Origin of the sequence: Sulfuricella sp. T08 (assembly GCF_000971475.1) — a bacterium.
In the GTDB taxonomy this organism is placed as follows: Bacteria; Pseudomonadota; Gammaproteobacteria; order Burkholderiales; family Sulfuricellaceae; genus Sulfuricella.
This window is the reverse complement of sequence record NZ_DF967531.1, coordinates 54,210-109,466: the sequence shown is the minus strand read 5'-3', so window position 1 is coordinate 109,466 and position 55,257 is coordinate 54,210. Positions and strand designations below refer to the sequence as shown.

61 protein-coding genes and 1 tRNA gene (2 of these 62 running past the window's edge) are annotated in these 55,257 nt (G+C 59.2%); 27 read left to right on the top strand and 35 right to left on the bottom strand.

The features are described 5' to 3' along the window. Positions 1-1,264, top strand: partial view of a D-alanyl-D-alanine carboxypeptidase/D-alanyl-D-alanine-endopeptidase gene (gene dacB, locus SCT_RS06920; protein WP_059420844.1) — the 3' portion only. 143 nt of this gene lie to the left of the window's left edge; 1,264 of the gene's 1,407 nt are visible here — the last part of the coding sequence; its start codon lies off the left edge, out of view; its stop codon occupies positions 1,262-1,264. On the opposite strand, the gene fliW is transcribed toward dacB, so the two are convergent. The 5 genes from fliW to SCT_RS06895 all read right to left on the bottom strand — a co-directional run bounded on the left by fliW (position 1,261) and on the right by SCT_RS06895 (position 4,673). Continuing rightward, entirely contained in the window at positions 1,261-1,710 is a 450-nt protein-coding gene (fliW, locus tag SCT_RS06915) for a flagellar assembly protein FliW (protein ID WP_059420841.1), read from the bottom strand. The two genes, dacB and fliW, sit on opposite strands and share 4 nt — an antisense overlap. Positions 1,711-1,777: 67 nt before the next feature. After that, positions 1,778-2,341 carry a bifunctional pyr operon transcriptional regulator/uracil phosphoribosyltransferase gene (locus SCT_RS06910; RefSeq protein WP_059420839.1) on the bottom strand — a complete coding sequence of 188 codons (564 nt, stop codon included), beginning with the start codon at positions 2,339-2,341 and terminating at the stop codon, positions 1,778-1,780. 19 nt (positions 2,342-2,360) lie between these two features. Then, positions 2,361-2,792 (bottom strand): CZB domain-containing protein, encoded by a 432-nt coding sequence (locus SCT_RS06905; RefSeq protein WP_059420832.1) that lies wholly within the window; start codon positions 2,790-2,792, stop codon positions 2,361-2,363. A gap of 73 nt (positions 2,793-2,865) precedes the next feature. Continuing rightward, complete coding sequence (gene ubiD, locus SCT_RS06900; RefSeq protein WP_059420830.1) at positions 2,866-4,329, bottom strand: 4-hydroxy-3-polyprenylbenzoate decarboxylase; 1,464 nt, start codon at positions 4,327-4,329, stop codon at positions 2,866-2,868. After that, on the bottom strand, positions 4,329-4,673 hold the full coding sequence (locus SCT_RS06895) for a hypothetical protein (protein ID WP_059420826.1): 345 nt from the start codon (positions 4,671-4,673) through the stop codon (positions 4,329-4,331). Before SCT_RS06895 ends, ubiD begins: the two co-directional genes overlap by 1 nt. A gap of 290 nt (positions 4,674-4,963) precedes the next feature. Between SCT_RS06895 and SCT_RS06890 the strand changes: the two genes are divergently transcribed. Further along, a complete protein-coding gene (locus tag SCT_RS06890) occupies positions 4,964-5,248 on the top strand; it encodes a hypothetical protein (protein WP_009206703.1) in 285 nt (94 codons plus the stop codon). A 43-nt stretch (positions 5,249-5,291) separates the two neighbouring features. Here the strand turns inward: SCT_RS06890 and SCT_RS06885 are convergent, their stop codons facing one another. The 10 genes from SCT_RS06885 to SCT_RS06840 form a co-directional block, all read right to left on the bottom strand. Next, positions 5,292-5,750, bottom strand: coding sequence for a cytochrome c (locus tag SCT_RS06885; protein ID WP_059420824.1), 459 nt, complete (start codon positions 5,748-5,750; stop codon positions 5,292-5,294). A gap of 8 nt (positions 5,751-5,758) precedes the next feature. Continuing rightward, entirely contained in the window at positions 5,759-6,379 is a 621-nt protein-coding gene (locus tag SCT_RS06880) for a cation transporter (RefSeq protein ID WP_059420823.1), read from the bottom strand. Beyond that, positions 6,376-7,266 carry a 4-hydroxybenzoate octaprenyltransferase gene (gene ubiA, locus SCT_RS06875; RefSeq protein WP_059420821.1) on the bottom strand — a complete coding sequence of 297 codons (891 nt, stop codon included), beginning with the start codon at positions 7,264-7,266 and terminating at the stop codon, positions 6,376-6,378. The genes SCT_RS06880 and ubiA overlap by 4 nt, the downstream gene beginning before the upstream one ends. Next, a complete protein-coding gene (locus tag SCT_RS06870) occupies positions 7,263-7,793 on the bottom strand; it encodes a chorismate lyase (protein ID WP_059420819.1) in 531 nt (176 codons plus the stop codon). The genes ubiA and SCT_RS06870 overlap by 4 nt, the downstream gene beginning before the upstream one ends. 111 nt (positions 7,794-7,904) lie before the next feature. Further along, positions 7,905-9,938 (bottom strand): ATP-dependent DNA helicase RecG, encoded by a 2,034-nt coding sequence (recG, locus tag SCT_RS06865; RefSeq protein WP_059420817.1) that lies wholly within the window; start codon positions 9,936-9,938, stop codon positions 7,905-7,907. Beyond that, the gene (locus tag SCT_RS06860; RefSeq protein ID WP_059420812.1) at positions 9,935-10,318 is read right to left on the bottom strand and encodes a RidA family protein; all 384 of its coding nucleotides are present in this window, start codon (positions 10,316-10,318) and stop codon (positions 9,935-9,937) included. The genes recG and SCT_RS06860 overlap by 4 nt, the downstream gene beginning before the upstream one ends. 112 nt (positions 10,319-10,430) lie before the next feature. After that, on the bottom strand, positions 10,431-12,605 hold the full coding sequence (locus SCT_RS06855) for a bifunctional (p)ppGpp synthetase/guanosine-3',5'-bis(diphosphate) 3'-pyrophosphohydrolase (protein WP_059420809.1): 2,175 nt from the start codon (positions 12,603-12,605) through the stop codon (positions 10,431-10,433). A gap of 32 nt (positions 12,606-12,637) precedes the next feature. Next, positions 12,638-12,844 (bottom strand): DNA-directed RNA polymerase subunit omega, encoded by a 207-nt coding sequence (gene rpoZ / locus SCT_RS06850; RefSeq protein WP_059420803.1) that lies wholly within the window; start codon positions 12,842-12,844, stop codon positions 12,638-12,640. A gap of 30 nt (positions 12,845-12,874) precedes the next feature. Continuing rightward, the gene (gmk, locus tag SCT_RS06845) at positions 12,875-13,486 is read right to left on the bottom strand and encodes a guanylate kinase (protein ID WP_059420801.1); all 612 of its coding nucleotides are present in this window, start codon (positions 13,484-13,486) and stop codon (positions 12,875-12,877) included. Positions 13,487-13,547: 61 nt separating this feature from the next. Further along, complete coding sequence (locus tag SCT_RS06840; RefSeq protein WP_059420798.1) at positions 13,548-14,414, bottom strand: YicC/YloC family endoribonuclease; 867 nt, start codon at positions 14,412-14,414, stop codon at positions 13,548-13,550. Positions 14,415-14,497: 83 nt separating this feature from the next. Here SCT_RS06840 and SCT_RS06835 point away from each other — a divergent pair, with 83 nt between their 5' ends. From SCT_RS06835 to hemW, 5 genes are all read left to right on the top strand, one after another. Next, positions 14,498-15,457, top strand: a complete 960-nt coding sequence (locus SCT_RS06835; protein WP_059420794.1) for a serine/threonine-protein kinase — start codon at positions 14,498-14,500, stop codon at positions 15,455-15,457. Next, positions 15,454-16,368, top strand: coding sequence for a PP2C family serine/threonine-protein phosphatase (locus SCT_RS06830; RefSeq protein ID WP_059420790.1), 915 nt, complete (start codon positions 15,454-15,456; stop codon positions 16,366-16,368). The genes SCT_RS06835 and SCT_RS06830 overlap by 4 nt, the downstream gene beginning before the upstream one ends. Positions 16,369-16,412: 44 nt before the next feature. Then, positions 16,413-17,132 (top strand): ribonuclease PH, encoded by a 720-nt coding sequence (rph, locus tag SCT_RS06825; RefSeq protein WP_059420788.1) that lies wholly within the window; start codon positions 16,413-16,415, stop codon positions 17,130-17,132. A gap of 114 nt (positions 17,133-17,246) precedes the next feature. Beyond that, the gene (gene rdgB, locus SCT_RS06820; RefSeq protein WP_059420782.1) at positions 17,247-17,843 is read left to right on the top strand and encodes an RdgB/HAM1 family non-canonical purine NTP pyrophosphatase; all 597 of its coding nucleotides are present in this window, start codon (positions 17,247-17,249) and stop codon (positions 17,841-17,843) included. After that, the gene (hemW, locus tag SCT_RS06815; RefSeq protein ID WP_059420781.1) at positions 17,843-19,036 is read left to right on the top strand and encodes a radical SAM family heme chaperone HemW; all 1,194 of its coding nucleotides are present in this window, start codon (positions 17,843-17,845) and stop codon (positions 19,034-19,036) included. The genes rdgB and hemW overlap by 1 nt, the downstream gene beginning before the upstream one ends. On the opposite strand, the gene SCT_RS06810 is transcribed toward hemW, so the two are convergent. From SCT_RS06810 to SCT_RS06790, 5 genes are all read right to left on the bottom strand, one after another. Beyond that, a complete protein-coding gene (locus tag SCT_RS06810) occupies positions 19,033-19,482 on the bottom strand; it encodes a universal stress protein (protein ID WP_059420779.1) in 450 nt (149 codons plus the stop codon). The genes hemW and SCT_RS06810 overlap by 4 nt on opposite strands. 14 nt (positions 19,483-19,496) lie before the next feature. Beyond that, a complete protein-coding gene (locus SCT_RS06805) occupies positions 19,497-19,739 on the bottom strand; it encodes a hypothetical protein (RefSeq protein ID WP_059420776.1) in 243 nt (80 codons plus the stop codon). Between the two features lie 27 nt (positions 19,740-19,766). Next, on the bottom strand, positions 19,767-20,909 hold the full coding sequence (locus tag SCT_RS06800) for a YeiH family protein (protein ID WP_059420775.1): 1,143 nt from the start codon (positions 20,907-20,909) through the stop codon (positions 19,767-19,769). A gap of 197 nt (positions 20,910-21,106) precedes the next feature. Next, positions 21,107-22,144, bottom strand: coding sequence for an S-methyl-5-thioribose-1-phosphate isomerase (gene mtnA, locus SCT_RS06795; protein WP_059420773.1), 1,038 nt, complete (start codon positions 22,142-22,144; stop codon positions 21,107-21,109). Continuing rightward, positions 22,141-23,640, bottom strand: a complete 1,500-nt coding sequence (locus tag SCT_RS06790; RefSeq protein WP_059420771.1) for a class II aldolase/adducin family protein — start codon at positions 23,638-23,640, stop codon at positions 22,141-22,143. The genes mtnA and SCT_RS06790 overlap by 4 nt, the downstream gene beginning before the upstream one ends. A 164-nt stretch (positions 23,641-23,804) precedes the next feature. Here SCT_RS06790 and folE point away from each other — a divergent pair, with 164 nt between their 5' ends. The 7 genes from folE (at position 23,805) to SCT_RS06755 (ending at position 33,141) form a co-directional block, all read left to right on the top strand. Beyond that, positions 23,805-24,443 (top strand): GTP cyclohydrolase I FolE, encoded by a 639-nt coding sequence (folE, locus tag SCT_RS06785; RefSeq protein WP_059420770.1) that lies wholly within the window; start codon positions 23,805-23,807, stop codon positions 24,441-24,443. A gap of 180 nt (positions 24,444-24,623) precedes the next feature. Further along, positions 24,624-26,327: a thiamine pyrophosphate-binding protein gene (locus SCT_RS06780; RefSeq protein ID WP_059420769.1), complete on the top strand. Its 1,704-nt coding sequence runs from the start codon at positions 24,624-24,626 to the stop codon at positions 26,325-26,327. Further along, a complete protein-coding gene (locus tag SCT_RS06775; protein WP_059420764.1) occupies positions 26,324-27,145 on the top strand; it encodes a citryl-CoA lyase in 822 nt (273 codons plus the stop codon). The genes SCT_RS06780 and SCT_RS06775 overlap by 4 nt, the downstream gene beginning before the upstream one ends. Beyond that, positions 27,142-27,945 (top strand): citryl-CoA lyase, encoded by an 804-nt coding sequence (locus SCT_RS06770; protein WP_059420761.1) that lies wholly within the window; start codon positions 27,142-27,144, stop codon positions 27,943-27,945. The genes SCT_RS06775 and SCT_RS06770 overlap by 4 nt, the downstream gene beginning before the upstream one ends. 39 nt (positions 27,946-27,984) lie before the next feature. Beyond that, complete coding sequence (locus SCT_RS06765; RefSeq protein ID WP_059420758.1) at positions 27,985-30,051, top strand: TonB-dependent siderophore receptor; 2,067 nt, start codon at positions 27,985-27,987, stop codon at positions 30,049-30,051. Next, the gene (locus SCT_RS06760; protein WP_202812131.1) at positions 30,051-31,031 is read left to right on the top strand and encodes an ABC transporter substrate-binding protein; all 981 of its coding nucleotides are present in this window, start codon (positions 30,051-30,053) and stop codon (positions 31,029-31,031) included. The genes SCT_RS06765 and SCT_RS06760 overlap by 1 nt, the downstream gene beginning before the upstream one ends. 10 nt (positions 31,032-31,041) lie before the next feature. Then, positions 31,042-33,141, top strand: coding sequence for a bifunctional diguanylate cyclase/phosphodiesterase (locus SCT_RS06755; protein ID WP_059420754.1), 2,100 nt, complete (start codon positions 31,042-31,044; stop codon positions 33,139-33,141). A gap of 362 nt (positions 33,142-33,503) precedes the next feature. Here SCT_RS06755 and SCT_RS17405 read toward each other — a convergent pair whose 3' ends face one another. Next, the gene (locus SCT_RS17405; RefSeq protein ID WP_189799650.1) at positions 33,504-33,692 is read right to left on the bottom strand and encodes a hypothetical protein; all 189 of its coding nucleotides are present in this window, start codon (positions 33,690-33,692) and stop codon (positions 33,504-33,506) included. On the opposite strand from SCT_RS17405, the gene SCT_RS06750 reads away from it, so the two are divergent. Continuing rightward, positions 33,691-34,140, top strand: coding sequence for a TIGR02281 family clan AA aspartic protease (locus tag SCT_RS06750; RefSeq protein WP_237759620.1), 450 nt, complete (start codon positions 33,691-33,693; stop codon positions 34,138-34,140). The two genes, SCT_RS17405 and SCT_RS06750, sit on opposite strands and share 2 nt — an antisense overlap. A 44-nt stretch (positions 34,141-34,184) precedes the next feature. Here the strand turns inward: SCT_RS06750 and SCT_RS06745 are convergent, their stop codons facing one another. Beyond that, entirely contained in the window at positions 34,185-34,526 is a 342-nt protein-coding gene (locus tag SCT_RS06745) for a PsiF family protein (RefSeq protein ID WP_059420894.1), read from the bottom strand. Between the two features lie 183 nt (positions 34,527-34,709). Here SCT_RS06745 and SCT_RS06740 point away from each other — a divergent pair, with 183 nt between their 5' ends. From SCT_RS06740 to SCT_RS06725, 4 genes are read left to right on the top strand one after another with little or no spacing between them, the layout of a single operon-like run. Beyond that, entirely contained in the window at positions 34,710-35,342 is a 633-nt protein-coding gene (locus tag SCT_RS06740) for a TetR/AcrR family transcriptional regulator (protein ID WP_059420751.1), read from the top strand. Positions 35,343-35,400: 58 nt separating this feature from the next. Then, complete coding sequence (locus SCT_RS06735; protein ID WP_059420750.1) at positions 35,401-35,934, top strand: carboxymuconolactone decarboxylase family protein; 534 nt, start codon at positions 35,401-35,403, stop codon at positions 35,932-35,934. Between the two features lie 13 nt (positions 35,935-35,947). Further along, positions 35,948-36,175, top strand: coding sequence for a sulfurtransferase TusA family protein (locus SCT_RS06730; RefSeq protein ID WP_059420748.1), 228 nt, complete (start codon positions 35,948-35,950; stop codon positions 36,173-36,175). A 15-nt stretch (positions 36,176-36,190) separates the two neighbouring features. Further along, entirely contained in the window at positions 36,191-36,796 is a 606-nt protein-coding gene (locus tag SCT_RS06725; RefSeq protein WP_059420745.1) for a nitroreductase family protein, read from the top strand. Here the strand turns inward: SCT_RS06725 and trmB are convergent. From trmB to SCT_RS06705, 4 genes are all read right to left on the bottom strand, one after another. Beyond that, positions 36,793-37,470 (bottom strand): tRNA (guanosine(46)-N7)-methyltransferase TrmB, encoded by a 678-nt coding sequence (gene trmB, locus SCT_RS06720; protein ID WP_059420743.1) that lies wholly within the window; start codon positions 37,468-37,470, stop codon positions 36,793-36,795. The genes SCT_RS06725 and trmB overlap by 4 nt on opposite strands. Before the next feature lie 6 nt (positions 37,471-37,476). Next, positions 37,477-38,259: a thiazole synthase gene (locus SCT_RS06715; RefSeq protein ID WP_059420741.1), complete on the bottom strand. Its 783-nt coding sequence runs from the start codon at positions 38,257-38,259 to the stop codon at positions 37,477-37,479. A gap of 78 nt (positions 38,260-38,337) precedes the next feature. Continuing rightward, on the bottom strand, positions 38,338-38,538 hold the full coding sequence (gene thiS, locus SCT_RS06710) for a sulfur carrier protein ThiS (protein ID WP_059420735.1): 201 nt from the start codon (positions 38,536-38,538) through the stop codon (positions 38,338-38,340). 114 nt (positions 38,539-38,652) lie between these two features. Continuing rightward, positions 38,653-39,387, bottom strand: coding sequence for a flagellar brake protein (locus tag SCT_RS06705; protein WP_059420733.1), 735 nt, complete (start codon positions 39,385-39,387; stop codon positions 38,653-38,655). A gap of 417 nt (positions 39,388-39,804) precedes the next feature. Between SCT_RS06705 and SCT_RS06700 the strand changes: the two genes are divergently transcribed. From SCT_RS06700 to SCT_RS06670, 7 genes are all read left to right on the top strand, one after another. After that, a tRNA-Gly gene (locus SCT_RS06700) sits at positions 39,805-39,878 on the top strand. A gap of 29 nt (positions 39,879-39,907) precedes the next feature. Then, a complete protein-coding gene (locus tag SCT_RS06695; protein WP_059420730.1) occupies positions 39,908-42,022 on the top strand; it encodes an AsmA family protein in 2,115 nt (704 codons plus the stop codon). Positions 42,023-42,033: 11 nt separating this feature from the next. Next, positions 42,034-43,056 carry an A/G-specific adenine glycosylase gene (mutY, locus tag SCT_RS06690; RefSeq protein WP_059420724.1) on the top strand — a complete coding sequence of 341 codons (1,023 nt, stop codon included), beginning with the start codon at positions 42,034-42,036 and terminating at the stop codon, positions 43,054-43,056. After that, positions 43,053-45,722, top strand: a complete 2,670-nt coding sequence (locus tag SCT_RS06685; protein ID WP_059420722.1) for a cation-transporting P-type ATPase — start codon at positions 43,053-43,055, stop codon at positions 45,720-45,722. The genes mutY and SCT_RS06685 overlap by 4 nt, the downstream gene beginning before the upstream one ends. A 9-nt stretch (positions 45,723-45,731) precedes the next feature. Then, a complete protein-coding gene (locus tag SCT_RS06680; protein ID WP_059420716.1) occupies positions 45,732-46,496 on the top strand; it encodes a TatD family hydrolase in 765 nt (254 codons plus the stop codon). After that, positions 46,493-47,407, top strand: coding sequence for a cation diffusion facilitator family transporter (locus SCT_RS06675; RefSeq protein ID WP_059420713.1), 915 nt, complete (start codon positions 46,493-46,495; stop codon positions 47,405-47,407). The genes SCT_RS06680 and SCT_RS06675 overlap by 4 nt, the downstream gene beginning before the upstream one ends. Before the next feature lie 182 nt (positions 47,408-47,589). Next, the gene (locus tag SCT_RS06670; protein ID WP_059420710.1) at positions 47,590-48,342 is read left to right on the top strand and encodes a ThiF family adenylyltransferase; all 753 of its coding nucleotides are present in this window, start codon (positions 47,590-47,592) and stop codon (positions 48,340-48,342) included. A 56-nt stretch (positions 48,343-48,398) separates the two neighbouring features. On the opposite strand, the gene SCT_RS06665 is transcribed toward SCT_RS06670, so the two are convergent. The 3 genes from SCT_RS06665 to SCT_RS17055 all read right to left on the bottom strand — a co-directional run bounded on the left by SCT_RS06665 (position 48,399) and on the right by SCT_RS17055 (position 50,425). After that, a complete protein-coding gene (locus tag SCT_RS06665; RefSeq protein WP_059420708.1) occupies positions 48,399-49,295 on the bottom strand; it encodes a DMT family transporter in 897 nt (298 codons plus the stop codon). Between the two features lie 410 nt (positions 49,296-49,705). Further along, the gene (locus SCT_RS17060) at positions 49,706-50,044 is read right to left on the bottom strand and encodes a hypothetical protein (RefSeq protein WP_144408235.1); all 339 of its coding nucleotides are present in this window, start codon (positions 50,042-50,044) and stop codon (positions 49,706-49,708) included. Positions 50,045-50,185: 141 nt separating this feature from the next. Continuing rightward, positions 50,186-50,425, bottom strand: a complete 240-nt coding sequence (locus SCT_RS17055; RefSeq protein WP_144408234.1) for a hypothetical protein — start codon at positions 50,423-50,425, stop codon at positions 50,186-50,188. Positions 50,426-51,565: 1,140 nt separating this feature from the next. Here SCT_RS17055 and SCT_RS06660 point away from each other — a divergent pair. Beyond that, the gene (locus SCT_RS06660; RefSeq protein WP_059420706.1) at positions 51,566-52,669 is read left to right on the top strand and encodes a hypothetical protein; all 1,104 of its coding nucleotides are present in this window, start codon (positions 51,566-51,568) and stop codon (positions 52,667-52,669) included. Positions 52,670-52,715: 46 nt separating this feature from the next. Here SCT_RS06660 and SCT_RS06655 read toward each other — a convergent pair whose 3' ends face one another. From SCT_RS06655 to SCT_RS06625, 6 genes are all read right to left on the bottom strand, one after another. After that, a complete protein-coding gene (locus tag SCT_RS06655) occupies positions 52,716-53,069 on the bottom strand; it encodes a hypothetical protein (protein ID WP_059420704.1) in 354 nt (117 codons plus the stop codon). 63 nt (positions 53,070-53,132) lie between these two features. After that, positions 53,133-53,690 (bottom strand): hypothetical protein, encoded by a 558-nt coding sequence (locus tag SCT_RS06650; RefSeq protein WP_059420892.1) that lies wholly within the window; start codon positions 53,688-53,690, stop codon positions 53,133-53,135. Between the two features lie 269 nt (positions 53,691-53,959). Beyond that, on the bottom strand, positions 53,960-54,304 hold the full coding sequence (locus SCT_RS06640; RefSeq protein ID WP_059420700.1) for a hypothetical protein: 345 nt from the start codon (positions 54,302-54,304) through the stop codon (positions 53,960-53,962). Between the two features lie 34 nt (positions 54,305-54,338). Beyond that, the gene (locus SCT_RS06635) at positions 54,339-54,566 is read right to left on the bottom strand and encodes a hypothetical protein (RefSeq protein ID WP_059420697.1); all 228 of its coding nucleotides are present in this window, start codon (positions 54,564-54,566) and stop codon (positions 54,339-54,341) included. 12 nt (positions 54,567-54,578) lie between these two features. Beyond that, a complete protein-coding gene (locus SCT_RS06630) occupies positions 54,579-55,115 on the bottom strand; it encodes a pyridoxamine 5'-phosphate oxidase family protein (protein WP_059420692.1) in 537 nt (178 codons plus the stop codon). After that, positions 55,115-55,257: the end of a flavin prenyltransferase UbiX gene (locus tag SCT_RS06625; protein ID WP_059420689.1), read on the bottom strand. Its footprint extends 475 nt past the window's final position; the window shows 143 of its 618 coding nt (coding positions 476-618); its start codon lies off the right edge, out of view; the stop codon is at positions 55,115-55,117. The genes SCT_RS06630 and SCT_RS06625 overlap by 1 nt, the downstream gene beginning before the upstream one ends.

The window sequence follows — 55,257 nt, the reverse complement described above, 5'->3', positions numbered from 1 at the left end:
CAGAAAGCCGCTGATCGCTCACCAGGCCAATAGGTCGATGAGCCCGGCCTCGACCATGAAACTGGTGACCACTTATGCCGGCCTGGAGTTGCTCGGTCCGGCTTATACCTGGAAAACCGAGGTGCTGACGGGCGGGACGGTGGCTGGGGATGTCCTGACGGGCGACTTGGTCGTCAAGGGCTATGGCGACCCGGCGCTGACGCTGGAAAGTTTCTGGAACCTGTTGCGCGATGTGCGCGGGCTGGGTATCCGGGAAATCCACGGCGATCTGGTGCTGGACAACAGTTATTTTCAGGCGACGCCGGGCGATCCGGGCTCCTTCGATAATGAGCCTTATCGCCCTTACAACGTGATGCCCGAGGCGCTGCTGGTGAACTTTAAAACCGTCCGCTTCCGTCTCGTTCCGGAAGCGGAGGGCGGTGTGCGCATCATCGCCGATCCCGGGCCCGCGCGCCTGCGCATCGTCAACCGCCTGCAGCTTGATGATGGCCCGTGTAACGACTGGCGCGAGGGTGTGCTGACGGAAATCAGCAGGTACGGCAATGACGCGGTAACGGTATTGGTCAGTGGTAGCTACCCTAGCGCCTGCGGCGATAAGTCGCTGTATCTGAGTCTGTTCAACAATACCGGCCACGTCGATGCGCTGTTCCGGCAGTTGTGGCAGGAGCTGGGCGGTACGCTAGTCGGCGGCGTGCATGAGGGTGTTGCGGCACCTGGCGCGCGACTGCTGGCAAGCCGCGAATCCAGGGCGCTGGCAGAGGTAGTGCGCGATATCAACAAGTTCAGCAACAACGTGATGGCACGCCAGTTGCTGTTGACTATCGGCCGTGAAATCGGCAGCGAAGGTTCGGCGCGTGTTGCGGGGCAGGTTGTCGATAAATGGCTGGCGGAGCGGGGCATGGCGTTCCCTGAGATGGAGATCGAGAACGGTTCCGGTCTTTCGCGCACCGAGCACATCAGCCCGGCGCATCTGGGCTCGTTGCTCCTGAACGCCTGGCGTGGCCCGTTGATGGCGGAGTTCGTGTCTTCCCTGCCGATCGCGGCAGTTGACGGTACCATGAAGAAACGGCTGCACGATCAGGGCGTGGCGGGTCATGCCCATATCAAAACCGGTTCGTTGCGGGGAGTGAAGGCGATTGCCGGTTATGTGCACGACCACAAAGGGCGTAGCGTGGTGGTGGTATTCTTCATTAACCATCCTGATGCATCCACAGGCCAGGCGGCCCAGGATGCACTGCTGGAGTGGGTGTACAGCCGTAATTAAGCGGCGGGTTTTTTGCTCTTCAGGGTGAGGTCGGCTTCGATCCCTACCAATATTTTCTGCAAACCGAGGCGGGTGCGGGTATTGAGCACGATCGGGCCGTTGATGTTGGCGTTGATATTGGTTTTGGAGTCTGCATCCGGTTGCGGCTTGTAGGCGATGAGCAGAACCGCGATGTCGTCCACGTTTTCCATCTTCAGCAATTGCTCTTCCTCGTCGGTCAGGACAAATTCGTAGTTCAGGCCGAACACCGCCGGATCAACCAGTGCGAAGGCGACATCCGGTTCGTCGATGGATTGCAGCCAGTGAACGACGACTTGTTGTTCCTTGTCGTCATGAAACAGCTTGTAGCGGGTGGACCCTTCGAATCCCGGCATTCCATTGGGAAAGGTCAGGATGCTTTCCGGATCGACTTCCTGCATGCCGAATTGAGTGGAATGAAATTTCATGTGGTTTTAAATTTCCTGATTGTATTGGTCAAGAATGTAATGTGATTTGAGGGTGCTGTAAAGCGCTTTAGCCTTTGTTTGGTCGAAGCAAGTCGATTTTGAATTCTGGTTCGTAGGGCGGGACATTGCACTCGATGATGTCCTGCGGCGCGACATCCAGTCGCATGCCGGTGATGTCCGCGCGGATCGGCAGCAGCGTGACGCCGCGATCAACCAGTACTACGGTGCGTATCTCCAGCGGATTTTTCCCGGCCAGGTATTCCACGGCCTTTAGCAGCGAGTGGCCTCGGTAGAGCACGTCGTCCACGACCACTGCCGTGGCATTGGTCAGATCCAGGGTAGCCTGTTCGGCGCTTTCGGTCAGCTCTGTTTCCGGGTGCAGCAGGGTGAGATCGTCGGCATAGCGCTTGACATGGAGTTTGTACAACGGCAGGTTGGAAATGCCATAATCACGCACTAGCCGGTCGCGCAGCATTTCCGCCAGGGGTGCGCCGCGGCGCAACAGGCCGACTATGGCGATCTGCTTCCGGCCGGTGAGCAGACCGGCTGCCTGGCGCGCCATGTCGGCGAGGACCGCGTCGAGATCGGCGGTATCGTAAAGGCAGGTTCGTTGACCTTGTTGTTTGTCCATGAAGGGCGTGCAGTGCGGCTTATTCCTCGCCGCCCTTGAGTTCTATGTGCAGGCGCGCTAGCTTGGATTTGATACGCTGCGAGTTCTTGTAATGGTCGCCGCGCTGTACCATGTCCATGGCGGCAGTTTTTTCGCCGGCATCGGACATGCGAATGATCTGAGCAGCTCCTTTGTGGAATTCGGTGTGGACAACCCGGATCTCGTCGAACAGGGGATTATCCTTGTATTTTTGGCCTGCCCCGTAGATCCATTTTCCCAGAATGCACTGGTTGTCCTGGCAGACAATTTCAGGGTCGAGTTTCTCTTCACATTTTCCCTCGATGTAGTTTTCCAGGCGCACTTTCCAGCGTACATGGGCCTCGATGGCGCTCATGAAATCGAGTTCCTGGGTGTCGGGATTGGCTGCCGGTGCGGCGGAGGAGCTCTTCTTGAAAGCGTCGAATAAGCCCATGCCCTACTCCTGAAGTGGTTTAACAGCGAATCGAAGAGTAGGCTTTTGTTGGCGCAGCGTCAACATCGTGCGGCTACAGGCCCAGGCTGCTCCAGAGTTCGTCAACCCTGCTCTTGATCGCTTCGTCCATGACAATCGGTCGGCCCCATTCGCGCATGGTTTCTCCCGGCCACTTGTTGGTGGCGTCCATGCCCATCTTCGATCCCAGGCCGCTGACCGGGCTGGCGAAATCAAGGTAGTCGATCGGCGTGTTCTCGACCAATAGCGTGTCGCGCGCCGGATCCATGCGGGTGGTCATGGCCCAGATCACTTCTTTCCAGTCGCGGATGTTGACGTCGTCGTCGGTGACGATGATGAACTTGGTGTACATGAACTGGCGCAGGAACGACCATACGCCGAACATCACGCGCTTGGCGTGGCCGGCATACTGCTTCTTGATGCTGACAACGGCGAGTCGGTAGGAGCAGCCTTCCGGCGGCAGATAGAAGTCGGTGATTTCGGGGAACTGTTTCTGCAACAGCGGCACGAACACTTCGTTCAGGGCCACGCCGAGTATGGCCGGTTCGTCCGGCGGTTTGCCAGTATATGTGCTGTGGTAGATGGGGTTGCGGCGCATGGTGATGCGTTCGATGGTGAACACCGGAAACTCGGCCTGTTCGTTGTAATAGCCGGTGTGGTCGCCGTAAGGCCCTTCCAGTGCCATCTCGTCGGGATGGATCACGCCTTCCAGCACGATCTCGGCGCTGGCCGGGACTTGCAGGTCGGATCCCAGGGCTTTTACCACCTCGGTCTTCGAGCCGCGCAGCAGCCCGGCGAACTGGTATTCGCTCAGGGAGTCCGGCACAGGCGTCACCGCGCCGAGGATGGTAGCCGGGTCGGCACCGAGGGCGACCGCCAGCGGGAAAGGCTGGCCGGGATGGGCCTGCTTGAAGTCGCGGAAATCCAGCGCGCCGCCGCGGTGGGCGAGCCAGCGCATGATCACCTTGTTCGGGGCGATCACCTGCTGGCGGTAGATGCCGAGGTTCTGCCGCTTCTTCAGCGGCCCGCGCGTGATCACCAGCCCCCAGGTGATGAGCGGCGCCACGTCGCCCGGCCAACAGGTCTGGATCGGCAGCCTGGCCAGATCGACGTCCTTGCCTTCCCAGACTATTTCCTGGCAGGGCGCGGATGACAGCTCCTTCGGCGCCATGTTGAGCACCTGCTTGAACAGCGGGAATTTATCCCAGGCATCCTTGAGGCCTTTGGGGGGTTCCGGTTCCTTGAGGAAAGCCAGCAGCTTGCCAACTTCGCGCAACGCTTCGACGCTGTCTTCGCCCATGCCCATGGCGACGCGTCTGGGCGTGCCGAACAGGTTGGCCAGCACCGGGATGGAATGCCCCTTCGGATTTTCGAACAGGATCGCCGGTCCGCCCGCTTTCAGCACGCGGTCGCAGATTTCGGTCATTTCCAGGCGGGGATCGACTTCAGTGCTGATGCGCTTGAGTTCGCCCTGTTTTTCCAGTTGTGCGATAAAGTCGCGCAGATCTTTGTATTTCATTATGGAAGCATTTCCTTGCCCTCGTTGAGGCGTAGCCAGCCTTTGACGATACGGTAAATAACCCAGATGCAGTCAGCGGCCAGGATAAACCAGCCGATGATAAGGATAAAAGTGATGGCGCCGATGGCCCCCCACAGCAGGCTGAACCAGAAAGTGCGGATCTGCCAGCGGAAATGGGATTCCAGCCAGGTGCCCTTGACGTCGTCCAGTTTCACATAGCTGATGATGATGGCAACGATGTAGGGAAGGCCGAACCCCAGAATCGCAATCGCCTGCAGGGCATAGACCACGGTGGTCAATGTTTTTGCGGAATCGAGGTTGGTGTCGCCGACCGGGTCAGTCATGGTTTTACCTCACGACCTACGCGGATAGGCCGGTGAATTTTAAATAGTGAACAGAGTAGCGGAATGGTTTTGCTCAGGCAACCATTGCCCAGGCAAATGGCCGGCGTTTTCCGCCATGGCCATCACCTCCAGTCAGCATCTGGCCGGACCTGCCGCAATTCAGAAGTGCCAGGCCAGGCGCAGTTCAACATGTTGATCGCTTTTGTTTAATGTTTTGTCAACCGCTATAGATTAGCCACGTTGTTAGGATCATAGGTGGGCAACCACCGTATTTCATAACGGAGGCGTAGATGGGCAGTCTTAGCAATGAGTCCTTTGATGATTTTCTGGACTCCCTGAAAGAAGCAGGTGTGGTTATCAGCAACGAGCGCGAGTTGCGCGAGCGGCTCGCAGAAGTTCAGCGCTGGCGCTTTGCTTTCGCTACGCTGGCTTCCAACGGTGGACGGATCGGTATCCGATTCGAAGGCCGAAGCGCCGGCGTGAACGAGGCTGAAATCCATCGTGCCTTTGCCCAGTTCCAGCTACCGGAGAGTCTGGAAGCTGTTTTTGCCGCCGGCCTCAAGGCCAAGCACTGATTCATCTTCCCCGGTCGCGCTGACTTTCCCTATACAGGAGTGGTCAGCGCGTGCGGAACGACATGTGACAGGCCACGCAGCTAGTCATGACTTTTTGCAGTGCGGTATAGGTCTTGGCCGTATCCCCTCCTTTCGCCACCTCGGCGAATTCGCTGGCCGCAGCGTGCATACCCCACCCCATCTGACGCATGGCGTCAGGCATGAATCGCCCCGGCCCTTGGCCGCGCGCCATCACGGCGTGCTTGCCCATGGAGCTGTTGCCGAGGCGTTTTTCTGCGGTTTCCGCCGCTGCCGCCAGGTTGTTTTCCGCCAGATATCCAAAAATTTCATTCAGTGCCACGAGGTGATCCTGCATGTCGGTGCGCATCAGGGCGCGGGGCAGTTCGGGCATGGTGACCAGCTGGCGATAATCCTGCGGAGGAGTCGGCGGCTGCACGGGTTGCTGCGCCAGAGCCAGCGGACTTGGCAGCAGCAGAGCAAGGGAAATAAGAGCGTGGCGCATAGGGCCTCCTAGTGGGGTTGGGTGCGTAATGCTGCCAGGGATTGTCCTAGCACGGAGAACGCAGATTTTAGAAACAGGGCGGCAATGGCGCCACCGACAATAATATCCGGCCAGCGTGACTGGGTGAAGATTACCGCGATGCCGGCCACGATCACGCCTGTATTGGCGAACAGGTCGTTGCGCGAGCATAGCCACACCGAACTCATGTTGAGGTTGTCGGCGCGGTGGCGATAGAGCAGCAGGAAGCACCCGGTATTGGCGGCCAGCGCCAGCAGTCCGATGACTCCGATGAATTCGCCGTCGGGCAGGATGGGATGGAGTGCTTTGTAAACCGCTTCCGCTGCCACACCCAGACCGAAGGAGAGCATGATCAGGCCCTTCAGTAGCGCCGCCCGCGCCTGCCACATCTCGTCACGGGTCAGAACATACAGGCTGAAGCCATACACCAGCGCATCGCCAAGCATGTCCAAGGCGTCCGCCAGCAGAGAGGTGGAATGTGCGGCCATGCCGGCGACGGTTTCCACAGCGAACATGACGACGTTGACGGCCAGTACGATCTTGAGCACGCGGCCATGGTTGGCGCGCATGGCATTCAGGGTGCAGGATTTGTTTTCACAGCAGCCGGTCATAAAAAACCGCGTATTCCAAGCCAGGTCGTATTGAGGTAGTTAAGCAGGATGCCGCCGAACACCGCAGCGCCGAACCAGTTGTTGTGCAGAAACGCCTTAAAACATTTGGCGCGTTCGCGCTGCCTGATCAGGGTGTAGTGGTAGGCGGCGACGCCGGCAGCGGCGACGAGCCCGGCGTAATAGATCCAGCCCATCCCGAGTTTGAAGCCGACGCCTGCGAGGATGGCCAGCGTTGCGCCATAGCTCAGCATCACCGCCAGAATGTCGTATTTGCCGAAGCTAATGGCCGAGGTCTTGATGCCGATACGGAGGTCGTCTTCGCGGTCCACCATGGCATATTCGGTATCGTAGGCGATCGCCCAGAATACGTTGGCAGCAAGCATCGCCCACGCCACCGGGGGTACGCTGCCGGTCTGGGCGGCAAAGCCCATCGGGATGCCGAAGCCGAAGGCGATGCCGAGGTAGGCTTGGGGAATGGCAAAAAAACGCTTGGTGAAGGGATAACTGGCGGCAAGGAAGACCGCAGCGACCGAGAGCTGGAGGGTGAGGGTGTTGAGGCGCAGGATCAGCAGGAAGGACAGCAGCACCAATACTGCGAAAAGCACTAGGGCTTCTTTCTTGCTCACTAGCCCGGCGGCGAGCGGACGGTTTCTGGTGCGCTCCACATGCGGGTCGAAATCGCGGTCGGCGAAGTCGTTGATGACGCAGCCGGCCGAGCGCATCAGCACGGTACCGAGGATGAAAATCCACAGGATGATCCAGTTCGGAGAGCCGTTCGATGAAATCCACAGCGCCCACAATGTCGGCCACAGCAGGAGCAGGATGCCGATCGGTTTGTCGAGCCGCATCAGTCTTTCGTATAGTGTGATCCGTTCGGCTAGCGTCATGAGCGGAGTTCCAGAATTTCCGGCAGGAATACTTCGGTAACCAGGATCGGCCTGCCTTCCAGGTAAAACACCGAGCGCCGCGCCCACAGGCTGGCAGGCGGGTTAGGCAGGACGGTGCAGGCACTTTGGTACAGCGCATCGCGCCGGTTGAGCTTCTTGAAATGCAATGCTGTGCGCTGCACTCGCGGGTTGGAAAAGAGTGCCGCGCCCAGGGGTTTGCTGCCGAGCCGGCCCAGGCTTTGCCAGGTGCCGTGCAGGCTGGTGGCGGGCAGCACGCTGTGGGCGAAAACCAGCGGCGTTTCTCCGCAGTACAGAAACACGTCGCGGAGTAGCGCGCGCGAGTGGTGCTTCAACGCAACCATGCGGCGCTCGGACGGCATGGCCATACCGTGCCGCTGCTGCACATGGCGCACGCTGAAGGCGGCGCAGCGCACCTGGATGCGCCGGGTGAGAGATCCGCGGTCGAGCAGCCAGGGGCGGTAACGGGCGCAGCTTTCCGACAAACGGTTTTGCCACAAGGATTGCAAGTTCGGGTTCCTCTTAAATTCGGTGAGTGGTGAGGCGATAGGGGTGAGGCATTAAATTTGCGACGGTGTGATTTTTGACTTTCCGCTTCACCCCTCACCCATTACGCCAGATTATACCTTCAAGTATTGTTCCGCACCCGCCAGCCAGCGCTGCAAATGCCGTTCCGCCACTTCCGGCTGCTCGGCGAGGATTTCTTTGGCGATACGGCGGGCCGCCTCGAGCAAGCCTTGATCCTGCTCGATATCGGCGATATGCAGCAGTGGCACGCCGCTCTGGCGCGCCCCCAGAAATTCGCCGGGGCCGCGCAGCAGCAAGTCCTGGCGCGCGATTTCGAAGCCGTCGCTGTTTTCGTAGATGATCTTCAGCCGCGCACGCGCCGTTTCCGACAGCGGCGTCTGGTAAAGCAGGATGCAGGCGCTCTTTGCTGCGCCCCGCCCAACTCGTCCGCGCAACTGGTGGAGCTGGGACAGGCCGAAGCGCTCGGCGTGCTCGATCACCATCAGCGAGGCGTTGGGCACGTCCACGCCGACCTCGATCACCGTGGTGGCGACCAGCAGCTGGATTTCCCCCGCCTTGAAGGCTGCCATGTTGGCTGCCTTGTCGCGCGCGTGCAATCGGCCGTGCACCAGCCCCACTTTAAGCTCCGGGAAGGTGGCGGTCAGGGTTTCGAAGGTTTCCATCGCGGTCTTGAGCTGTAGGGTTTCCGACTCCTCGATCAGCGGGCATACCCAGTAGGCCTGACGGCCGTTGAGGCAGGCCTCGCGTACGCGTGCGACCACTTCATCACGGCGGCGGTCGCTGACCAATTTGGTGACCACCGGCGTGCGCCCCGGCGGCAGTTCGTCGATCACCGAAACGTCGAGGTCAGCGTAATAGCTCATCGACAGGGTGCGCGGGATCGGGGTGGCGCTCATCATCAGCTGGTGCGGCTGGGCACCTTTCTGCCGCAGCGCGAGGCGCTGGTGCACGCCGAAGCGATGCTGCTCGTCGATGATAGCCAGACCGAGATTGTGGAACACCACCTGTTCCTGAAACAGGGCATGGGTGCCGATCGCGAGCTGGGCTTCTCCTTCAGCGACCGCCGCAAGTGCGGCCTGTTTTTCTTTTTTCGGCAGGCTAGCCGCCAGCCAGACGACGCGCAGGCCAAGCGGTTCCAGCCAGGCGGAAAGTTTCTGGTAATGCTGCTCGGCAAGGATTTCGGTGGGAGCCATGATCGCCGCCTGAAAGCCATTTTCGATCGCCTGCAAGGCCGCCAGCGCCGCAACGATGGTCTTGCCGCTGCCGACGTCACCCTGCAGCAGCCGCTGCATCGGGTGAGGTTTGGTCAGGTCGCTGGTAATTTCCGTCATGACGTGCTGCTGGGCGCGGGTGAGCGGAAATGGCAATGCCGCCAGCAGGGCGCGAGTGAGGTGGTGCCGGGGCGGCATCGGGGCGGCAGACTGCGCGCGCCGCCGCCGGTAATGCTGGTGCATGGAAAGCTGCTGTGCCAGCAGTTCGTCGAACTTGAGCCGCTGCCAGGAAGGGTGGGTGCGTTCCGCCAGCAACTCGATCGGCGCATCCGGCGGGGGCTGGTGCAGATAGGTGATGCTTTCTGCAAAGGCAGGTAAACACAGCGGTTGTAGCACTTCGTTGGGCAGGGTATCGGCCAGGTCGCATTCGGTTAGGGCGGCCTGCACCAGTTTGCGCAAGGGGGATTGTCCCAGGCCGGCGGTGGTGGGGTAGATCGGTGTCAGCGCCTCGGCGACCGGCAAGTTTTCACTCACCATGCGGTACTGCGGATGCACCATTTCCATGCCGAAAAAGCCGTAGCGCATTTCTCCGAACAGGCGTACACGCTTGCCCGGGGCAAGCTGCTTGATCTGGCTGGGGTAAAAATTCAGAAAACGCAGCGTCATCATGCCGCTTTCGTCCTCCACCCGGCATACCAGGGTACGGCGCGGGCGGTACTGGACGGTGGTGTCGGTGATCTCGCCTTCGACCTGGACAGCTTGCCCCAGCGGTGCATGGGCGATTGGGTGGATGCGGGTTTCGTCCTGGTAACGCAGCGGCAGGTGCAGCAGCAGGTCGTGGGCGGTGAACAGGCCGAGCTTATCGAGCTTGGCCTGGATCGCCTTGCTTGCCTTGATGGGTGCTGCTGCGGTCATTCCCCGGCGAAAAGAATAGCGTCCATTTCCACCAGCGCGCCGCGCGGCAGTTCCTTTACGCCCACCGCAGCCCGCGCCGGATAGGGTTGGTCGAAATAATGCGCCATGATCTCGTTGACCTTGGCGAAGTGGGTCAGGTCGGTGAGGTAGACGTTGAGCTTGGCGGTATGGTTGAGGTCGCAGCCGGCGGCCTTGGCAACCTCGCCCAGATTGAGGAACACCTGGTGGATCTGTGACTCGATGCCATCGACCAGGATCATGGTCTGTGCGTCCAGCCCGATCTGGCCGGACAGGTAAACGGTGTCGCCGACTTTCACGCCCTGGGAATAGGTGCCGATGGCGGCGGGGGCATTGGGGGTGGAGAGAATTTGTTTTGCCATGGCGTTTCCTTCATCTGTGTAAATTTTACTTAAAAAAGGTTTTTAGGGTGAGCCATGCGCACCGTTTGTTATTGCCGGGCAGCCCACTGCGCGCAGCGCTCACTACCTTGATTTACCCCTTCATCCGCGCAATCCTCACCACTTCCTCAATCTTGCGCAAATTGCGCATCACGTTGGCGAGGTGGATGCGGTTTTCTACCTGCAGGGTGAAGTTCATGCTGGTGTAGGCGCTGCCGTCTTCTTCTTCCATGCTGACATTGTCGATGTTCGATCCGGCATCGGCGATGGCGGCAGCGACCTTGGCCAGTACGCCGCGCTGATTCGCCACCACCAGCTTGAGGTTGATGTCGAAAGGTTTTTTCGGCGCGGCCGGGTCCCATTCCACATCCAGCCATTTGTCGGCGTCGGCACGATCCTTGGCAATGACCGGGCAGTCGTGGGTGTGGATGACCAGTCCCTGGCCTTTCTTGATGAAGCCAATGATCGGGTCGCCTGGAATCGGCCGGCAGCATTTTGCAAACTGCACCGCCATGCCTTCGGTGCCACGGATAGTGATGGGCCCCGCCGGAACATGCTTACGCTCATCCGCCATTTCGGTGATGGCAAGCAGGTGGCGCGCAACGACAATATTGAGGCGCTTGCCGAGGCCGATATCGGCAAGGATTTCCTGTTTGTGCTTGCCGATGCATTCGCGCAGCAGCTTGTCCCACTGGGCTTCTCTGATTTCTGTCGGGTCTGCGCCCAGTGCACGTAGCGCCTGGTTGAGCAGGCGTTCGCCCAAGGCTGCGGATTCCTCGTACTGCATGGTCTTGAGGAAATGCCGGATATGCGAGCGTGCCTTGCCGGTGATGACGTAATTGAGCCAAGTCGGGTTGGGCTTGGCATGGGCCGCGGTCACGATTTCCACCTGGTCGCCGTTTTTCAGCTCGGTCCGCAGTGGCATCAATTCCTGATTGATTTTCACCGCTACACAGCGGTTGCCAACGTCGGTATGCACGGCGTAGGCGAAATCCACCCCGGTGGCGCCGCGCGGCAGCGCCATGATCTTGCCCTTGGGGGTGAAGACGTAAACCTCGTCGGGGAACAGGTCGACCTTGATGTGTTCCAGGAATTCGGTGGCATCGCCGCTTTCGGACTGGATTTCCAGCAGGCTCTGCAACCACTGGTGGGTCTTCTGCTGCATCTCGTTGATCTCGGTGTCCCCGCTCTTGTAAAGCCAGTGCGAGGCGACGCCGGCTTCGGCAATCTTGTGCATGTCCTGGCTGCGAATCTGGATTTCGATCGGCGTGCCGAAAGGCCCGAACAGGGTGGTGTGCAGGGACTGGTAGCCATTCGCCTTGGGGATGGCGATGTAGTCCTTGAACTTTCCCGGGATCGGTTTGTAAAGCTGGTGCAGGGAACCCAAGGTGAGATAGCAGGTGGGGACGTCCTTGACGATGACGCGAAATCCATAAATATCGAACACTTCGGAAAAGGTCAGGGATTTGCCCTGCATTTTTTTGTAAATGCTGTACAGATGCTTTTCGCGCCCGGTGATGGTGGCCTCGATCTGGCAATCCTTGAGCTTCTGCTCGATCGCCTCCAGCACCTTCCCCACTACTTCACGGCGGTTTCCGCGTGCCGCCTTGACGGCCTTGGCCAGCACGTCGAACCGGTTGGGGTAGAGATGGCGGAAGCTCAAGTCCTCCAGTTCGTCGTAAACGCTGTTCAGTCCGAGGCGGTTGGCGATGGGCGCGTAGATTTCCAGCGTTTCGCGCGCGATGCGCTGGCGTTTTTCCGGGACCATCGCCCCAAGGGTGCGCATGTTGTGCAGGCGGTCGGCGAGTTTGATCAGGATGACGCGCACATCGCGTGCCATCGCCAGCAGCATTTTGCGGAAATTCTCGGCCTGGGCGTGGATTTCGGTCTGGAACTCGATCTTGTCCAGCTTGGACACACCGTCTACCAGTTCAGCCACCGCCTTGCCGAACTTTTCGCCGATTTCCTGCTTGGTTATGGCGGTGTCTTCCATCACGTCGTGTAGCAGCGCCGCCATCAGGGCCTGTGCATCCAGATGCCAGTCGGCCAGGATTTCGGCGACCGCCAGGGGGTGGGAAATGTAGGGTTCGCCGCTCTTGCGAAACTGGCCGGCGTGGGCGCTATCGCTGAGATGGTAGGCCGCCTCGATCTGGGCGGTATCTTCCGGCTTGAGGTAGGAGGACAGCCGCGCTGTGAAGGCGGCGATGTCGGTGGCGGGTGTTGAGTGCTGAGTGCTGAGTGCTGAGTCCTGAGTTCCTGGCTTATTCACTTGGTACCCCTAACCTGGAACTCAGGATGATTTCAGAGCAGGCCGCGGTTGAGGATCTCCACCCCGACTTTGCCTTGGGCAATTTCGCGCAAGGCGATGACGGTGGGCTTGTCGCGGTTGGCTTCCACCATTGGAGTGCCGCCCTGAGCAATCTGGCGAGCACGTACGGTGGCAACCAGAGCCAGTTCGAAACGGTTGGTGATGGTCTTCATGCAGTCGTCTACGGTGATACGTGCCATGCTAGCTTCCTTTGATTGAGTGATACCGAATTATTTCATTTTGCCGATCATGTCGGCATGGGCGCTGAGTTGCCGGCTTGCAGTCAGCCGCTGTGCGCGGATCACGCTGATCAGGTCCTGCAGCGCCGTTTCGAAAATATCGTTAATTATAACATAATCAAACTCTTCCACATGAGCGATATCCTCGCGGGCGGCGGCCAGGCGACGCGCGATGATTTCCTCGGAGTCCTGGCCACGCCCTGTGAGCCGCGCGAGCAGGGCTTCCAGGGAGGGCGGCAGGATGAAAATACCGGTTGCCTGGGGGAAGATTTTCCTGACTTGGGCGGCACCCTGCCAGTCGATTTCCAGCAGGATGTCGGTGCCTGAGCGCATGGCGTTTTCGATCCAGGGCTGGGAGGTGCCGTAGCGGTTGCCGTAAACCAGAGCGCTTTCGAGGAAGTCGCCGCGTTCCAGCATTTCAAGAAACTTTTGTTCAGTGACGAAATGATAGTCCTTGCCGTCCACTTCGCCCGGTCGCGCAGGGCGGGTGGTATAGGAAACCGACAGTTTGACCTGGCTGTCGTTCTGCAATAGCTCTCGCACCAAGCTGGTTTTTCCCGCGCCGGAGGGTGCGGTGACGATGAATAGATTTCCGCTGGCCATAATGTCATTCCATGGGTAAAAGGTAAGGGTGATGGGTGAGTTGTGGTGGACTCATTACCCATTACTCGATGTTTTGGATTTGCTCTCGCATCTGCTCGATGAGTACCTTGAGTTCCATCGCCGTCTGCGACATTTCGGACGCGGCTGATTTGGAGCCCAGGGTATTAGCTTCTCGGTTGAGTTCCTGCATCAGGAAATCCAGCCGCTTGCCCACGGCGCCGCCTTTCTCGAGGATGCGCCGCATTTCAGTGAGATGGGTTTGGAGCCGCGACAGTTCTTCGTCCACGTCGATCTTCTGGGCGAACAAGGCGATTTCCTGACGGATGCGGTCATCGTCGCCAGTTCCCATGACTTCCTTGAGGCGGGCGGCGAGTTTTTCCTGGTAGGCTGCGATCAGCCTTGGAATGTGCGGCAATACGCCCGCCACCAGAGCGTCCATCTGTTCGACGCGCTGCAGCAAAAAGGTTTTGAGCTTCTCTCCCTCGCGCTGGCGGGTGGCGGACAGTTCGTCGAGGCCTCTGCGCAACAGGGGCAGACAGGCTTCCAGCAGGCCTTCCATGCCGACGCTTTCGCCCTCGATGACGCCGGGCCAGCGCAGCAAGTCCGCCACGCCGAACGGCTGACTGTCGGGCAGTAGCGCCTTGGCTGAACGGCCAAGCTGTGCCAGTTGTTCGGCGAGCGCGGTATTCAGCCGCAGCGGAGTTAAGCCGGCGCTGCGCGCGGTAAAATTCAGCCGGCATTCAACCTTGCCGCGGCTTAACGCACCGCCGATCATTTCGCGCAGCGCAGGTTCCAGCGCGCGGAAGGATTCGTCCAGGCGGAAGTGGGTTTCAAGGTAGCGCGAGTTGACCGAGCGCAGTTCCAGGCTCAGGGAGCCAGGCTCCAGTTCCTGTGTCACTGCGGCAAATCCGGTCATGCTGTAGATCATGGGGTGTCCGTTGAGGGTTATGGGCTTTACTTTGCTCTGCCAAATCAGAATAATGGTCAGGATTCAATCATACAGATGGTGCGATGGCCTCACAACCCAATCAGGCTCTTCCTCACGGCTACCAGTTGCTCAATTACCGTATCGACAAGCAGATCAGCTCAGGCGGCTTCAGCCTGGTTTACCTGGCATATGACGAGAACGAATTGCCTGTAGCGATCAAGGAGTATCTGCCCTGCGCTCTGGTGCTGCGGGAATCAGGTGCGCTGGTGCAAGCTTCTTCAGCGGAAAACCTGAATGTGTTTCGTTATGGAATGAAATGCTTTTTCGAGGAAGGGCTGGCACTTGCCCGCATTGCTCACCCCAACGTGGTAAGGGTGACCAACTTTTTCCGTGCCAATGAAACGGTTTACCTGGTGATGCAGTACGAGCGTGGCCGGACGCTGCAGGATTACATCCTGCATCGCAAGAAAGAGATCAGGGAATACTTCATCCGGCGCATTTTCGCAGAAATGCTAGGTGGCCTGCGCGAGGTACATGCGCACAAAATATTGCACCTTGATATCAAGCCATCGAACATTTACATTCGCCTGGACGGCTCTCCGCTGTTACTGGATTTTGGCGCTGCACGGCAGACCCTGACCCAGGAAAGATCTAGTCTCAATCCGATGTACACGCCGGGTTTCGCCGCGCCGGAGCAGTACGGTCACGACCGCGAAGCGCTCGGTCCATGGACCGATATTTACGGCGTCGGCGCGAGCATGTTTGCCTGCCTTTCCGGCTTTGCTCCCCAGGCGGCCAACATGCGCTTGGAACAAGACAAGCAGGAATCGGCAAAAAAACTATGGAGCGGCCACTATTCCGAGCATTTGCTTGAACTCATCGACTGGTGCCTGAAACTGGATCCGCTGGAACGGCCGCAGAGCGTTTTCGTGGTGCAAAAGGCGCTGCTGGAGAAGGACAAGGTGCCGGAAGTGCAGAAAAAAACCTCGCTGTTGCATAGTCTCCGCAGTAAATTCAGCAAAACAAAAACAGGTGACCAGTGAAATTTTCGATTTTCCAGTCCAGCCGTCAGGGTGGACGCAGATACAACCAGGACCGCCTGGCCTACTCCTACAGTCGGGACGCACTGCTGATGGTGGTGGCCGATGGTATGGGAGGACATTTTCATGGTGAAATCGCCTCCCAGATCGCGGTGCAGTTTCTGGTGGAAAACTTTCAGAAGCTGGCGACGCCGGCGCTAAAAGATCCGTTCCGCTTCCTGATCGACACCATTAACCAGGCGCACGAAGCCATTGGTGATTATGTCCTGGCGCATGGCCTTAGCGAGCACCCCCGCACCACCTGCGTGGCTTGCGTGGTGCAGGATGATCAGGCCTATTGGGCTCATGTCGGGGATACTCGCCTGTACTTCTTTCATGGCGGCAAGCTGTCGTACCGCACCCGCGACCATTCCCTGGTGCAGCAACTGTTCGAGCAGGGCATAATCACCGAGGATGAGATGACCACGCATCCCGAGCGCAACAAGGTTTACAGTTGCCTGGGCGGTCCCATTCCCCCCGATATCGAGTTGTCGCGCAAGATGCATTTACGCGAAGGGGACACCCTGCTGATGTGTTCCGACGGCTTGTGGGGCCTGCTTTCAACGGACGAGATCGCCTCGATTCTCGATACCTACCCGATTACTACCGCCGTTCCCGAATTGCTCGACCATGCCGAATTGCGCGGCGGTGAGGATGGCGACAACCTGAGCGCGATCGGTATGCGCTGGGGCGACGAAAAGCTGTTCACCCCGCGCTCGATATCCACCGCGACCATGCCGCTGGACACCTATACGGTGCAGCTCAATACCTTCAGTGTGGAGCGGGGTGCGGAAGGCGAGAAGGATGTGACAGAGGCGGACATCGAGCGGGCAATCGCCGAGATCCAGGCAGCGATCCGGAAATATTCAAAATAAACAGGCGTTATAATGGTGCTTTTTCGTTGAACCAGAGGACCCCCATGCGGCCCAGCAAACGTAACCCCGACCAGCTTCGCAACATCACCATTACCCGCAATTACACCAAACATGCCGAAGGCTCGGTGCTGATCGAGTGCGGCGACACCAAGGTGATCTGCACCGCCAGCATCGACGAAAAAGTGCCGCCGTTCCTGCGCGGCAAGGCCCAGGGGTGGACTACCGCCGAATACGGCATGCTGCCGCGCTCCACCAATACGCGTATCGATCGCGAGGCAGCGAGGGGAAAGCAGACCGGACGCACCCAGGAAATTCAGCGCCTGATCGGTCGCTCCCTGCGCGCGGTGGTGGATTTGAAAGCGCTCGGCGAGCGCACTATCCAGATCGATTGCGATGTCATTCAGGCCGACGGCGGCACTCGTACCGCCAGCATCACCGGCGCCTATGTTGCGCTGCACGATGCCGTTTCCTTCCTGCTGAAGGAAGGCAAGCTCACGGAATCGCCGCTGCGCGACTTCGTCGCCGCGGTCTCGGTCGGTGTCTATCAGGGCGTACCGGTGCTGGACCTGGACTATGTCGAGGATTCCGATTGCGACACTGACATGAACGTGGTGATGACAGGCAAAGGTGGTTTCGTCGAAGTACAGGGTACCGCTGAAGGCGCGCCGTTCAGCCGCGCCGAAATGGAAGCCATGCTCGACCTCGCACAAAGCGGCATCGCTCAGCTGGTGGCCAAGCAGAAGGCGGCGCTGGGAATTATTTGAAAATAAATTAACCGCAAGGGACGCAAAGGACGCGAAGAAAAATCATAGGAAATGACCTTGGTTTTTTGTATTCCTTTGCGTCGCTTGCATCCTTTGCGGTAAAGGATTTAACTTATGAAAAAACTTGTCATTGCTTCCAACAACGCCGGAAAACTTCGCGAAATCGACGCCATTCTCGCGCCGCTGGATTTCGAGGTTTTTCCGCAATATGCTTTCAACATTCCCGAAGCGGAAGAGCCCTATTGCACCTTTATCGAGAACTGCCTGACCAAGGCGCGTCACGCCTCGGCGCATTCCGGTCTGCCCGCATTGGCGGATGATTCGGGGATCTGCGTCGACGCGTTGAATGGCGCGCCCGGCGTGTATTCCGCCCGCTTTGCCGGCGAGCCGAAATCGGATGAGCGCAACAACCAGAAGCTGATCGAATCGCTGCAGGGGCATGCCAACCGCAAGGCCCACTATTACTGCGTGATCATTCTGGTGCGCTGGCCGGAAGATCCTCAGCCTATCATTGCCGAGGGCGCGATGTATGGAGAGATCATCGACACACCTCGCGGCGCGGGCGGCTTCGGTTACGACCCGTATTTCCTCATCCCCGAACTGGGCCAGACCGGCGCGGAAATCCCGATGGAGCAGAAGAACAAGATCAGCCACCGCGGTAAGGCGCTGGCCGAGCTGGTTGAAAAGTTGAGGGTAATGGGGAATGTTTGATGCGTAATGGAATTGCGGCAGGCATTTCTCATTCCTCATCACCCTTCACCAGCCCTCCTCCTTTAAGCCTCTACATCCACTTGCCATGGTGCGTCAGGAAATGCCCCTATTGTGATTTCAGTTCCTTTGAAGTGCGCGAAGGGGTTCCGGAACAGGAATACGTTGCAGCGCTAATTAGGGATATCGAAGCCGCGCTGCCCTTGGTGTGGGGGCGCAAGGTGGTGAGCATCTTCATGGGTGGCGGCACGCCCAGCCTGTTTTCGGCGCGGTCTATCGATACGTTGCTGACCCAGGTGCGCACTCTGCTGCCCGTCGAATCCCATGCCGAAATTACGCTGGAGGCCAACCCCGGCACGGCTGAGGCGCAGAAGTTCGCCGATTTCCGTGCGGCCGGAGTGAACCGCCTGTCGCTCGGCATCCAGAGTTTCAATCCGCGCCATCTGCAGGCGCTTGGCCGTATCCACGATGACCGCGAGGCACGGTTCGCAGTGGAACTGGCGCTACGTAATTTCGACAACGTCAATCTCGACCTGATGTACGCCCTGCCGGAGCAGACCATGGAAGAGGCGCTGGCCGATATTCGCGAGGCGGTGTCTTTCGAACCACAGCATATCTCGGCCTACCACCTTACCCTGGAACCCAACACGGTGTTTTACAACAAGCCGCCGCCGCTGCCGGATGACGATATGTCGGCGGCAATGCAGGAGGCCATCGAGGCGGAACTTGCCGGGGCAGGCTACGAACATTACGAGACTTCTGCTTTTGCCAAAAAGAATCGGCGCTGCCGCCACAACCTCAACTACTGGCTGTTCGGGGATTACCTGGGGATCGGGGCGGGGGCGCACGGCAAGCTCACGCTGCATGACCGCATCCTGCGCCAAATTCGCCATCGCCAGCCCAAGTCCTATATGGAACGGGTACTGGCGGGAAGTTCGCTGGAGGAGGAGCGCATTGTTGCGTCCGGGGAGCTGCCGTTTGAGTTCATGATGAACGCCCTGCGTCTGACCGAGGGCTTTCCGGTTAGCTTGTTCTCCGCTCGTACCGGGTTATCGCTGACGGCTGCTCTGCCCATGATGGAAGAGGCGCAGCGGCGCGGCCTGATCGAACGCGACAACTTTCATATCCGACCCACCGTGCTGGGGCAGCGTTTTCTTAACGAATTGCTGCAGCTTTTCCTGCCTGAAGAAGGCTAGGAAAGAAGCAACAAGGGGCGCGTGGCTTTCTGCGCCAGGGTCTTGGCGAGTGATTTGAGGCTGGGCCGACCGCTTACCTGGAATACCCGTCGGCTGACGACAAAAATGTCGGTATCTTCTGCATTAGCGATCTTGAGCAATTCTTCGGTCGGGTCGCCGCCCAACAATGAAAAGGTTGTTTCCATCCCTGCGGTGGCCGCTTCGAATTGATTGCGTGCCGCGTCCGCCTGCTCTTCCTGCTCCTTGCGGATGTAATCGAGAAATCCTTGGCGTGCGGCTTTGGATGATTGCCAATCGTTACCGATATAATCGGGCCATCCGCCGTCGATAATGAAAAAGCCCGTCAGGGCGCATTTGCTCTGACGGGCCAACTCTACTGCGCAGTTCAGCGCCTCTTGCGAGGCTTCGGAACCGTCTACTGCAACAACAATGTTTTTGAATTCCACGAAGCAGCCAATCTTTATTTCTTTACCGGTTCGGCGGGTGCCGTCGGTGCTATGGCTGGAGCGGCAGTGGTTGCCGTTGGAGCAGCCGGTGTAGCCGGTTGGGGTGCCGGTTTATTCATGGTCAAGACCATGATGGTGGCAATGACAAGCACGCTCATGATGATCGCGCCGATGTCCTCTGCGCGGTCATCCTTGAACAAAGTCATTTTGCTTTTGTCGCCTGGGGCGCCGATGGTTTCGCTACCTGTTTTAGCCATGATTCATTCTCCTTGTAGTTAATTTGACTAAATTGCAACCAGGTAATCTTTGATCAAGAATACCACCACCAAGGCCAGGACATATTTGGTGACACCAACAATCAGGCCGAGCTTGAGTGGTGCGCCGCCAGCTTGACGGAGTTCCTTGAAATCAATATAGCCACCTAGTCCGACCAAGCCAAAGCCGAAGATCCAGGTCATCCACAGACGCATCATCTTGATGGTTTCGGAGGCCGCAGGGCCGCCTTTGAGACCCACATCACCGAACGCCCCCATACTGGTAAGGAACACCATCCCTAAAAAGCCGATGACGAACACCGGAAATTTCTCAACCAGCAATGTACCCAGCCCTTTGCGCTTGCCGCCTTCTGTTTCTGTTTTGCCGGCCCAATACCAGACCGTTACCGCGAACACTGCGAACGGGATAGAGATCACGCGCATGATGTTCCAGATCTCGGCTACGGAGACAGCGGTACCTGGCGCTACGTTTGGATTGAATGCCAGTGCTGCTGCCAGTACCTGACCGGAATTGAGAATGCCGGTGCCGATCCAGGCGCCGTACTGTATGTCGGAGAGACCCAATGCGTGACCGATGAAGGGGCTGATGAACATGGTCAGGATGCCAAAGCCCAGAATGGTGGCAATGGCGTAGGCCACGTGCGATGCCTTGGCTTCAACACCCGGTGAGGTTGCCACGGCGGCGGTGACGCCGCAGACGCTGAGTGCGTTCGCCATGACACCGATCATGGAGCGGTCAAGACCTAACATGGTACCGAACCACAACACCATGATGATGGTCAGGATCACGAAGCCGCCGATCAGGAAAATCGCCATAGAGCCGAGCTGCACGATTGCGTTAAACGTGTAGAGCGAGCCCAGCAGAATGATCCCGGTCTTGATCATGAGACGGGAGAGCTTGAATCCATCACTCAGTACGTCGGGCATTTTTCCACCGAAAATCACATTCCGGTAAAGCATTCCCATGATGATGCCTAGCAGTATGTAATTAAGGTGCGTGACCTTAACGAGCCAGCCCTTTGTGCCGAACACAACTGCGGTCGTCATCCAGGGTTCGAGCCAGTTACGTATCACCACCATGGTTAGGATGATCAGTGCCAAGCCCGGCAGGGCGCTGGGAAGTTTGCGAAAGAACCCGACATCTCCATTCATGTTGCCTCCTTGTGATTAGATATTTTATATGGCTTAATTAATTATTATTATGGATGTGTTTATAGCACATCTTTATTGAAGACGCATCTGCTTGGGAATTTATTCCATCGCCTGCCGGAATATTTTTTAAGGCACACCAAAAAAAGTGGAATGGAACAAACTTCCGCGCCAGCTTTCCTGATGGATCGGGGGGCATTTCATTCAAACAGCATTGCGATTTTTTCCTGATTTGGTTCCCTTACCAGACCCTTCTCCGTAATCAACGCTGTCACCAGTTCGGCCGGGGTGACATCGAAGGCTGGGTTGCGCACCTTTACGCCGTGCGCCGCCCACTGGCAATCGCGGTAGCCGGTCACCTCTTCCGGGGCGCGCTCCTCGATCGGGATTTCTGCTCCCGATGCAATGTTCAAATCGATAGTGGAGAGTGGGCAGGCGACGTAAAACGGGATGTGGTGGCGGCGCGCCAGCACCGCCACCATGTAGGTGCCAATCTTGTTGGCAACGTCGCCGTTGGCCGCCACCCGGTCGGTGCCGACGATAACCGCGTCGACCTCGCCGTGCGCCATCAGGTGGCCGGCCATGTTGTCGGTGATCAGGGTCACCGGGATATTCTCCTGCACCATTTCCCACGCGGTGAGGCGTGCCCCTTGCAGGAATGGGCGCGTCTCGTCGGCGATCACGGAAATCTTCTTGCCCGCTTCCACCGCCGAGCGGATCACGCCCAGCGCCGTGCCCCATCCGGCTGTGGCCAGCGCCCCGGCGTTGCAGTGGGTGAGCACGCGCGCGCCGTCGGCAAGCAGGGCCGCTCCGGCTGCGCCCATGGCGCGGTTGATGCGGATGTCTTCGGCATGGATTTCATGGGCTTCGTTCAATAAGCGTTCGGCCACGACCGCCGGTGCGGTTGCGCCCATGCCCTGCCAGACTTGTCGCATACGTTGCAGCGCCCAGAACAGGTTGACCGCCGTGGGGCGGCTCTGTGCCAGACTGGTAAATCCTTTTTCCATTCCGCTGCGGAAGGTCTCAGGGGCGGTTTCCTTTAGCCGCAGTGCTTCCAGCGCCACACCGTAGGCGGCGGCACAGCCGATCGCCGGCGCTCCGCGCACCACCATGGCGCGGATGCCGTGGGCAACGCTGGCGGCGGAATCGTAGGAGAGATACTCGAAGCGCGCCGGCAACACGCGCTGGTCGATCATTTCCAGGCGGTTGTCGCGCCAGCGCAGGGTTTCGATATTCATTGCGGTTTCCTTACAGGTGAAAGTTGAAGCAGCGGCTCACAGGCGGCTGCCAGTGTCGGGTTGTCGGTGATGAGCAGGTCGATGCCGCCGAAGCGGCGTACCGATTGCTCCAGCGCGGCTTCCATTTCGGCTGGGTCGTCCGGGTCACCGCACAGGCCGAGAAATTCCGGTTGGGTGTGGAGGGCTTTGACGGCCGGGTCGCTATCCAGCCCGATCACCGCTGCGCCCTTTGCGAGCAGCTCTGCCACCTTGGCCTGATGGTTCAGCGCCCGGTCTACCAGCGCGACCTGCCCGGCCAGCACATACTGGTTGCGCATTGTCTGCTCGAAGCCGCCATATTCGATCTCGGCGGCGAGCACATCACGCGGCGGCAGGGATGCATAAGCCTCCAGCGCTTCGGCGCGGGACTGAATTTTCATGCTGTGGCGGTAAATCTCGGCTGCCGCGTCGGCGTAGGAGGCCGTGATACCGGCAGAAATCAGCCCCCATTCCGGGTCGAGCACGATACGCGGTGCGGCGTCGGGCAGGCGCTCTGCCCGCTGGGGTGCGTTTTCCGCCAGATAGCGGCGGTAGGCTGCGGTGAAGGCGGCAACATCGCGCCCCAGCATCGGTACGCGTTTGGTGAACACGGCATGCTGCGGAGTGGCCGGGCCGCGCTGGGAGAGCGATTCCAGGTCAGGGCGGCGGGAGTAAGCCAGGCTCATCAGGTCGGATGAAAGTGTCATCACCAGGGGGAAACCGGCGGCGTGCGAGATGTCGCGACGCAGGGCGGCGAGCGTCAGCATCTCCTGACTGCTGGCGGCCTGTGCGGAAGGGAAACGCAGTGGAATGTCCCAGGCACCGCAGCTTTTCAGATAGTCCTCGGCGCGAGTGACCAGGGCTATCATGCGCTCGTAGGACTCGCGTGCACTGGAGCCGAAGGCAAGGATGCCGTGATGCATCAGCACCATGCCGATGGTTTTCGCGGTGGTTTCGCGGCTGAAGACGTCGTGGCAGGCTTTCGCTAATTCGAAACCGGAATGACGGTAGGACACGATTACCACGGCATCGCCGAAGGCTGCCCGGACGTGACGTTCGCCGTGGTCGGTGTTCGCTACTGCCAGTACCGCGTCGGCATGGGTGTGCTCCACCCACTTGAAGGGCAATATGGCGTGGAGGATGGTTTCTATCGAGGGGCGCGGTGCCTGCGGGTTGGTCAGGGCAACGCGGAAATGCACGCCCATTTCCGCGTTGCTCATGGCATCGCGTTGGATCAGCGGCCGCACCGCTGCCAGCCGTACCGGGGAAAAATCTTTTTCCGTGACGTGAGCGAGGTCGGAGCCCGAACCCTTGACGTAAAGGATGGTCTCATCGTTTTCCTGCAGTTTGACCGAAGTGTTGCCGCCGCCATACATCACCAAAGCCTTCTCGCCACCGAGCAGGCGCGAGGTGTAAGCGCGCAGGGCAAGGTCATTTTTGAAACCGGCGGCTTCCCCATCGTTCCACAGATTTTTCATGTTAAGTATTATACTGGCTACCTGAATTCTTGATTATAAATACCCGACCGGGCCTGCCCCATGAATGTAGCCCTCATCCCAACCCTCTCCCGCAAGCGGGCGAGGGGGCGAACGTGAAGGGCGCTTGTTATGATCGGCGGGATTGCAAACCAGAAGAGGCTCCGATGTCTGATTGTTGTGACCACGATCACCCCGCGCCGCCACCCGGCGGTTTGGGCATACCCCGCATCGGCACGTTCAATGCGGCCGCCTTCGAACAGGCGGTCACCGACCTGCTGCGGGCCTGTGGCATCTCGCCGGACAGTACACACACCGGCAAGACCGCACGGCGAGTGCGCGAGCTATGGGAAAAGCGTCTGCTCGGCGGCTATGATATGGATCCTGCCGAAGTGCTGGGCGAGGGCTTCGCCGATACGCGCGAGGACATGGTGGTGATACGTGGCATTGCGGTGCACGGCGTCTGCCCACACCATCTCGTGCCGTTTCGCGGCATCGCACACGTCGCCTACATCCCCGGCGGACGTCTCCACGGTTTCGGCCGTATCGCGCGGTTGGTGGACGCGATCGGCCATCGGTTCACCTATCAGGAGTGGATGACGCGCGATGTTGCCGAAGCGCTGGTGACGCACGGCATGGCCAAGGGCGCTGCCTGCGTGATCGAGGCGGAGCAGCTTTGCCTGCTGCTGGGCGAGGACCGGCGCGGCGACGAGCGGGTCTATACCCAGGCCTTCGCCGGTTGTTTCAATGATTACGATCAGTTCAGGCAGGAATTCCTGCGCTCCATCAGCGGTAGAATGCCATAAATAACCTATTACAATGGCGCCGTGTCTGCAAATGCCCGGCTGGGCGGGACAGTATCGGCATGTTGAAATCAGAGTACGCCGCACAAGGCAGGGTGGCGAGAAAGAGGGAGAATGTTGGAACTGAATCGGCCCGTAACAGGAATACGGCGGGCAAAAGCTGTCTGGGAGGAGCCGCGCCCAATGATGGAAGCGGCTGATCTGGTGGTCGCCTATCTGGAACAGATCGGCGTCGAGTTTGTATTCGGTGTACCCGGAGGCGCCATCGAACCGCTTTACAATGCGCTCGCGCGCAGCGCCCGGCGCGGCGGGCCGCGCTCGGTCGTGGCGCGACATGAAACAGGGGCCGCTTTCATGGCCGATGGCTATGCTCGTGAAACGGGCAGAATCGGTGTGTGCTGTGCCACTTCCGGCCCGGGTGCCACAAATCTCATCACCGGCGTGGCCTGCGCTTATGAAAACGAGATCCCGATGCTGGTTATCAGCGGCCAGCCCTCGTTGCATTTGCTGGGCCGGGGGGCGTTGCAGGAATCTTCCGGCGCCGGCATCGACACGGTCGCGATGTTTCGCACCTGCACACGCTACAGCGCATTGATATCGCATCCGGATCAGATGGAAAACCAATTGGTCAGCGCATTGCTGAGCGCGCAGCAGCCGACACCCGGCCCGGTGCATCTCAGCATTCCGGTGGACGTGCAGCGCTCGCAGTTAAAGAGCGGTCCGTCCTACGATCTGGCGCATCTGCTACAGCCGGGGTCTGCTGTGGATGACGCGGCGGTTCGGCAATTGCAGGCGCAACTGGCGCAGGCGCAGCGGTTAGTGGTACTGATCGGCAGCGGCTGTGGAGAGGCGATCGAACTCGTCATTGAGTTGGTGGAGAGGATGGCCGCAGTTTTCGTCGTCACGCCCGACGCCAAGGGGTTCATCAGCCCGCGCCACCCTTTGTACCGTGGCGTGTTCGGATTCGCCGGTCATCCGTCCGCCGTCGCGGCGATGAACGATAAGGATGTTGACCTGATCCTGGTGGTCGGCTCCGCTCTGAGCGAATGGACCAGCAACGGCTGGAGCGAATCGCTGTTGAACGACCGGCTGGTGCATATCGATTCCTGCGAGGCGCACCTGACGCACTCGCCGATGGCGCGTCTGCATGTGCGCGGTCGTATCCGCCCGGTATTCGAGCGGCTACTGCGAACGCTGCGCAGGGATAGTACGAAAGAGATTGCCGTCGGCGAGAAGCGAAGATTCAAAAAAATCTCAGCTGATGATCCATTCAAATCCCCATCCGCCGGCGCGCCGATCAAGCCGCAGTATCTGATGCGCGAACTTGGCTGGCGCAGTCCGCCCGATACACGTTTTCTGGTCGATTCAGGCAATAGTACCGCATGGGCGATCCATGATCTGGCTATGCATGACCACCGGCCCAGCGCAGGGGGCTGGATGCGTGTCACGATGAATTTCGCCCCGATGGGCTGGGCCATCGGCGGCGCGGTCGGCACCGCGCTTGCCAACCGTAAAGTGCCAGTGGTCTGCGTCACCGGGGACGGCAGCCTGCTGATGAATGGCCAGGAAATGACCGTGGCGCTGACCGAGAAGCTCAGTGTTGTTTTCGTGATTCTCAACGATTCGGCACTGGGCATGGTGAAGCACGGCCAGCGTCTGGCCGGTGCGGAACAGATCGGATTCGAGTTGCCGGTGGTGGATTTCCGGCTGCTGGCCGAATCCATGGGTATTCCGGGCCATGTGATCCGCACCGCAGAGGACTTCGAAAGTCTCGATCTGGACGCGATCCTGCGCAATCCGGGCCCGACCGTACTCGACGTGCGCATCGATCGCGAGGAAGTGCCTCCGATGGGGCTGCGGCTGAAGATACTGGGAACGGCGAAATGAGTGAGGAAATCATCCACACCCGCATCTGGCAGGAAGAACCCGAGCCGGACAATGCGTTCGCGGCGGCGTCCTGTCATTGCCATGGCTACGATGTCTACGGCGACCTGCTGGTTCATGCAAGCTGGATCGAATATCTGTTCCTGCTGTTCCGCGGCGAGTCACCGTCACCGGCACAGGCCCGATTGCTGGAGGGCTTGGCGCTGGCGCTGGCGAATCCGGGGCCGCGCGATGCGGCGGTGCATGCAGCGATGTGCGGCGGAGTCGGCGGTTCTACCTCGGCATCCTGTTTGATGGCGGCGCTGGCGGTGGGTGCGGGTGCATCCGGAGGCGCGCGGGAAGTGCGGCTCGCCATGGAAAACGGGCTGGCGCGCGGAACCGATATGACACTCTGGCAAACGAGTCTGGCGGCGAAGCCGGTGGACGATCCGGCGGATGTCTGGCCCGCCCCTGGCCATCCGCCCGGTTTCGATCCCCACGGGGTGCACTGTACCAAGCCGGTGCTGCAAACCCTGGCATACCTCGCCGGCCTGGATTGCGGGCTGTCCCTTCCTTGGCTGCAAGCCCACCGGCCGCTGCTGGAATCCGCCGCCGGGCTGCCGCTGGCGATGCCCGGCGTGGCTGCGGCGGCCTTGCTTGATCTCGGCTTCACACCGGCACAGGGAGAAATGCTGCATTTGCTGCTGCGGCTGCCGGGTGCCGCAGTGCATGCCCTGGAGCAAAAGGATTACGGCCACAAGAATTTTCCGTTTTTCCGCGCCGAACTGGAAAACGACCCCGGCCCCGCCGGGGCAGGCTTGAAAACGGAGGACAAGTCATGAAGGGGCCGCAACTGCTGGAAGAATATGTCGGACGGCTCGCCACCCGCATGGGAGCGTTTTTTCCAGGCGAACGCGCGGTGTTCCGCGGCCATGACTTGCACGCATCGCTCAAGGACCTGGACTGGCTGGAACTCTACCTGTTCGGTATCACCGGCCGCCGCTACACGCCGCAACAGATGAAAGTACTGCATGCCATTGGCAACTTCACCAGTTACCCCGATGCGCGCATCTGGAACAACCGTGTGGCGGCGCTGGCGGGCACGGCGCGCAGCACCGGCAGTCTCGGCATAGCCGCCGCGCTCGCCGTCTCCGAGGCCCAGATTTATGGCCGCGGCGTGGACCTGCGTGCCAGCGAGTTTCTGACCCGGGCCAGGAACCGCGTGGACGCGGGCGAAGACCTGGCCGATCTGGTGCGCGCGGAACTTAAGCGGCAGCGGGGCATCGCCGGCTATGGGCGGCCGATCACCTCCGCGGACGAGCGTATCGCACCGATGATGGCGCTGGTGCGCGAGCATGGGCTGGACGGCGGGCCGCATCTCAAGCTTGCATTCGAGGTGGAGCGCATCCTGCTCGCCGGTCGCTGGCGCATGCGCATGAATTACGGGGCGCTGGCCGCGGCGCTGGCAGCCGATTTCGGTTTGTCGCCGCGGGAATTTTATCTATTCTCGATTCCCGCCTTTCTTGCCGGCATGCCGCCGTGTTACCTGGAGGCGGCGGAAAAACCGGCAGGTCTGTTGTTTCCGCTGCCTTGCCGGGTTATGCTTTACGAGGGCGTTTCCCGCCGCCAGTGGCGGCGGTAATTGGGTAACGGGACTCATCGGATTGCCAGGGGAGTTGTCATGAATAGAGCGATTGTGCGGGCAGTGGCCGCGGCACTAGCAGTTGCATGGGCCGGCGCTTGCGCCGGCCAGGGGGACGAGGAAGAGGATCTGGCGCTGGCCTATGGCGACAAGTCCTTCGTCACCATTGCCAGCGGTGTCCGGCAGCCCGTCGCGCGGGCGCCGTCGGTGGCCACCGTGATTACCGCGGAGGACATCGAAGCCATCGGCGCGGCCGACCAGGACGAGGTGCTGGAAACGGTGCCGGGACTGCACGTGGCGCGTTCCGGCGTTGGCTATAACCCGATCTATACCATCCGCGGCATCCACACCCAGTATAATCCCCAGGTACTGATGCTGGTGAATGGCATTCCCGTCACCAGCGCGTTCACTGGTGCCCGTTCCCAGGTCTGGGGCGGCGTGCCGGTGGAGAACATCGCGCGCATCGAGGTGATCCGCGGCCCCGGTTCCGCGCTCTACGGCGCGGATGCCTTTTCCGGGGTGATCAACATCATCACCAAGACCGCCGCTGACATCAACGGCACCCAAATCGGTGTGCGTGCCGGCTCGTTCAAGAGCCGCGACGCCTGGGTGCAGCACGGGGGGACATGGGGCGGGTTCGATGTCGCCGCCTACCTGCGGGTGGGTGCCACCGATGGCCAGCGGCAAATCATAGCCGCGGACGCGCTATCGGGCACGCCATTTCCTTCTCTCGCCCCGGGGCCGGTCAACCTCGGCCGCGACGCCATCGATGCCCGTCTCGACCTGGCGCACGACAAATGGCGGCTGCGCGCCGGCTACCAGCAGCGCGACAACGGGGGCACCGGCGCCGGGGTGGCTTCGGCGCTGGATCCCAAGGGCCACGGCTACGGCGAGCATATCTCCACCGACCTCACCTGGCAGGATGCGAACTTCGTCCGCGACCTGGACGTGACCGCCCAGGCCAGCTATCTTCACATCACCGAGCAATCCGACCTGACGCTTTATCCCCCGGGCTTTCCCGGCTTCCCCGACGGCGTGATCGGCAACCCCTACAAGTGGGAGCGCCACTTGCGCTTCAACCTGTCGGCTGCTTATTCCGGGTTGCAGAGCCACAAGCTACGTTTCGGCGCCGGCACTCAGAACGATGACCTGTACCGTACCAAGGAAACCAAGAATTACGCCCTGGTGCCGATCCCCGGCGGCTTCTTTCCGGCCCCGCTGGGAGCGGTGGTGGACGTGAGTGACAGCGCGCCTTTCCTGCGCCCGCACAGCCGCACCGTGAGCCATGCCTACGTGCAGGACGAATGGGCTTTTGCCCAGGACTGGTACCTGACCGCCGGGGTGCGCCGCGACCAGTATTCCGATTTCGGCGGCACCACCAATCCGCGCCTTGCCCTGGTATGGGAAACCGCCTACAACCTGACCAGCAAGCTGCTCTATGGCCGTGCTTTCCGCCCCCCTTCATTCGCCGAACTCTATAACATCAACAATCCCGTGGCGCTGGGCAATCCCAACCTCAAGCCGGAAACCAACGAATCCGTGGAACTGGCTTTCGCATGGCAGGCGGCCAGCACCTTGCAGGCCAACCTGAACCTGTTCCGCTACCGGATGAAGGATATCCTGCGTTTCGTGCAGAACCCGGATGCCAGTTTTACCGCGCAGAATGCCGGACGGCAGAACGGACAAGGCCTGGAAGTCGAGCTGGTCTGGGAAGCGAGCCGCAGTCTGCGTCTATCGGGTAATTACGCGCAACAGCGTTCGATCGATGAGGCAACAGGCCTTGACTCAAGCAACGCCCCCCGGCACCATGTCTATGCCCGGGCTGACTGGCGTTTCATGCCGGGCTGGACCCTGAACACACAGGTCAATCACGTCGCCGATCGCAGGCGCGAGCCCTCGGATACCCGTCCCGCCATCCCGGATTACCACACCGTGGACCTTACGCTGCGCAAACAGAAGTGGAAAGATGACTGGGATTTCGCTTTCACGGTGCGCAATCTGTTCGACGCCGACGCGCGCGAGCCGTCGCCTGCGCCGGGCCTGATTCCCGGTGACCTGCCGTTGGCCCCGCGCGAGTGGCGCTTCGAGCTACGCCACCAGCTTTGATGCACTGCCCGATGTTTTCGCTGGCCACGCCCTCCAGCCATGCCGAATCTGGAGGCCGGCTGGTAGCCGTGTTGCTGGGTATCGTATTGCTGGTGACGGCGGCGCTGGCTCAGGCAGAGGCGCCGATTGCCGTGGTCTACCCCGACATCGGCGAACCTTACCGGGCGATTTTCGAGAAAATCGTCGAGGGCATCGAAGACCGGGCCGGCCCGCGGGTGGTCAAATATGCGGTGAAGTCCAGTGCTGACATCGCTGAATTGAAAACCGACCTGCGCCGCCAGGACGCCAGGGTGGTAATTGCCCTTGGCCGCCAGGGCATGAAGGCGGTGGCGCCGGATCGCAGCATGGCGATGGTGGTGGGCGGCGTGTCGACGGTGCCGGAAAGCGAGGTGCGCGGCCTGTCGGTAATCAGCCTGTCGCCGGATCCCTCGCTGCTGTTCTCCCGCCTGAAGGCGCTGATGCCGGCAGCAAAGCGTGTGTTCGTCGTCTACGATCCCCGCAACAATGCCTGGCTGATGAGGCTGGCCAAAGAAGCCGCGCGTGCCCAGGGGCTGGAGCTGGTGGCGTACGAGGCCCAAGACCTGCGCGGCGCTATGCAACAGTATCAGACCGTTTTCGCGACGGCCGACAGCCGCACGGATGCATTGTGGCTGCCGCAGGATACCACCACGGTGGAGGAAGGATCGGTTCTGCCCCTGGTGCTGCAGGAGTCGTGGAACCGCAGTCTCGCCATATTTTCCAGCAGCTTCGGCCATGTCCGGCGCGGTGTGCTGTTTGCGCTTTACCCCGACAACGTGGAACTGGGGAAAAGCCTCGCTGGCCTGGCGCTGGGTATTCTCGCTTCCGGCAACCATGGGGGGGGCGGAATGATGCCGTTGCGCGACGTGCGGATCGCGGTCAACCTGCGTACCGCCCAGCACCTCGGGCTCGATCTGAGGCGTCAGCAGCGCGGGTTCGACCTGGTGTTCCCGGAGCCTTGAAAAGCAGCTCATGAATAAGATGCTCAAAACATTTCTCCGCGAGTTTACTTTCCGGCGTCAGCTGACCATCACGATGACGCTCGGCATCCTCTGTCTGGCGTTGTTTTCTTCCCTGGTGAGCTCGTGGCAGGCTAACCAGCGGGTGCGGCGCAATCTCATCGAGCAGGGGCAGCACATCACCGAAAACCTGGCGCGCCAGAGCGCCTTGGCCTTGCTTTATGCCTCGCCCGACAACGCCGCCGAGGCGGTGAGTGCGACCCTGGCTTTTCCCGGCGTGGTGAGCGTGGAGATTCGGGATACTGGCCAGCGTGTCCTGCTGGTGCGCGGCAGCACCCGTCCCTCCGAATTCCCCAAAAGTATCGTTCTGGTTGCCGGGGCTTCCGCCCAAGCCGTGCTCGACGCGGAAAGCGAGGGTGCATGGCGCTTCGTCGCGCCGGTGTATTCGCAGCCTTCCGCTGCATCGCCCTTCGAGGTTCAGGAAGCCAGGACCGAACGTCTCGGCGACGTTGTGGTGGTGATGAGCAAGGCGGCGCTGAGCCAGATGACCAGCGACATTTTCATTGCCAACATGACCTCATCGTTTTCCTTCGCGCTGCTGATCCTGATCCTGATCCGCATTCTGACCAGCCGCATGTCCCGGCCGCTCAACCAGCTTTCGGCCAGCATGGCGCGCGCCGAGGCGGGCGTGTCCAATGTGCGCGCAGTGCTATCTGGGCCGAAGGACATCGTCGACATGGCTCATGCTTTCAACAGCATGATGGCGGCGCTGGAAGATCGCATCGCCGCGGTCAGCCACGCCGAGCTCCGCATCCGTCATCTGGCTTACAATGACCCTCTGACCGAGTTGCCGAACCGGATGCAGTTCATGGATCTGCTGAACCAGACCATAGACCGCGCCCGTGACAAGGGCCAGACGTTTGCGTTGCTGTTTCTCGATCTCAATCGCTTCAAGAATGTCAACGACACCCTCGGCCATGATGTCGGCGACCGCCTGCTGATTGCGGCGGGGCTGCGGATCAGGCACAGCGTCCGCGCCGGCGACAGTGTGGCGCGCTTCGGCGGCGACGAGTTCACCGTGCTGCTGGAGGATTTGACCAGCACCACGGCGGGCTCGGTGGCCAGCCAGAAGATCTGCCTCGCCCTGGCCGCACCGTTCGAAATCGACGGCCATGATATCTACGTCAGCGCCAGCATCGGCATTTCTGTCTACCCTGCCGATGGCATGGATGGCAATACCTTGCTCAAACACGCCGACAGCGCCATGTACCTGGCGAAGAAGAATAATAGCGGCTATGAGTTCTACGAGTCGGGCATGGAGGCAACGATTTCCGCGCATGTGCAGATGGAGGGTGCCCTGCGCCGGGCGGAAGAAAGGAACGAGCTGTTGGTGTACTACCAGCCCAAGGTGGTACTGGCGACCGGGGCTCTGTCCGGAATGGAGGCACTGGTGCGCTGGAAACATCCAGAGTTTGGCATGGTCTCGCCCGCCAGGTTCATCCCTCTGGCGGAGGAAACCGGGCTGATCGTTTCCATCGGCGCCTGGGTGCTGCGCACGGCCTGCAACCAGGCCAAGGTCTGGGCCGATGCCGGAATGCCGCTGGCGGTGGCGGTGAATCTGTCCGGGGTGCAACTCAGGCAGCGCAATTTTGTTGATAGCGTCAGGGTGGTGCTGGCGGAAACTGGACTCGACCCAGCGCTGTTGGAGCTGGAAATCACCGAGAGCGTGCTGATGGAACAGGCCAAAGAAACCTTGTCCTCCCTGCATCAGTTGAAGGAAATCGGAGTGCAGCTCGCCATCGACGATTTCGGCACCGGTTACTCGTCCCTGAGCTACCTCAAACGCTTCCCGGTGGACACTCTGAAAATTGACCGCTCATTTGTGAGCGATGTGACCAGCGACCCGGACGATGCTGCCCTTGTCACCGGTATCATCGCCCTCGCCCACAGCCTGCGACTGAAGGTGGTGGCGGAAGGGGTGGAGACCGTGGAACAGCGGGATTTTCTTGTTCGATGCGACTGTGATTACATTCAGGGTTATCTGTTGAGCCAGCCTGTGCCACCGGATGAGTTCGAGCGCAAAATTCTGGATGCAGTGCGTAGGGCGCAATAGCGCAGGGCATTGCGCCATATTCATTCCGCCTGGAAAAACTATTGAACGCAGTGGACGCGGAGAAATTCAAACGCTCGAAGTAAAATACGCACTCACCTAGCCCGATGGAATTGGCTCGTCCCACCTGTCAGCATTGATGAGTCTGACTGGAGGTGTTATCAAACAGCCAACCAGGAAAGGAGTTCGAACTGAACATTGCACGAATTGGCCTTGATCTGGCAAAGAATGATTTTCAGGTGCATGGTGTTAACCGGCAAGAGAAGGCGGTGCGGCCGGCTACACGGCTTCGGCCGTATCGAGCGGCTGGTGGACGCGATCGGCCATCGATTCACCTGCCAGGAGTGGATTATGTGCGATTTTGCCTAGTTGCGGGTGACAAGCAGGCCTGTGCCCAGGTCTTTGCCGGTTTTTTCGATGATAACGATCTGTTCCGCCAGGAATTTCTGCGCCACATCAGTGGGCGCATGCCGTAGAAACACGATGAGCACGGGACGCTTTCCTTGGGGACACATTACGGCGCTGGTCTTGTGGCTCATTCTTTTTGGAGCCATGTATTTGTTCCTGGATGCCAAAATGCAGCCCCAGGTTGCCACAGTGACAAGTCTGGACATGGCACGAGGCGAAATCATAATCCCGCGTTCACGCGATGGTCACTACTATGTGGGTGGATCCATCAACGGGCGACCGCTCACGTTTATGGTTGATACCGGTGCGAGCACCGTGGTTGTCAGTGCCGATCTTGCAGCCAAAATCGGCTTGACCCGAGGGGTGCCAACACCGTTCAACACAGCCGGGGGCATGGTATGGGGAGAAACAGTGTCAGACCAGACGATAGAAGCTGGAGGTATACAGCTTAAGGGGTTGCGCGTTGGCGTGGTGATGCAGATGGACCAGAGAGACTATGCCTTGCTCGGCCAGAATTTCTTGCGGCATATAGACGTGACCCAGTCTGGCGACCAGATGGTTCTGAAGGTAAAGAGTGGTTCTGGAATTCATTAAAAAACCCGCCGTAGCGGGTTTTTTAATTTCGGTCAGAAACGTTTTTACTTCATGTTTTCCGGGCCTTTGGCCTTCAGGCAGCCACTCATGAATTTCTTGCGCTCGTCGCCTTTCAGGCTTTTTTCGCCGGCCGCCTTGTTGCATGTGGCCATGGGCGTCAGCTTTTCTTTCGGTGCAGCGGCTTCTTTTGCAGCATCGGGCGCTTTGGCCTTCAGGCATTCGCTCATGAATTTCTTACGCTCGTCACCTTTCAGCGCCTTCTCGCCGGCTTCCTTGTTGCAGGTGGCCATCTTGGATTGCTGCGCAGTCGGCGCTTTTTTATCGGCGGCAAAGGCGGGGGAAGCGAAACCGACAGCCAGGCACAGTGCGATCAACAGTTTTATCATGACGATTCCTTTGGGTGGGTTGGAATGGGCGGCAGCCATTTCGTGGCGACGCCTCCGGATTATAACGCGGGTTTTTTAATTCGGTAAGTTTTCCAAGCCCCCGGGCGTGCTGTCCGGGAGCGCTAATCTGATTCGGCGGAAAAGCACTTGACACATGCATACCAGTTGGTATGTAATTGCTCCATGCAAACAAAACAGCCAGACCTTACCCGAGACAAAATCTTGCAATCGGCCTTTTGCGAGATTCACCGCCAAGGGTTTCAAGCCGCGAGCATCGCCAATATTCTGCAGGATACGGGTCTGACTAAGGGTGCGCTGTACCATCACTTCCCAACCAAGAAGGTATTGGGTCTGGCGGTGATCGAGGAGATTATCAAGGAGCGGCTGGAAGGGCTGATTTTCAAACCGCTACGGGAAAGCGAACGGCCCATTGAAATGCTTCTGGAAATTATTGCCACCATCGACAAAAAGGTGCCGTCGGATTTCGTTATGCTGGGTTGTCCGCTCAATAACCTGATGCAGGAGATGAGCCCTCTGGATGAACTGTTTCAGGAGCGCCTCGCCGGGGTGCTTGGAGTGTGGCAGAAAACGGTTGAAGGCGCCCTCAAGCGCGGGCAGAAGCAGGGTGAGATCAGGGCTGAGGTGGATTACAAGGCGGCGGCGCTATTTGTCGTTTCGGCTTGGGAGGGGTGCATCGGCGTGGCGAAGAACATGCGGTCGCCCAAGGCATTCGGTACTTGCATGAAGCAACTGCATGGTTACGTGCAGGGATTGATGCCGGCGAAAGTTGAGAAAGGCCGGCGCAAAGGGGCATAAAGGGGTTTGTTGTTGTTTTTATACATACCGGATGGTCGGTATCTAAAAGGAGAGCGCTATGAGCATTATTTCTACAGTTGCACCGGAGCAGGCGAGCGGGAAAGTAGCCGAGGTTTATGGGCAAATCCAGCAGATGATGGGGCGGGTGCCGAATGCGTTCCAGATGTACAGTTCCAGCCCGGAATTATTGGAGCAGCATTTGCAGCAGGTCGCCTATTATATGCAGCACCCCACGCTCAGTTTTCCTCTGCTGGCCATGGTGCGCATGCTGGTATCGCAGCACAACGACTGCCAGTACTGCGTCGGCTTCAACGAAGGCATGCTGATGCACAGGGCGGGCCTGACCCAGGAACAAGTGGCTGCAACCAAGCTCAACCCGCTAGATGCGCCCCTGCCGGAAAAAGAGAAAACCATGCTGCTGCTGGTGCTGAAGGCAACCCAAACACCACGGATGGTTGAAAAAGCCGACCTGGACCAACTGCGCGCGTTGGGCTGGGGTGATGGCGACATCATGGACGCGGTGTATCACGGTGCGCGCAACGCGGCGGTGGATATCGTGTTCAACGCCTTCAAGATCGACAACGACTTCTGACAGGAGAGCAATCATGAATTTCGACAAAGAACTGGATGCGCGCGGTCTGAATTGCCCGTTGCCGATTTTACGCACCAAAAAATCCCTGGCCGAACTGGCCGCCGGGCAGACCCTCAAGGTGATTGCCTCCGACCCCGGTTCGGTGAAGGATATGCAGGCCTTCGCCAAGCAGACCGGCAACGAACTCATATCTTCTGCCGAAACTGGCGGCGAGTTCGTTTTTTTCATGCGCAAGCATTAATATAGGAAAGAAAACATGGACGTTGCAAAGGCAATAGAGCTGCGCCGGTCGGTCAAGGCGTATGACCCCAACCATCGCATTAGCGAAGCGGAAACTGAGAAATTATTGTCACTGGCCATGCTGTCGCCCACGGCGTTCAACATCCAGAACTGGCGCTTCGTACTGGTGAGCGACCCGGAGTTGCGCAAGCAGGTTCGGGCGGTGGCTTGGGATCAGGCGCACGTCACCGACGCCTCGCTTCTGGTCGTGTTGACCGCCGACCTCAAGTCTTGGGAAAAAGACCCGGCGCGCTACTGGAAAAATGCACCGCAGCCGGTGCAGGACTATCTCGTCCCGGCCATCGGCCAGTACTATCAGGGGCGCGAGCAGGTGCAGCGCGACGAAGCCATGCGCTCCTGCGGCATCACCGTAATGACCCTGATGCTGGCAGCGAAGGAAATGGGTTACGACTCATGCCCGATGGACGGCTTCGACTTCGACGCAGTGGGCAAGCTCATCAACTTGCCGCAGGATCATGTGATCGCCATGTTCGTCGCCATCGGCAAGGGAATCAAGGAACCTTGGCCGCGCGGCGGACAATTGCCACTTGGCGAGGTGGTGGTGCAGAACAGGTTCGGCTAGATTTTCCTGAACACGATGTCCCACACCCCATGGCCGAGTTTGATGCCGCGCTGCTCGAACTTGGTCAGCGGGCGGTACTCAGGCTTGGGGGCGTAATCTGCGGCGGTGTTGGCGAGCCTGGTTTCGGCCGCAAGCACGGCGAGGATGTGTTCGGCGTATTCCTGCCAGTCGGTGGCGGCATGGAGATAGCCGCCGGGCTTGAGTTTTTCGCACAGCAGCGCAACCAGTGCCGGCTGGATCAGGCGGCGCTTGTGGTGTTTTTTCTTGTGCCAGGGATCGGGGAAGAAGATGTGCACGCCATCGAGGCTGTTCGTGGCGACCATGTGCTTGAGCACTTCCACCGCATCGTGCTGGATGACGCGAAGATTGGCCAGCCCCTGGGCTTCGATCTGGTTGAGCAGGCTGCCCACGCCGGGGCCGTGAACCTCGATGCCGAGATAGTCGTTTTGCGGATGGGCCGCCGCGATTGCCGCAGTGGAATCCCCCATGCCGAAGCCTATTTCAAGGATCTTCGGGGCTGCTCTGCCGAAGGCGGTGTCAAGGTCGAGCAGGGTTTCCTGGTAGGGAATGCCCCAGCGCGGCAACAGGGTTTCCAGCGCCCGCGTCTGGGCATTGGACATGCGGCCCTGGCGCAGGACGAAGCTGCGGATCGGGCGGTGCTGTTCAGACGTCATGCAGGATTACTTGCCGATCAGGCCGCTGGTGGGCGAGCTTGGGCTGGCGGAGTAGAGCTTCTTCGGCATGCGGCCGGCGAGGAAGGCTTCGCGCCCGGCCTGTACCGCCTTTTTCATCGCCGAGGCCATCAGTACCGGGTTACCGGCACCGGCGATGGCAGTGTTCATGAGTACGCCGTCGCAGCCCAGTTCCATCGCGATGGCGGCATCGGACGCGGTGCCCACACCGGCATCGACGATCACCGGTACTTTGGCGTTGTCGATGATGATCTGCAAGTTCCACGGGTTGAGGATGCCCATGCCGGAGCCGATCAGCGAGGCCAGCGGCATCACCGCGACGCAGCCGATTTCTTCCAGCTGCTTGGCAATGATCGGGTCGTCGGAGGTGTAAACCATTACCTTGAAGCCGTCCTTGACCAGGATTTCTGCCGCCTTGATGGTTTCCACCACGTTCGGGTAGAGCGTCTTCGGGTCGCCCAGCACTTCGAGCTTGACCAGGTCGTGGCCGTCCAGCAGTTCGCGCGCCAGGCGCAGGGTGCGGATGGCATCGTCGGCGCTGTAGCAGCCGGCGGTGTTGGGCAGGTAAGTGTATTTCGAGGGCGGCACGGCGTCCAGCAGGCTGGGCTCTCCAGCGTTCTGGCCGATGTTGGTGCGGCGAATCGCCACCGTCACGATCTGCGCGCCACTTTCCTCGACGGCGCGGCGAGTTTCGTCGAAATCCTTGTACTTGCCGGTGCCTATCAGCAGCCGGGAGGCGTAGGACTTGCCTGCGATAATGAGTTCGTCCATGTCTATAACCAGTGAAGAGTGAGGGGTGAGGAGTAATGGGTTTTTCGCTCACTCCTCACGCCTTACGCCTCACGAATATTAGCCGCCGCCGACTGCGACGACGATTTCCAGTTGGTCCCCGTCGGCCAGCACAGTCTCGCCGAACTGGCTACGCGGCACGATTTCGCCGTTCCTTTCCACCGCCAGACGATTTCCGGTGAGTTTCAGGGTTTCCAGCAACTGGGAGAGGTTCGGATTCTGCTCAAAGGAGTGAGGTGCGCCGTTGACGGTTAGCTGCATCGCCTTCAATATTGCCGTGAGAAAGTGGGATTGCATTCTACCATGCAGGCGTAGCACTATGGTAGAACGAAAGCTTCCACGGTAAGCCTGAGGCAGGGAAGGGAAGCCGTGTCGTCAGGTGTGAGTGTGGGAGCCGCGCATGGCGAGTTCGAGTTTGGTGACGTAGCGCTGCAACAGTGACTGCTCCTGTTGCGGAAGATCGATGAACTGGCAGCCGTAACGCCTGGCAGGGTTGCCGTTCCTGAGTGTGATGTCGGCTGAGCTGCAAATGCGGATGTCGGATGTCAGTTCGCCGAATCCGGGCAGGTTAATGTGGCAGCCTCCAAACAGTGCGCCTTCCTTGAGTGATGGGGAAGATGCTTGCGTCAACATGCCGATGCCACCTACGCTGATGTCCGAAAGAGGGTTGCGGGCGATTTCACCATTGTTAAGCGCGATTTCGCATAGAACCGGTTTGCCAACGGGTGTCGGCACCCGGAAGAGTTCGCGACGCTGAGGCCAGCGTACGACTGAAGGAATCGGAATGGAAAACGCGGCTGCGCCTTCGAAGAGGCAGTGCTCGATTTGCGGGGAAACGAAGCTCACCGGCACACCGGCGTATACCGAGCTGAAATGCAGTCGGGAACAGGCCAGGATACGCTGGGATATCGCTTCGTCGGAAACGTCGTCCAGAATCACCGAAGTTTCTCCGACCTCCAGCAAGCAGGTGGAAAAAATATGATAGCTGTTATCAAAGTGGCCCGTTACATGGCTGCGTTTTTTCTGCAGCTTGTTCAATAATGCCCGGATATCCGCTTCGTTGTTCAGCAGAAAGCGACTCTCATGCTTGTCATCGAGTTGTTCGGTCACGTTCTCACTCCATCCCTGTGGGTGCTTGTGGGGCGTCTACAGCGTCCCTGATTTTTTATGTGTTGAGGTTATATCAACCTGATGAAAATGAAAAGATGAAAAATTTCATTTTGCCATTTTTAGCCTCCTGAATTAACAGTGCCTATCAGACGTTTTTTATAAACCATAGCCTGAATCAGGCCTACTAAAAATACAAAGCAATTATTATACCCAATATGGACGGGCTATATTTATCATTACGTTGCAATTTTTCATGAGACAAATCTCAATGAAAAGTGTAAAAAAAATCGACACTTTTCGATCTGTTTTTGGTTGTTTGGTTCGAGCGTCTTCGAAAAGTGGTTCTTGGCAACAAGGGACCCATTTGCAGGCTTGCAGTTGAGTAATGAGTAGAACCAACGTAAAATCTGCCCTTCTGCGGGTGTAGTTCAATGGCAGAACGGCAGCTTCCCAAGCTGCATACGAGGGTTCGATTCCCTTCACCCGCTCCAGTCTTCATTCCCACCTCAGGATTATGCCAATGAACAAAACCCTGAAATACGGACTGCTTTCCATCGGCGCCATTCTCGTAGCCTTCCTTGCCCTTATCGCACTGGTCGCCGCCACCTTCAACCCGAACGATTACAAGCCGCTTATCATCAAGCTGGTGCAGGAAAAAAAGCAGCGCACCCTGAAGCTTGAGGGCGACATCAAGTTGACCTTTTTCCCCCGCATTGGCGCTGATCTCGGCAAGCTTGCCCTGAGCGATCACGGCAGTGACAAGGAGTTCGCAAGTATCGACAGCGCCCGCGTTTCCCTCGCAGTGTTGCCGCTCCTGAAGAAGCAGCTGGTGGTGGATCACATCCGGATAGACGGCGTCCGGGCGCGGCTGGTGCGTTATCCCGACGGAAGTACCAACATCGATGACCTTTTGAAGAAGGAGGAGGAGTCGGCGCAGTTCAAGTTCGACATCGAAGGTGTCAGTATCACCCGCGCAGGGCTTTCTTTGGATGACCAGATGGCCGGGCGGAAGCTGGATATTTCCGGCATGGAATTTAAATCCGGGCGTTTGGCCAACAGCCAGCCCGGTAAGGTCGACCTCAAATTCACCTTGCAAGGCGAAAGCCCGAAGATCGACGCCCAAGTGGCGCTGGCTAGTGGCCTGCTGTTCGATACCGAGGCCAAAGCCATCACCCTGGATGCGCTGACGACTTCCCTGACCGGCAAGCTTGGTGCCGATGGCGTGGATATTCGGCTGACCTCGCCGAAATTCGAACTGGGGCCAGAGCATGTCGCCGGCAAGATCGATCTGACGGCGAAGTTGATGCAGGCCAAGGGTAACCTGGATCTGGTTCTGAGCGTTCCTGAGTTGACTGGCAAAGGCAGCATCGTTCAAGCCGATACTTTCACTCTGGACGTCAATGGCAAGCAAGGCGACAATAACGTCAAGAGCCGGATCGCCAGCCCGTTCGGTGCCAATCTTGATACGCGCCAGTTCAGCCTGGACAAACTCGTTCTCAGCTTTAATCTCAGCGGTCCGGCCATGCCCAGGCCGCTCAATATGAACCTGGACGGTGCGGCCCAGCTCGATCTCGTCAAGCAGGATGCGCACCTCGAGCTGGCCGGCAAGATCGATGACAGCCCGTTCAAGGCCAGGCTCGGCATCAGCCATTTCGATGCGCCGGCCTATGCTTTCGATATTGCCATCGAGCAGCTCGATGTCGACCGCTATTTTCCGCCGGGCAAACCCGAAGACAAAGTTAAGCAGCCTGAAAAGCCGCTTGATTTCAGCTTCCTGAAAAATCTCAACGCCAATGGCCGGCTCAGCATTGGCGCGCTCAAGGTTGCCAACATCAAGTCCTCCAACATCAAGCTCAACGTCAAAGCGGATGGCGGCAATCTGAATGTCGCGCCAATTTCGGCGAATTTATACCAGGGAACGCTGAATGGTGCGATCTCCCTGCATGGCGCTGGAACGCCCCGGGTAGCGCTGAATCAGAATCTGACCGGAGTCAGTGTCGGCCCGATGCTGAAGGACGCGTCCAATGTCAACATGCTGGAAGGACGCGGTAACGTAGCCCTCGACGTCAACGCCCAAGGCGCCACCATTAGCGCCATGAAGAAAGCTCTACGGGGCAATGCATCGCTCAACCTGCACGACGGCGCGCTGAAAGGTATCAACATCGCCGGCGCAATCCGCAGCGCCCAAGCCAAGTTTGGCTCGCCTCGGGGGGAATCCACGCAGGCCGCCAATGCAGCCGACCGGACCGATTTTTCCGAGTTGAAAGCCAGCTTCCGGATCAATAATGGCGTTGCCCATAACGAGGATCTTTCCGCCAAATCACCTTTGCTGCGCCTGGCCGGAAATGGTGATGTGAATATTGGCGAGAGCTCGATGAATTATCTCGCCAAGGCAACCGTGGTTGCTTCTTTGGAAGGCCAGGGCGGCAAGGAGCTGTCCGCGCTCAAGGGCATGACCGTGCCGGTGCGCGTAACCGGGCCGTTTGCTGGGCTGAAATACAGTCTGGATTTCAACGCCATGGTCTCTGAGGTGGTTAAGCATAAAGTCGAGCAGAAGGTCGAGCAAAAAAAAGAGGAAATCAAGTCGCGTCTTGGCGAAGAGCTGAAGGGCAGCCTCAAGGGGCTGTTCAAGTAAGTTAAGCGTCCATGCAGAATTTTTCACGGCGCCTGATCGAGTGGCAGAAACAGCATGGTCGACACGGCCTGCCTTGGCAGCAGACCCGCGATCCTTACGCGGTGTGGCTGTCGGAAATCATGCTGCAGCAGACCCAGGTCGCCAGCGTCATCCCCTATTACCAGCGTTTCATCGCGCACTTTCCCGATATTGCCGCCCTCGCTGCCGCATCTCAGGACGAGGTGCTGGCCCACTGGAGCGGGCTCGGCTATTATGCCCGCGGACGCAACCTGCACCATGCCGCGCAACTCGTGGTGGCGCAGCATGGCGGTGTTTTTCCGTCTGATTCAGAGTCAGTCGTGGCGCTGCCCGGCATCGGTCGCTCCACAGCTGCCGCGATCCTGGTTTTTTCCTTCGGTCAGCGCCGCGCCATTCTGGACGGCAACGTCAAGCGCGTCCTGGCACGCTGCTTCGGCATCGCCGGCTATCCCGGCGTCAAGGCGGTGGAGAACCGGTTGTGGCAGCAGGCCGAAGCACTGTTGCCCGAATCCGGCATCGAAACCTATACCCAAGCGCTGATGGACCTGGGTGCCACGCTGTGCGCCCGCAAGCCTTCCTGTGCTGCCTGCCCCCTCGCCTCTGGCTGCGTCGCCTACAATGAAAAGCGGGTGGCGGAGCTGCCCGAGCCCAAGCCGCGCAAGCTGCTGCCGCAGAAGGAAACCGCCATGCTAGTCCTGCTGCGTCAGGGCGAGGTTTACCTGGAAAAACGGCCACCCACCGGCATCTGGGGCGGCATGTGGAGTTTACCCGAGGCGCCGGTCATGGAGGTAGACGCGCTGGCCCGCCTCGACATGGAAGGCAGGGAAGGCAAGCCGCTGCCGGAACTGCAGCATACCTTCACCCATTTTCGTCTGCGTATCGTGCCGCGGGTATTCGAGGTGACGGCGCTGCAACCGGGCGTTCGCGAGCCGGGCGGGTTGTGGATCACGCCGGCGGATGCGATGGGGGCGGCGCTGCCCAAGCCGGTGAAGGATATCCTGAAGGGGCTGGCATGACCGAACCAACCATTTCGCTGCTGGAAAGACACTGGCACCATCTGCCGGCGAACGAGGTTGCAGAACTGCTCGACAGCGATCTGGTGCACGGCCTGAATGCCGACGAGGTGCTGCGTCGGCGTGACACCTTCGGCGCCAATTTGCTGACGCCAAAGAAAGGCAAGCCGGCCTGGCTGCGCTTCCTGTTCCAATTTCACCAGCCCCTGATCTACATCCTGATTGCCTCCAGCGCGATTACCGCCTTCCTCCAGGAATGGGTGGATTCGGGCGTGATTTTCGGAGTGGTGCTGGTCAACGCGGTGATCGGTTACATTCAGGAGGCCAAGGCGGAAGATGCGATCGCGGCGCTGGCAAGGATGGCGGCGAGCGCTACCATTGTGTTGCGTGATGGCATCAAGCAGCCGCTGCCTGCTGCCGAACTGGTGCCCGGTGATGTAGTGCTGCTCGCGCCCGGCGATAAGGTGCCGGCCGACCTGCGCCTGTTCCGCACGCGCGAGCTGATGACCGACGAGGCTTCGCTGACCGGCGAATCCCTGCCGGTGGCCAAGCTGACCGTACACTTGGAGAAGGACGTCGTCTTGGCAGAGCGGGCCAACATGGCCTACGCCAGTACGCTGGTGACCAGCGGCCAGGGCACCGGGGTGGTGGTAGCTACCGGCGACACCACTGAAACCGGCCGGATTTCGCGCCTGATCGCCCACGCCACCGACCTGTCCACGCCGCTGACCCGCAAGATCGAGCATTTCAGCGCGATCATGCTGTACGTGATCCTCGGCCTGGCGGTGTTTACCTTCGTCGTCGGCACCTGGCGCGGCGAGGCGCCGGTGGAGATGTTCATGGCGGCGGTGGCGCTGGCGGTGGGAGCGATTCCCGAGGGCCTGCCGGCGGCGATCACCATCACCCTGGCCATCGGCGTGTCGCGCATGGCCAGGCGCCGCGCCATCATCCGCAAGCTGCCGGCGGTGGAGACTCTGGGCGGCGCGACGGTGATCTGTTCCGACAAGACCGGCACGCTCACCGAGAACCAGATGACGGTGCAGGAAATTTACGCCGGAGGTGAAACCTTCCGCGTCAGCGGCGGCGGCTATGCAGCGCAGGGCGAGATCAGCCTGGATGGCAAGGTGGTGGCGCCGCAAGGCGCGCTGCGCGAATGTCTCGTCGCCGGCGTGCTGTGCAATGATGCCGTCCTGGTCGAGCGCGAGGGTCGTCGCGAGGTCGCCGGCGACCCTACCGAGGGCGCCCTGCTGGTGGCGGCGGAAAAGGGCGGGCTGGTGCCAAGTGAACTGCATGCCGCCTATGCGCGTCGCGATGAAGTGCCCTTCGATTCGCGTTACCAGTACATGGCCACTTTGCATGGCGATGTTGTGTACATTAAAGGTGCTCTGGAAAAGATCCTCGACCGCACCAGCGCGATGCTCGACCCGGAAGGCCGGGAACTTGTTCTCGACCGGGCGGCGATCGAAGCCCATGCCCATGCCATGGCCTCGCACGGCTTGCGCGTGCTGGCGCTGGCCAGGGGCGCGCCGGAAGAGGGGGAGGCGCTCGACCATCGCCACCTCGGCAACCTCGTCTTCATCGGCCTGCAGGGCATGATCGACCCGCCCAGGGCGGAAGCGGTCGCGGCGGTGAAGGCGTGCCACGCGGCGGGCATCGCGGTGAAAATGATCACCGGCGACCATGCCATCACCGCCGCGGCCATTGCCGCACAACTCGGCTTGGGCGAGGGCGCGCCGCCGCTCACCGGCCGGCAAATCGCCGCGCTGTCCGACGCCGAGCTGCGGAAAGCGGTGCGCAATACCACGGTGTTCGCCCGCGTCGAGCCGGAACAGAAGCTGCGGCTGGTCGAGGCCCTGCAGGCCGAAGGCGAGATCGTGGCAATGACCGGCGACGGCGTCAACGACGCACCCGCGCTGAAGCAGGCGGACATCGGCATCGCCATGGGCATAACTGGCACCGAGGTGGCCAAGGAGGCCGCCGCCATGCTGCTCACCGACGACAACTTCGCCTCGATCGAGGCGGCGGTGGAGGAAGGGCGTGGCGTCTTCGACAACCTGGTCAAGTTCATCACCTGGACACTGCCGACCAATTTCGGCGAGGGCTTCGTCATCCTCGCCGCTGTCGTGCTGGGCGTGACCTTGCCGATCACGCCGCTGCAAATCCTGTGGATCAACATGACCACCGCCGTGCTGCTCGGCCTGATGCTGGCATTCGAGCCGATCGACCAGGACGTGATGCGCCGCCCGCCGCGCCATCCCGCTGCGCCGATCCTGACAACAGCGCTGATGCTGCGTATCCTGCTGGTTAGCGCTATGCTGCTGGGCGGGGCATTCGGCCTGTTTTTGTGGGAGCTGGAAACCGGAGAAAGCCTGGAGCAGGCCCGCACCGTGGCGGTCAACGTGTTTGTAATGGGCGAGCTGTTCTATCTGTTCAACTGCCGCTCGATGACCCACTCGCCGTTCCATGTCGGATTTTTTTCCAACGCCTGGCTGTGGAGCGGGGTCGGACTGATGATCCTGCTGCAGCTGTTTTTCACCTATGCGCCGGTGATGAACCGCCTGTTCGCCAGCGCGCCGATCGGCCTCGACGACTGGGCGCGGATCGTGGCGGTCGGGCTGGTCATTTATTTCGTCATCGAGGCGGAAAAAGCCTGGCGGCGGAGGGGTTAGAATAGAGCCATGCTGATCGACACTCACTGTCATCTCGATGCCGCCGAATTCGATGCCGACCGCGACGAAGTGGCGGCGCACGCCCGCGCAGCCGGGGTCGGGGTCATTGTGGTTCCCGGCGTGGAGCGAGCCGGCTTCAGCGCGCTGTTGGCGACTTGCGAGCGCTATCCCGGCTGCTTCCCGGCGCTGGGCATTCATCCCATGTATGTGGATAGCGCAGTGCCGGAAGATTTAACTGTGCTGCGCGAGTTGATCGTTCGGCACCGCCCGGTTGCTATCGGTGAAATCGGCCTGGACTTTTTTGTGCCGGATTACGACCGCGAGCGTCAGGAATTCTATTTTGCCGAGCAACTGAAAATTGCACGGGAATTCGACCTGCCGGTGTTGTTGCACATCCGTAAGGCGCAGGATACGGTGCTGAAGTTTTTGCGCCTTGCCAAGGTGAAAGGCGGCATCGCCCATGCCTTCAACGGCAGCCGCCAGCAGGCGGAAGAATTCATCAAACTGGGATTCAAGCTCGGCTTCGGCGGTGCCATGACTTATGACCGCGCCACCAGGCTGCGCGAGCTTGCCGCCACCCTGCCGCTGGACAGCATCGTGCTAGAAACCGATGCGCCGGACATTCCGCCGGCGTTCATCGGCAAGGCGCGCAACAGCCCGGAATACTTGCCACGCATCGCCAAGACCCTGGCTGAATTGCGTGGCATCGGCCTGGACCAGGTCATCGAGGTGACTACGGTCAATGCTCGGGGAATCATGAAAGGACTGGGATGAGGAAACAAGCAACCCTGCGCATGGCTTACCTGTCGATCGTGACCTCGGTCGCGACGATGGCGCTGAAATTCGGCGCTTATTTCCTCACCGATTCGGTGAGCCTGCTTTCCGACGCTGTCGAATCGCTGGTTAATCTCGCCGCCGGCCTGATTGCCCTGACGGCGCTGATCATTGCTTCCCGTCCTGCGGATATCGACCACGCCTACGGTCACGACAAGGCGGAGTACTTTTCCAGCGGCGCCGAAGGCGCGCTGATTCTGGTGGCGGCGGCATCCATCATCTATGCCGCAGTGGGGCGCTTCCTGCATCCTGCTGCGCTGGAAAACCTCGGTCCCGGCCTGATGGTTTCATTGCTGGCGGCGGCACTCAATTTTGCCACGGCACGGGCCATGCTCAAGGTGGGAACCCAGTACGATAGCATCATTCTGGAAGCGGATGCCAAGCACCTCATGACCGATGTCTGGACCTCGGTGGGGGTGGTGGCGGGCTTGGGCGTGGTGATGTTTGCGCCACCCTCTTGGCAGATACTCGATCCGCTGATGGCGGTGGCGGTGGGGCTCAACATCATCTTCACCGGGTTCCATCTGTTGCAGCGTTCCTGGAGCGGGCTGATGGACGCTGCCCTGCCGGTCGATGAGGTAAAACAGATCGAGACGGAGATCGGCAAATTATTGCCCAATGGCACCTCCTTTCACGACCTGCGTACACGTAAATCCGGTTCGCGCCGTTTCATCGATTTTCACCTGCTGGTGCCTGGGGCTAGTACAGTGAACGAGGCACATGCCCTGTGCGACCGGATCGAGGAAGCGCTCGAGCGCACCTTGCCCAACACCGCGGTGACGATACATGTCGAGCCGCTGGAAACGCATAAACTTGAAAACAGCAGTTCATCCGCTCTTTACAAAACGTGAGCAGATTTGTCGCCTAGAGGCGCCTACTTCTGGAGCCTGGATGCAGGCCATAGGCCGGAATCCGGGGCGCCTGTGGAATGCCTTCCCGGATTCCGCTACGCTCCATCCAGGCTACCTGTTTGGTTCCGGCTCGTCCTGATTGGGTATATCCGTGTACATCCGTGGCTAAAAAAGGCTCTTAAATGCAACCCCAATTTGAACGTACCCATATTTTGATCGGCGATGAAGGCATCGCCAGGCTGGCATCCAAACATGTGTTTGTTGCCGGTCTTGGCGGTGTCGGCTCGTACTGCGCCGAAGCACTGGCGCGCGCCGGCATCGGCCGGCTGACCCTGCTCGACCACGACGTGGTGGCGGCTTCCAACATCAACCGCCAGCTTCCGGCCTTGCTCTCCACCGTGGGCCAGTCCAAGGCGGAACTGATGGCGGCACGCATCCGCGACATCAATCCCGAATGCCAGGTGACGGTGATCCGGCAGTTTCTCAATACCGAAAATGTCAACGACCTGGTGCCGGGAGACTGCGATTACGTGGTGGACGCGATCGATTCGCTGGCATGCAAGGTGGCGCTGGTGGCGGAAAGCCTGAAGCGCGGCCTGAGGGTGGTTGCTAGCATGGGGGCGGGCAATCGCCTTGATCCGAGCAAGATCAAGCTCGCCGACATCAGCCAGACCGAAATGTGCCCGCTTGCGCGCCAGATGAGGAAACGCCTGCAGCGCCACGGCATACGCAAGGGTCTGTTGACAGTGTTTTCCGACGAGCAGCCCAGCGCGCCGCTGCCGCCCCAACCGGTAGAAGGATCGGGGCGTCCGCGCGCGGTTAACGGGACGATCAGTTATATGCCGCCACTGTTTGGCTATATGTTGGCGGGGGCGGTGATACAGAAGCTGCTTGAGTCCGATGGGCAGGAACAAGGGGTTGCTTCAAGCCAGTAGCGTGATGCTGTACTGCGCAAGACACGGCGGCTTTGCTTGTTGACGCCTTATATGGGTTACTTTCCTCCCATCCGCAGCCACATAACCGCAAGCCGCCCCATGCCCCAGCGATGCAAACCCAGCCCAAGCAGGATGAACGCAGCGCCGAACCAGACTTGGGGTAGCACCTCTTCGTTGTTCAGGACATGGCCCAGCAACAGCGCCATGACCGGAGTGATGAGCGTGATCAGTGCCACGCGCCCGGCTTCCATGTACTTGATCATGTAGAAATACAGCACGAAGCCCAGCACCGAGCCGAACACTCCGAGGTACGCGGTGGCGATCAGCGCCCGCTGCGGCAGCGCTGCGGGCAAACTCCCATCCGCCCACCACCATGCAGCAAAGAACAGCGGCAGCCCTACCGCCAGCGTACCCAGCGTCATCGCCAGCGGATGGCTGTCGTCTCCGATGCGCTTGATCCACACCAGGCCGAACGACTGCATCGCCACTGCACACAGCAGGGCCAGGATGCCCAGCAATGCACCCGGCCCCAGTTCCAGTCCACCCTGGAACACCAGTCCCAGTCCGACCATACCGAGAACCATTCCGAGTATCTTGTTGGCGGTCAGCGCCTCCTCATCCAGCCACAACACTGCTCCCAGGCTGGTAATCAGCGGCGACAGCCCGAACAGCACCGAGATCAGCCCGGAAGAGACATATTGCGCCGACCAGTAGGTGAGCGACATGGCGCCGAACAGGCTCAACCCACTGGCCAGATAGGCCAGTCGCGCCTTGCGGTGCAGCGGGACGCGAATACGCAAGGCCGCCAGCAGGAGCACGCACAGCAGCGTGCCGATCGCCATGCGTGAAAACACCGCAAAGCTGAATCCCACCCCCAGCGCGCTCCACTTGATGGCGAGCGGCGTGGTGGACCAGATCAGGATCACTGATACGAATGCGAGCGGCAGCGACATTCCATACTCCTCAAACGACAAAAAACAAAAAGGCCACGGAGATCGTCCGTGGCCTTTTGGGAAACTGCTGAAACTAAAACTGTTTAACGCTGACTCTCCCGGCCACGGAACGAAGAGCGGCACGCCTTGTGCAGGCGGGCGACTGGGCGGACTCGGACTAGGGTTAGAGATTGGGAATTCATGGGGTGATTATCGGGGGAGGGGCGGAGAGGTGTCAAGCCTGAAATGACAAAATCATGTTTCTGTTTGGGCCATCAGATTTGGTGAATAAATAATCAATGGCAATCAAGCGAGTCTGAACCCATCGATTTTACGGTTTTAACGTGGAGCTAAGGGGCGCGCCGAAGGCGCGTCCCAGCGACCGGAGGGAGCGAGCTTGAGCGCATGGTTAGGCGTGTTTAGGGACATGTTTAGACGCCAACATTTCTTTGGTTGGTAAGTAGATAATTCCTAGCCTCGGAGATAGATGTGCAGACTAGCAGTCGGTCACGAATATCATCTAGTGGATGCTTTATTTCTGGAAACATGAGTTGAAGTCCATGAATATAGGCATCGAAATCGCCAGCTATTTTTGCGCTGTACTCCCAAACAGTTTGTATTGGTATTGTGCCAAAAAAACCAAGTTTAAAAATTTTAACAGCTGCATTTGGTGGTCCTGAAATTGAAATAAGAATTCGTTCTCCACTCTCAAATTTGATTTGGCAGAAGCATTGTTTGTTGTTTTTTGCATAAGTAATAACTTTTCCCATGTCAAAAATCCCTTAGGACAGAGTGGAGGCGTAGTGTGACGTGACGTCTAACGTAGAGTTAACCGGGAGCGCGGCTTTACCGCGCGATCCGGTTGAACGCCGGGTTGGGGTGCAGAATGAACGAGATCATTTGGTTTGCGGTTATTTTTGCTGTTGGCTATGCGGTGGGGATTCCTGTTGGCATTTCACAAGAGCGCCGACGCCAAGAAGAACGAGACCGATAATGATCGGGCCAAGTATTTTTTCTCGGCACCAAGTCAAAGATGCGCGAAGCCGTGCAAAGCGTGGTGAAGGATGTAGTCGCTCATCGTATTGGTCTACCCATGTTTCACCACCAGGGTATTTTGGCCCATTTCCATCAGGAGGAGTTTTATCAGTCATGGAAACACCCAACGTAAAGTAGACAACCTATTTGACGTAAAACATTGCGTCAAAAGTTTGTCCATTTCTGTATAAAATTTAATTTTAAGCATAAATTCATCATGTTGCATAAATTTAGTACATCCTAATACAAATGCCGACAACCTCAGAATCCTTACCCCCATCTGCAACCGAGTTGCTTGATCTAGTGCGGGCGCAATGCGCCTGAAGCGTTACAGTATTCGCACTGTACAGGCCTAGCTTGATTTGGATTAAACGATTTATTTGTCATTTTGACAAGCGTCATCCGAATGAGATGAGAGATAGCAGTCTGGATGGAGTACGAGTAGGCGCAATCGCTATCGTGCTGAATGAAAATGCAGTGCAGGTTTATACGGTGACGGGTTTTGAGTGCGCTACGCGCAAATGTTTAGATGCCGGGGGCTGCCCGGCAGCAGGTTACTTTATTTTGCTTGCCCAAAATACAAGTAACCAAACAAAAAGGCACCCTGCCGCGCCGGCCCTGCGGGCTACCTTCGGTTTCACGGCCAAATTGGGCGGCTGCGCAACTCGCCCTAGCGGGGTGCACACCCCGCACCCCACCGCGGAGCTCGAACAGTGCTCGCCTTCATCCCAATTAGACCGCCAAACCGAAGCGGCGCAGAAGGGGATTTGGGTTTTGTGGGCGAGGTCTCGCCGTGCTCCCCCTCTCCCTAGCCCTCTCCCCGTTGGGGCGAGGGGATGGTGTTGTGGTGGTTTTGTTTTGGTTCCTTCCACTTCAAGGGGAAGGTCAGGATGGAGATGGGGTGGTTTTGATGTTCGGTCCCCTTGGTCCACCGCCGAGTAGCGCAGCCAAGTCGGGAGATTTCTGCGAGGATTGTCTGAGCGCATAGCGCGAGTTCCGCAGCAGCCCGGCTTGGCGAGCAACGCAGGGAACCCCGAAGGGGCGGTGGATAGGGGCGGCTTTCTTTGGTTACTTTCTTTAGCCGTTTAAAGAAAGCAACTAGCCCGCCGGGCTACCCCCGGCACCTAAGCATCCGCGAAGCGAACAAAACCACAACCAAGCAACCGCACAACCGCTCCGCTTCACCCATCCTACGTTCTGGTCTATGCTATGAAAATAATTCTGAATTTCCACATTGCTTTCGGCTGGAGGGTGAAATGAATAAGCATGCCTTGCACATTGCCTTGGTTACCGCATTTGCCAGTTATCTTCCGGGTGCGTTTGCGGCTCCGGTCAATTACGAAATGAACTTGCGCAGCTATTCGGGACTGGGTGCGGGAGGCGCCACCGGCATGATGTCGGCGATGTTCGGCGGCAAGGGAGGCATTTCCAAGCAGATGGATCTGCGGCTGGCCAATCCTGCCGATATTCCCGGCGGCTATAGTGCCGAGCACATCGTGCCCGAGGGCATGCGTATTGGCCCATCGCTGCCACTGAAGGGCGAGCGGCGCGGCACGGGGGGTGGTGGTAGTTCGGAGTCTGAGCAGCCCGAAGGCAAAATGCTGATTTATTGGGGTTGCAGTGAGACCGTGCTTAAAGGACAGCCGGAAGTGATCGACCTGAAAGCCATGAGCAGCCGCCTATCGCCGGAGGTGGCGGCGATGGCCCAGCAGAGCCGCAAACGCAAGGGTGGTGGCGATGCTGGCGAAACCCTGCCGCCGCGCACGCTGTGGTGGCCGTATGGCGACAATGCGTTTACCGGAATTCCCGCCGAAGCCTCGGTAGTCGGTGAGCATGTGGTGAAGGCCAGCTTCATGCAGCAGGAGATTCGCTATGCCCTGGACAAGGACATGGATTTTCTCGAAGCGCTCAACTTCAAGTCCGGCAGTTCCGATCTCAAGGCGGCGATTCCCCTGAAATGGGATCAGCTTTCCCGTGCCAAAGGCTATAACCTGAATGCCGTTGGCGCAGTCGGCGACAAGGAAATTATCATCTGGATGGCGGCCAGAAACAAGAATCCGATGCTGCCGGGCAGCCAGAGTAGCTGCACGATTCCGGCCGGCATTTTCCAGAAGACATCGGGGGCCATGGCAATGGCGGAGGCGGTCGGACCGACCAGGGGCTTTGCCTATCCGTCGCTCAAGCCCGGTGAGAAAAAACCGCTGATCTGGACCGTGAAAGTGCGGGTGAGCGGATTCGATAATCTGATGCTCGGGATGGGAGACGTTGCCAGGGATGCGGCCACCGATGCGGCTGCGGATTCAGTGGTGCCGGGCGGAGGCAGCGTGCTCAAGTCGCTCAAGGGCTTATTTGGGAACTGACACGGCTAAATTCTCAAAAAGTTATCTGTAGTCCAGGCGAACCAGATCAATCCGGTTTCTGCGCAACCAGCAATGCTTCAGGAACCAGGCGCTGAATCGATGTAACCAGCTCCAGAATGATTCCCGGCCGGCAATTGACCGAAACCCACAGCACATTGATCTTTAGATTGAGATTAACGAAGACGACTTCGCCGTGCTGTTCCAGGGCTTTCTGGAGATTGTTCAGGGTGGTGTTGATGGCGTACTGGGGACGGCTGCGCAATCCGGGTATCAGCATCATGAAATCTGCCAAGGGGCGCCCGTCCTCACCATGCGTTGGCACGATCTGCCACAAAGGTGTGCCGGGTTCTATCGCTACCCCCGAAAAAGGAAGATTGTTGCGAAACTTGACGAGGCTCATGTTCCTCCCTTGGGGTGTCCGGCGACAGCAAAGGCAGCACCATCAATCGATAGGGTGCGGCATTTAATGTCTGGCCAGCTTACCCAGTTCAGTCAGTATCGAATACACTAGTTCTTGCCCCTGCACGCTCATGCCTTTGGCCAGCTTGTCGGCATCCCGTTCACCGCCCACGAGTTTACGCATCATGCCGCCCAGTTTGGCCATGTCGCCGCCAGCCCGTACCATCTGTTCAGCCATGTTGGCCAGCATATGCAATGCTTCTGGGCTGCCTTTCCCCGCTGCATCGATCATGGCGGCGAGTCCTGGTGCGGCCAGGCTGGCATCAGGCTTGGCATTAGGGTCAGGCAAAGTGGAAGGGTCTTGAATCCCGCACAGAATGGTCTCGACAATTGTGCGGTCCTCTTCATCCAGCCCCAATAGCACGCTGGTATCCCGCTTGCCGTTTACCACCTGGCGGATCACCGCCACCAAGGTAGCCCAACCGCTCTTGGCGGTCATTTCCAGCATCTGTTCCAATTGGGGCAGGAGCGCCCGGTTCTGGCAAGCCATCACCACGTTATTAATCAAGGCCGCATGGAATTGCACGATTTGCTGTTTCTGGTCAGAAAGTAATTTGGACACTTCGTCGATCCCTCGAAATTTTTCAGGGCATGCTTCACGGCATACATGGTTCATGATACAAAATGGGACTGAAATTAAACAGTTGGCTGCCGATTGTTTTCAGCAGAAAAAAAGAAGACAAGTAACGCAAGTCATGTGCGTCGGCTACTGTGCCGATAGGTTGCATGCAAATTTTCTTCCGCTACGTGCGCCGATGCAAGTGGAAATTTTGGATATATTGGGTCAGGAGGAAAACGACTGCGTGAATGGGTCAGATCTATAAACCATGCTTATTCCGCCAGAAGAGCTACCGTCGTTTCGGCCGTCATTTTATTGATATCAAGCTGCACCACACAGTATTCGGCCTGTTCTTCGACCGGCGTGGGGTCATCCGCACAACTGCAGCCGGGAGTAATCCCGAAATAAAAAATACCGACTTTTGCACTTATAAAACCGGCTTTCTCGGAAAGGCTGATAATTCGCACCTTGAGTTTGTCATCCAGGGCATAGCTGCTGGTTGATAATCCCTGCTGCAAGGGTAGCTGGTCAGCACCCAGTTGCTCGATTTCCGACTTGAGGATGTCCTCAAAATCAGGGGTTCCCCAGGAGTTTAGTGATTCAGTGAGTCGAATCATAGGCTAACTATTCCAGACCAAGGAAATCTGGCGCTTAATAGCCGGCGGCCTTTTCGGCGGCTTCTTTTTGCTCCTGGCTCGCCTGTTCGACCGTCCTCCCGACGCCCTTGGCCTTGTCCAGCGCTTCGCGCTGCGGCGCGAACAGCTTGGCGGCGGATTTGTCCGGTTCAGTGTGCGGTACCGGCGGCTTGTAGGGTTTTTCCTCGCAGGCGGTGAGCAGCGCCGTGGTTAGCAGTAATACTATCAGTCCGATGTGTTTCATGATGTTTTCCTTTTAAAGTCCGGTCGGCAGGCCGTCTATGCTGATCCGGTTCTTTTCGAACTGGTAGTCGCGCACGCCCTGTTCGCCTTTCTTTTCCACCCAGCGCAGCAGAGCCTCGCGTTCTCCAGTATAGGTGTAGAGGGGCACGCCTGCACCGCAGGAGGTTTGCAGCGATTCGATGTCGAGCAGGATGATCTGGCGCGTGCCGGGCAGGGTGGGGAATTGCGCTGCGAGCGTAGCCCATTCGGAATCGCCCGGCCTGATGGCGCGCCCCCGGCCATACAGGCGCAGGATCAGGTGGCTGCCCTCGAAGGCGCAGAACATCAGCGTCATGCGCCCGTCTGCCAGCAGGTGGGCGGCGGTTTCGTTGCCGCTGCCGGTGAGGTCGAGATAGGCCACGCGCCTGTCGTCCAGTACGCGCAAGCCGTCCAGCCCTTTGGGCGAGAGGTTGATGCGTCCGTCATCGGGAGCGGTGGCGACGAAAAAGATGTGCTGCCGTGCGATGAAGGCTTTGAGGTTATCGTCGAGTTGTGGGTAGAACTTGGCCATTATTCGTCTCCACCCCAGCGAGCCATCAGCTGGTGTTCGACGCCGAGATGATCGAGGATGCGCGCCACGATGAAGTCCACCACTTCGTCCACGCTCTGGGGGTGGTGGTAGAAGCCGGGGTTGGCGGGGAGAATGACGGCGC

Coding starts and splice junctions, on each gene's coding strand:
- fliW (WP_059420841.1), bottom strand. CDS start 1,710: ATGAAATTTCATTCCACTCAATTCGGCATGCAGGAAGTCGATCCGGAA.
- SCT_RS06910 (WP_059420839.1), bottom strand. CDS start 2,341: ATGGACAAACAACAAGGTCAACGAACCTGCCTTTACGATACCGCCGAT.
- SCT_RS06905 (WP_059420832.1), bottom strand. CDS start 2,792: ATGGGCTTATTCGACGCTTTCAAGAAGAGCTCCTCCGCCGCACCGGCA.
- ubiD (WP_059420830.1), bottom strand. CDS start 4,329: ATGAAATACAAAGATCTGCGCGACTTTATCGCACAACTGGAAAAACAG.
- SCT_RS06895 (WP_059420826.1), bottom strand. CDS start 4,673: ATGACTGACCCGGTCGGCGACACCAACCTCGATTCCGCAAAAACATTG.
- SCT_RS06890 (WP_009206703.1), top strand. CDS start 4,964: ATGGGCAGTCTTAGCAATGAGTCCTTTGATGATTTTCTGGACTCCCTG.
- SCT_RS06885 (WP_059420824.1), bottom strand. CDS start 5,750: ATGCGCCACGCTCTTATTTCCCTTGCTCTGCTGCTGCCAAGTCCGCTG.
- SCT_RS06880 (WP_059420823.1), bottom strand. CDS start 6,379: ATGACCGGCTGCTGTGAAAACAAATCCTGCACCCTGAATGCCATGCGC.
- ubiA (WP_059420821.1), bottom strand. CDS start 7,266: ATGACGCTAGCCGAACGGATCACACTATACGAAAGACTGATGCGGCTC.
- recG (WP_059420817.1), bottom strand. CDS start 9,938: ATGACCGCAGCAGCACCCATCAAGGCAAGCAAGGCGATCCAGGCCAAG.
- SCT_RS06860 (WP_059420812.1), bottom strand. CDS start 10,318: ATGGCAAAACAAATTCTCTCCACCCCCAATGCCCCCGCCGCCATCGGC.
- rpoZ (WP_059420803.1), bottom strand. CDS start 12,844: ATGGCACGTATCACCGTAGACGACTGCATGAAGACCATCACCAACCGT.
- gmk (WP_059420801.1), bottom strand. CDS start 13,486: ATGGCCAGCGGAAATCTATTCATCGTCACCGCACCCTCCGGCGCGGGA.
- SCT_RS06840 (WP_059420798.1), bottom strand. CDS start 14,414: ATGATCTACAGCATGACCGGATTTGCCGCAGTGACACAGGAACTGGAG.
- SCT_RS06835 (WP_059420794.1), top strand. CDS start 14,498: ATGGCCTCACAACCCAATCAGGCTCTTCCTCACGGCTACCAGTTGCTC.
- rph (WP_059420788.1), top strand. CDS start 16,413: ATGCGGCCCAGCAAACGTAACCCCGACCAGCTTCGCAACATCACCATT.
- rdgB (WP_059420782.1), top strand. CDS start 17,247: ATGAAAAAACTTGTCATTGCTTCCAACAACGCCGGAAAACTTCGCGAA.
- hemW (WP_059420781.1), top strand. CDS start 17,843: ATGCGTAATGGAATTGCGGCAGGCATTTCTCATTCCTCATCACCCTTC.
- SCT_RS06805 (WP_059420776.1), bottom strand. CDS start 19,739: ATGGCTAAAACAGGTAGCGAAACCATCGGCGCCCCAGGCGACAAAAGC.
- SCT_RS06800 (WP_059420775.1), bottom strand. CDS start 20,909: ATGAATGGAGATGTCGGGTTCTTTCGCAAACTTCCCAGCGCCCTGCCG.
- mtnA (WP_059420773.1), bottom strand. CDS start 22,144: ATGAATATCGAAACCCTGCGCTGGCGCGACAACCGCCTGGAAATGATC.
- SCT_RS06790 (WP_059420771.1), bottom strand. CDS start 23,640: ATGAAAAATCTGTGGAACGATGGGGAAGCCGCCGGTTTCAAAAATGAC.
- folE (WP_059420770.1), top strand. CDS start 23,805: ATGTCTGATTGTTGTGACCACGATCACCCCGCGCCGCCACCCGGCGGT.
- SCT_RS06780 (WP_059420769.1), top strand. CDS start 24,624: ATGATGGAAGCGGCTGATCTGGTGGTCGCCTATCTGGAACAGATCGGC.
- SCT_RS06775 (WP_059420764.1), top strand. CDS start 26,324: ATGAGTGAGGAAATCATCCACACCCGCATCTGGCAGGAAGAACCCGAG.
- SCT_RS06770 (WP_059420761.1), top strand. CDS start 27,142: ATGAAGGGGCCGCAACTGCTGGAAGAATATGTCGGACGGCTCGCCACC.
- SCT_RS06765 (WP_059420758.1), top strand. CDS start 27,985: ATGAATAGAGCGATTGTGCGGGCAGTGGCCGCGGCACTAGCAGTTGCA.
- SCT_RS06760 (WP_202812131.1), top strand. CDS start 30,051: ATGCACTGCCCGATGTTTTCGCTGGCCACGCCCTCCAGCCATGCCGAA.
- SCT_RS06755 (WP_059420754.1), top strand. CDS start 31,042: ATGAATAAGATGCTCAAAACATTTCTCCGCGAGTTTACTTTCCGGCGT.
- SCT_RS06750 (WP_237759620.1), top strand. CDS start 33,691: ATGTATTTGTTCCTGGATGCCAAAATGCAGCCCCAGGTTGCCACAGTG.
- SCT_RS17405 (WP_189799650.1), bottom strand. CDS start 33,692: ATGGCTCCAAAAAGAATGAGCCACAAGACCAGCGCCGTAATGTGTCCC.
- SCT_RS06745 (WP_059420894.1), bottom strand. CDS start 34,526: ATGATAAAACTGTTGATCGCACTGTGCCTGGCTGTCGGTTTCGCTTCC.
- SCT_RS06740 (WP_059420751.1), top strand. CDS start 34,710: ATGCAAACAAAACAGCCAGACCTTACCCGAGACAAAATCTTGCAATCG.
- SCT_RS06735 (WP_059420750.1), top strand. CDS start 35,401: ATGAGCATTATTTCTACAGTTGCACCGGAGCAGGCGAGCGGGAAAGTA.
- SCT_RS06730 (WP_059420748.1), top strand. CDS start 35,948: ATGAATTTCGACAAAGAACTGGATGCGCGCGGTCTGAATTGCCCGTTG.
- SCT_RS06725 (WP_059420745.1), top strand. CDS start 36,191: ATGGACGTTGCAAAGGCAATAGAGCTGCGCCGGTCGGTCAAGGCGTAT.
- trmB (WP_059420743.1), bottom strand. CDS start 37,470: ATGACGTCTGAACAGCACCGCCCGATCCGCAGCTTCGTCCTGCGCCAG.
- SCT_RS06715 (WP_059420741.1), bottom strand. CDS start 38,259: ATGGACGAACTCATTATCGCAGGCAAGTCCTACGCCTCCCGGCTGCTG.
- thiS (WP_059420735.1), bottom strand. CDS start 38,538: ATGCAGCTAACCGTCAACGGCGCACCTCACTCCTTTGAGCAGAATCCG.
- SCT_RS06695 (WP_059420730.1), top strand. CDS start 39,908: ATGAACAAAACCCTGAAATACGGACTGCTTTCCATCGGCGCCATTCTC.
- mutY (WP_059420724.1), top strand. CDS start 42,034: ATGCAGAATTTTTCACGGCGCCTGATCGAGTGGCAGAAACAGCATGGT.
- SCT_RS06685 (WP_059420722.1), top strand. CDS start 43,053: ATGACCGAACCAACCATTTCGCTGCTGGAAAGACACTGGCACCATCTG.
- SCT_RS06680 (WP_059420716.1), top strand. CDS start 45,732: ATGCTGATCGACACTCACTGTCATCTCGATGCCGCCGAATTCGATGCC.
- SCT_RS06675 (WP_059420713.1), top strand. CDS start 46,493: ATGAGGAAACAAGCAACCCTGCGCATGGCTTACCTGTCGATCGTGACC.
- SCT_RS06670 (WP_059420710.1), top strand. CDS start 47,590: ATGCAACCCCAATTTGAACGTACCCATATTTTGATCGGCGATGAAGGC.
- SCT_RS06665 (WP_059420708.1), bottom strand. CDS start 49,295: ATGTCGCTGCCGCTCGCATTCGTATCAGTGATCCTGATCTGGTCCACC.
- SCT_RS17060 (WP_144408235.1), bottom strand. CDS start 50,044: ATGGGAAAAGTTATTACTTATGCAAAAAACAACAAACAATGCTTCTGC.
- SCT_RS17055 (WP_144408234.1), bottom strand. CDS start 50,425: ATGACTGATAAAACTCCTCCTGATGGAAATGGGCCAAAATACCCTGGT.
- SCT_RS06660 (WP_059420706.1), top strand. CDS start 51,566: ATGAATAAGCATGCCTTGCACATTGCCTTGGTTACCGCATTTGCCAGT.
- SCT_RS06655 (WP_059420704.1), bottom strand. CDS start 53,069: ATGAGCCTCGTCAAGTTTCGCAACAATCTTCCTTTTTCGGGGGTAGCG.
- SCT_RS06640 (WP_059420700.1), bottom strand. CDS start 54,304: ATGATTCGACTCACTGAATCACTAAACTCCTGGGGAACCCCTGATTTT.
- SCT_RS06635 (WP_059420697.1), bottom strand. CDS start 54,566: ATGAAACACATCGGACTGATAGTATTACTGCTAACCACGGCGCTGCTC.
- SCT_RS06630 (WP_059420692.1), bottom strand. CDS start 55,115: ATGGCCAAGTTCTACCCACAACTCGACGATAACCTCAAAGCCTTCATC.